Source organism: Microbacterium sp. CCH5-D1, from assembly GCF_001557335.1.
In the GTDB taxonomy this organism is placed as follows: domain Bacteria; phylum Actinomycetota; class Actinomycetes; order Actinomycetales; family Microbacteriaceae; genus Microbacterium; species Microbacterium oxydans.
The window spans coordinates 1-57,671 of record NZ_LSJW01000307.1 but is presented as its reverse complement, the minus strand read 5'-3'; the positions used below and the strand labels follow the sequence as shown (position 1 = coordinate 57,671).

Genomic DNA, 57,671 nt, shown 5'->3' with positions numbered 1-57,671 from the left:
TTCTCACGGCGAACCGGGCGTGGGGAGAGTCCGAGCGCATCGAGCAGCTGCGGCGCTGACACCACCGGCGTGGTCTCGGCGTCGTGACGCTGCGTTTCGCGGTGTGAAGCCCGATGACGGGCGGCGGGCGCGGGGAACCGGACGATCGCTACCGTCGGGCCATGACTCTTCTCCAGGACCAGCTCGCCGGTGTCGCGGATGTCACCCCGGCCGAGCGCGCGCAGCGACTCACAGACGCGGGATCGGCGTGGAACGAGCGGATCGCCGCGGACGAAGCGAACGCGCGATTGACGTACCGCGTCAGCGGACGCGGAATCGGCTCGGTCGCGACCGAGATCCGGGCCGGCGCGCACCGCTTCCTCGTCGACGAGCCGGGTGCGCTCGCCGGGGACGACGTCGCGGCCAGTCCGGTCGAGTACGCACTGGGTGCGCTCGTCTCGTGCCAGGTGGTCGTGTACCGGCTCTACGCCCAGGCCCTCGGCCTCACGATCGACGCGATCGAGATCACGGCCGAGGGCGACCTCGACGTGCGCAAGCTCTTCGGCATCGACGAGTCGGGGCGCGCCGGATTCCACGATGTGCGCGTGGCTGTCGACATCACCGGTCCGAACAGCGTGGAGGAGTATGAGAACCTGCGCGCCGTCGTCGATGCGCATTGCCCGGTGCTCGACCTCTTCGCCGCTCCCGTACCGACGTCGAGCGCTCTCGTCTGAGCGGTCCGCAGCGTCTTCGGCCCGGTGTCGTCTGCGACCTGGCCCGTTCCGTCCGTGACCGCTCCTGCTGATATCCTGGTCGGCTCGGCATGTGCGGGGCGGAAGGACGGCCACGCACCGTGGGCTTCATCGATGTATCCAGCGTCTCCCTGACGCTTCCAGACGGCAGACCGCTTCTCGACGAGGCGAGCTTCCGGGTCGGCGCGGGCTCGACGAGCGCTCTGATCGGCCCGAACGGCGCCGGCAAGACGACGATGCTGCGCATCATCCGCGGCGATCAGACGGCTGATGACGGCGTCGTGACGATCGACGGCGGACTCGGCGTCATGGACCAGTTCGTCGGCCACGGCGAAGCGGGCGAGACCGTGCACCAGCTGTTGGTGCGTGTCGCTCCCACACGTATCCGCGTCGCTGCGGAGGCGCTCGAGACCGCGGAGAACGCGCTGATCGAACGCGACGAGCACGATACGCAGATGGCCTATGCATCCGCGATCGCCGAGTACGCGGATGCCGGCGGATACGAGCACGAGACGATCTGGGACCAGTGCACGGTCGCCGCGCTCGGCGTCCCGTTCGAGCGCGCAAGATACCGCGAGCTCACCACGCTCTCCGGCGGCGAGCAGAAGCGCCTGGCGCTCGAGGCCCTGTTGCGCGGACCCGACGAGGTGCTGCTGCTCGACGAGCCGGACAACTATCTCGACGTGCCGACGAAGCGCTGGCTCGAGGATCAGCTGCGCCAGACGCCCAAGACCGTGCTGCTCGTGTCGCACGACCGTGAGCTGCTCGCTCGAGCGGCCGACCGCCTCATCACGCTCGAACCCGGAGGCGCCGGGGCCACGGCCTGGGTGCACGGCGGCGGCTTCGGCACCTACCATCAGGCTCGCACCGACCGGATGGACCGGCTCGACGAGCTGCGCAGACGGTGGGACGAGCAGCACGAGAAGCTGCGGACCCTGGTGGCCAACCTCAAGGTCAAGGCCTCGGCGAACGACGGCTTCGCCTCGCGCTACCAGGCGGCGCAGACACGCCTGCGCAAGTTCGAGGAAGCGGGTCCCCCGGAGGAGCGTCCGCCGGCCCAGGACTTCGACATGCGCCTGCGCGGCGCGCGCACGGGCAAACGGGCGGTGGTCGCGCAGCGCCTGGAGCTGACGGGTCTCATGCGGCCCTTCGACGCGGAGGTCTGGTACGGCGACCGGGTGGCCGTGCTCGGGTCGAACGGGTCGGGCAAGTCGCACTTCCTGCGCCTGCTCGCTCGCGGTGGATCCGACCCCGACGCCACGCTCGGTCACGTCACGTCGACGGGTGAGCAGCTCAGTGCTGTCGAACACACCGGCTCGGCCGTGCTCGGAGCGAGGGTGGTGCCGGGCCTGTTCGCGCAGACGCACGCGCACCCCGAGTTCGTCGGCCGCACGCTGCTAGAGATCCTGCATCGGGGGGACGATCGCCGAGCGGGTATGCCACGCGACGCCGCGAGTTCGGCACTCGACCGCTACGGTCTCGTGCGTCAGGCGCAGCAGAGCTTCGACTCGCTGTCGGGAGGACAGCAGGCGCGGTTCCAGGTGCTCCTTCTGGAGCTCTCCGGGGCGACGCTGCTGCTGCTCGACGAGCCGACCGACAACCTCGACCTGGAATCAGCCGAGGCGCTGGAGCAGGCCCTCGCGCGCTTCGAGGGAACGGTACTGGCGGTCACGCACGACCGCTGGTTCGCCCGTTCGTTCGATCGGTTCCTGGTGTTCGGGTCGGACGGCGAGGTCTACGAGTCCGACGAGCCCGTGTGGGACGAGAAGCGGGTGGCGCGCTCGCGCTGACGTTCGTTCGCGGACACGGGCCGTGCTCCCGTGTCGCTCAGGACAGTCGGGTCGCTCAGGGCAGTCGGAAGGGTGCGGCAGCGCGCGCGGCGGGGTCGATCGCGAGGTCGGCGAGGACCCCGCCGACGCCGGGCGCGAACTTGAAGCCGTGGCCGGAGAACCCGGCGCCCACCACGATCCGGCCGAGGCGATCGAGCACGAAGGCGCCGTCGCCGGTCGAGGTGTACGTGCAGCTGATCGGTTCCGGCCCCGCCGGGTCGAGGCCGGGCATCCACTCCCGCACGTAGTCCGAGAGCGCACGCTGATGCGTCGGCAGGTGCGGGCGGGCATCGGGATCGACCTCGTCGCCGACACGGTGGAACCCGACTTTCACGCCCTCTCCTGGCGTCGGCATGCCGTACACGGTCGCGGGGTAGGTCCCCGGCTGCACGTAGTGGTTGAACGAGGGCCACGGCGCGTCCGTGAGCGGCCGGAAGTGTGCCGGCGTCTCCTCGGTCACGGTGAGGCGCGGCAGGCCGAAGTGCGGAAGCAGAGTCCGCGTCCAGGCTCCCGCCGTCACCACGACGGTCTCGGCACGCAGGTGGACGTCCTCGGCGACGCTGACCCCCACGCCGTCCGAGTCCTCCTCGATGCGCTCGACCGGGCTGCTCCAGCGCACTTCTCCGCCGCCGATGACGACGCGACGCTCCAGCTCCCGCAGTGCCTCGGCGGCGCGCACGACCCCGGCGTCGGACGACCACAGCACGTCGCCGCCGAAGCGCATTCCCGGCCACCGGGCACCCGCCTCGGCGGGCGAGAGGACGGCACTCGGGATGCCGCGGCCCTCCAGGCCCGACCGCACGGCGGCGATGTCGATGTCGCCGTGGGTCACGAGGCCGTGCAGACGAAGGAGAGACTCGCCGCCGACCGACCCGAGGGCGTCCCACCCTTGACGGGCGCGCACGAGCAGGTCGAGGTAGTGCTCCTCGTCGTAGGCGTTGTTGAAGTTGCGGGTCGCACCGTGCGATGCGCCCTCACGGTGACCGCGGGCGAATCTCTCCAGCACGACCGGTCTGAGTCCTCGACGTACGAGGGCCCAGGCCGTCGCCAACCCCATGACCCCGCCGCCCACCACGACCACGTCGACATGCTCGATCCTCATGGTGCCTCCCGGTCTCGCCTCCAGTCTCCCAGCACGGGCGGCTCCGCCTGCCGGGTAGGCTGGAGGGGTGACCATGGAGATCGAGCTCGGCCGAGGAAAGCGTGCACGTCGCGCGTACACGTTCGATGACATCGCGGTGGTGCCCTCGCGGCGCACGCGCAACCCGGAGGACGTGTCGACCGCCTGGACGATCGACGCCTTCGGGTTCGAGATCCCGGTGCTGGGCGCGCCGATGGACTCGGTCGTGAGCCCTCAGACGGCGATCATGCTCGGCCAGCTCGGCGGCCTCGGAGTGCTCGACCTCGAGGGGCTCTGGACACGCTACGAGAACCCCGAGCCGCTGCTGGCGGAGATCGCAGGTCTCGACGACACCAAGGCGACGGTCCGCATGCAGGAGCTCTACTCGGAGCCGATCAAGCCCGAGCTCATCACCCGTCGCCTCGCCGAGGTCCGCGAGGCGGGCGTCACCGTGGCCGGCTCCCTCACGCCGCAGCGCACGCAGGAGTTCTACGACACCGTCGCCGCCGCAGGTGTCGACCTGTTCGTGATCCGGGGGACCACGGTCTCTGCCGAGCACGTGTCGAGCGTTGCCGAGCCCCTGAACCTCAAGAAGTTCATCTACGACCTCGATGTGCCGGTCATCGTGGGAGGAGCTGCGACCTACACGGCAGCCCTCCACCTGATGCGCACGGGGGCTGCGGGCGTGCTCGTCGGCTTCGGCGGGGGAGCGGCCTCGACGACGCGGGCCACCCTCGGCATCCACGCCCCGATGGCGACAGCGGTCTCCGACGTCGCCGCTGCGCGCCGCGACTACCTCGACGAGTCCGGTGGGCGCTACGTGCACGTCATCGCCGACGGTGGCGTCGGCACGTCCGGCGACATCGTCAAGGCTCTCGCGATGGGCGCAGACGCCGTCATGCTCGGCGTCGCGCTCGCTCGTGCGACCGATGCGCCGGGACGCGGGTTCCACTGGGGACCTGAAGCGCATCACCCGAAGCTCCCGCGCGGGCACCGCGTCGAGGTGGGTGGCATCGGCACGCTCGAGGAGATCCTGTACGGACCGGCGCCCGTCGCCGACGGCACCGCCAACCTCATCGGCGCGCTGCGCAAGTCGATGGCGACCACCGGGTACTCCGACCTCAAGGAGTTCCAGCGGGTCGAGGTCGTGCTGGCGCCCTACGAGGCCTGAGGGTCCTGCGCGTCACCGTGACCACTCCTGCACTCTTCCCCCCGACTCTCCGCGAGGTCATGCTCAGGGGACGCTGGATCGGCATGCTCCTGCTCTGCCTCCTGGTGGCCGGGGTGTTCGCCTGGCTCGGTCAGTGGCAGCTGGAACGTGCGATCGAGACCGATCCGCCGGCCCCTGGCGCCACCGAGCAGGTGCAGCAGCTCGAGGATGTGCTCCAGCCGGGGGAGTATCTGCCGGAACCGCTCGTGGGCCAGCGGGTCGAGACCGCGGGCACCTGGGTTCCCGGCGACTTCATCGTCGTGGCGAGCCGTTTCAACGACGATGTCGAGGGGTATTGGGTCACCGGCCAGCTGCGGGTGGCCGACCGGACCTCGATCGCCGTCGCGGTCGGCTGGGCACCGGATCCGGAGTCGGCCGAGGCGGCTGTCGAAGAGCTCGAGGCTGCCGCTGACGGCTCCGAGGTCGAGATCACCGGGCGCATCATCTCGGACGAGGGCCCCAGGGTGCCTCCGCACGCCGACCCGCAGCGACTGGACCGCATGTCACCCGCCGCGCTCCTCAGCCGCTGGCACGACATCGAGGAGCTCGACGTCTACCGTCCGTACCTCGCCTCGACGACCGCGACGGCCGGGCTGGTCGACATCTCGTCCCCCGCGCCCGATGAGCTTTCTCCCGTCAACTGGCTCAACGTGTTCTATGCCGTCGAGTGGGCCATCTTCGCCGGTTTCGCGTTCTACCTCTGGTACCGACTGGCGAAGGATGCCTGGGAGCGCGAGGTCGAGGAGTTCGAAGACCGGGCCGGAGAAGTCGCAGTCGTCTGATCGGACGCGCATCCGCGCGCCCAGCGGTGCGCAATTGCGTGCTCGCGTGCGTCGGTAGTGACCTTCGTCAGGGGTGCTTCCGGCCATCCGGTGAGCGCTCGATGACGAATCGGAAAACTCCGTTGAGGATGTCCGGACCGCTCCGTATGCTCGCACCATGTGAGCACGCTGGGAGTTTCCCCTGTGTGCCGTGACAGCCCTGAGAAGTGTCGAACCCGACCGAGGAGACAGCACCGATGATGTCCGCTCCAGATGACGAGAACCGCGTGGCTCCCGTCTCGCACCGTAGAAGTCGGGGGCGCATCGGCGCTCTCGCCGTGACCTGCGTCGCCGCATTGAGCCTCGGCTCGCTGGCTGCGGTTCCCGCCACAGCCGACACCACGGGCACGGGGGTGGTGATCAACGAGGCCTACCTCTCCGGCGGCAGCGCGGGCGCGGCCTTCAAGAACAAGTTCGTCGAGCTCTACAACCCCACCTCGGCTCCGGTCACGCTCGACGGGATGTCGCTGCAGTACCGGTCCGCCACCGGGTCGGCCGCCTTCAACGGCGTCGCTCCGCTCACCGGTGTGATCCCGGCAGGCGGTTACTACCTGGTGCAGGGCAACAGCAACGGCGCGAACGGTGCGGAGCTTCCGACCCCTGATGCCGTCAGCGCTCTGACCCCGAGCGGCACCAACGGCACGCTCGCGCTCGTCGAGGGTACGGCGGCGGTGAGTCTCACTCCCGGCTCGGTCGTGGGCGTCGACGGCGTCGTCGACCTGCTCGGCTACGGCACGTCCAACACGTTCGAGGGTGCGGCGGCGACCGCACCCGCCGGCAACACCGACGTCAAGTCGCTCAACCGCACCGGCGGTGTCGACACCGACGTCAACAGTGCCGACTTCACGCTCTCCGCCGCCATCACGCCGCAGAACTCGGGCGGCGTCGACCCCGGCCCCGGCCCCGGCACCGATCCGAAGAAGGCGACGATCGCCGAGGTTCAGGGCACCACCGACGTCTCGCCGCTGAACGGCCAGACCGTGCAGGTCGAGGGCGTCGTCACGGCCGACTACCGCACCGGCGGGTACAAGGGCATCGTGATCCAGACACAGGGGTCCGGCGGCACGACCGATGCGACTCCCGGTGCGTCCGACGGTGTGTTCGTCTTCTTGAACGCGCTGACCCCGACCCTCGCGATCGGCGACCTCGTCTCGGTGACGGGTTCGGTGAGCGAGTACTTCGGCCAGACGCAGATCAACCCGGCGGCAGCCGCCGACGTCTCGGTCGTCACCGCCGGCGTCGGAGTTCCCGCCGTCACCCCGCTGCCCGCCACGGTGCAGGGCACCGACCGTGAGCAGTACGAGAACATGTACGTGGCCCCGGAAGGCACCTATCGCCTGGCTTCGAGCCACCAGCTGTTCAACTTCGGAGCGCTCTGGCTCAACGCCGGCGACGCGCTCGCGGTGAAGAGCACCGAGACCACGCGACCCGGTGATCAGGCCGCCGCGATCGCCGCAGCGAACCGCGCGAACCGCATCCTGCTGGATGACGGCTGGTCGATCCAGGTCACCAACAGCGGTCACCCGGGACAGCAGCCGTACTTCACGAAGGACACGGTGGTCCGCAACGGCGACACCGTCGACTTCGGCGACAACGGCTACGTGCTGCAGTGGGGCTTCAACGACTGGCGCCTGCAGCCGGTCGTCCCGATCGACGACTCCTCGTCCGCCGACCTCAAGGTCGGATTCACGGCGACGAACCCGCGCCCCGCACAGGCTCCGGAGGTCGGCGGCGACGTGCAGGTCGCGTCGTTCAACGTCTACAACTACTTCACGACGCTGAAGAGCGAGAACTCCAGCGCCCGCGGGGCCGCGAACGCGGCGCAGTTCGCGATCCAGAAGTCCAAGATCGTCGCGGCGATCAACGGACTGGACGCGGACATCGTGTCGCTGATGGAGATCGAGAACTCGGTGAAGCTGGGCAAGCCGATCGACACGGCCCTGAAGGATCTGGTCGCCGGACTCAACGCCGACGCCGGGAGTGACGTGTGGGGCTACGTGCCCACGCCCGCGGCCCTGAACGATGCGGCGACGACCGACTTCATCACCAACGCGATCATCTACAAGAAGGACGCCGTCAAGCGGGTCGGCGACAGCGTCACCGTCACCGATGAGTCCGTGTGGGGCAACGCCCGCGAACCGATCGCTCAGGCGTTCGACATCGACGGACGCGTGGTCACGGTGGTGGCGAACCACCTGAAGTCGAAGTCGCCGCCCGAGGGGGCAGGTGCGGAGCCGGCCGACGGTCAGGGCTTCTTCAACGCCGACCGGGTGAAGCAGGCGAACGCGATCCTCGCCTTCACCGCACAGCTGGAAGAGACGACAGGCAGCGGCGACATGCTGCTGATCGGCGACTTCAACGCCTACGGCAAGGAAGACCCGATCGACGTGTTCACCTCGAACGGGTGGAGCGACCTCGTCGCCGACAAGGCATCTGGTCAGTACACGTATTCGTTCGACGGCGAGCTCGGATCGCTCGACCACGTGATCGCGTCTCCGTCGCTCGTCTCGTCGATCACCGGCGCCGGCGTGTGGGGCATCAACTCGCCCGAGTGGAGCGACCGTGGCTATGCCTTCGGCGCGACCGAGCAGGGCACGCCCTACCGTTCCAGCGACCACGACCCGATCATCGTCGGCGTCTCCTCGGAGATCCCTCCGGTGAGCATCGACGTCGTCACGGTGAACGACTTCCACGGTCGCATCGAGGCCGACGGTGCCGCAGCGGGTGCAGCGGTGCTGGCCGGTGCGGTCAAGCAGTTCCGTGAGGCGAATCCGAACACGATCTTCGCCGGTGCCGGCGACCTGATCGGCGCCTCGACGTTCACCTCGTTCATCAACGACGACAACCCCACGATCGACGCGCTCAACGCGGCCGGCCTCGACGTCAGCGCGGCGGGCAACCACGAGTTCGATCAGGGCTGGGCCGACCTCCGCGACCGCGTGCAGGACCGCGCGGACTGGGAGTACATCTCCTCGAACGTGTTCGTCACCGAGACCGGCGAGCCCGCGCTCGCACCGGCATGGGTGAAGGAGCTCGACGGGGTGCGGGTCGGTTTCGTCGGAGCGGTCACCGAAGACCTCGATTCGCTCGTCTCGCCCGAGGGCATCAAGGACCTCGAGGTGCGCAGCATCGTCGACTCCGTGAACGCGGTGGCCGACGACCTGCGCGACGGTGACGAGTCCAACGGCGAGGCGGATGTCGTCATCCTGCTCGTGCACGAGGGTGCATCCAGCACCGCCGTCTCCAGCATCACCCCGGACTCGCCGCTCGGCGAGATCGTCTACGGGGTCGACGGCGACGTGGACGCGATCGTCTCGGCGCACACCCACCTCGCCTACAACCACGTGATCGACGGCCGCCCGGTGGTCTCCGCGGGGCAGTACGGCGAGAACCTGGGCCTGATGAACATCAAGGTCGACCCGAAGACGAAGGACTTGATCTCGATCACCAACGAGATCAAGCCCCTCACCGCTGCGGGCAAGCCGCTGTACCCAGCCGTGCCCGAGGTGCAGGCGATCGTCGACCAGGCGAAGGCCGAGGCCGATGTGCTGGGTGCGATCAAGGTCGGAGACATCACCGCCGACTTCAACCGCGCACGTCAGACGAACGGGTCGGAGAACCGCGGTGGCGAGTCCACCATCGGCAACTTCGTCGCCGACGTGCAGAAGTGGTCCACGGGCGCCGATGTGGCGATCATGAACCCGGGTGGCATCCGTGCCAACCTCACGTACGCCTCGGCGGGCGCGAACGATCCGGCGGGCAACGTCACCTACCGCGAGGCGGCGACGGTCCAGCCGTTCGCCAACACGCTGGTGACGCTGACGCTCACGGGTGCGCAGCTGAAGGGTGTTCTCGAGGAGCAGTGGCAGCCGGCCGGTTCGGCTCGTCCGTTCCTGAAGCTCGGCGTCTCGAAGGGGCTGGTCTACACCTACGACCCCGCCGCGGCGCAGGGTTCGCGGATCACCTCGATCACGCTCAACGGTGCGGCGCTCGACCCGGCTGCGAACTACACGGTCGCAGCCAACTCGTTCCTCGCGGCGGGTGGAGACAACTTCTTCACCTTCAAGGAGGGCACGGGTAAGCGCGACACCGGCAAGGTCGACCTGCAGTCCATGGTCGACTGGTTCGACGCGAACAAGACCGCGAGCCCCGACTACGCCCAGCGCGCGGTCGGCGTGGCGGTCAGCCCGGCGGATGCCGACGGCTACAGCGCCGGCGACCAGGTGACCGTGTCGCTCTCCTCGCTGGCGTTCAGCGCCGGTGAGCCGGCTCCGGGCGAGGTGACGCTGTCGCTCGGTGGCACGCAGCTCGCAGCCGGTGCGGTCGACCCCGCGGTCGTCGACACCACCGACGAGGGTGGGCGCGCCAGCCTGACCTTCACGGTCCCGTCCGGTGTCTTCGGTGAGCAGGTGCTCACGGTGGCCGTCGCCGGTACCGGAACCACGGTGCAGGTGCCGTTCACGATCGCGGGCGAAGAGGCGTTCGCCGGCACGATCGCCCTCGGCTCGTCCAAGGTGACCGCGGGCAAGAACCTCAAGGTCACCGGCGCCGGCTACGTGCCCGGCGAGACCGTGAGCATCGAACTGCGTCCGAAGAAGGGCAAGCCGGTGCAGGTCGGCACCGTCCAGGTCGGCGCAGACGGCACCTTCAGCACGTCGGTCACCGTGCCGAAGAGCGCTCCGTCCGGCAAGTACACCGTCGCCGCATCGCAGGCGGACGGGGACGCGGCGACCGCGACGGTCACCGTCAACCGGGCAGGCGGGATCATCGGTGCGATCCTCGACTGGCTCTGGGAGCTGCTGACCCGGTGGTTCTGACCGGATGACACAGGCGAAGGCCGTCGGGAGTGATCCCGGCGGCCTTCGTCGTCTCCTCGCCCGATTGTGTGTTCCAGACCACAGGCCGAGAAGTGTGTTCAAACGCACTAAGCCAAGTGTTACTTTTACGACACATAGGCGATAGTGTTTTTAAACACACAGCATGGAGGTGTCATGGAGAGTCAACCATTCCACTCAGCGCGACAGCTCGGGGCCGTTCTGAGAAGCGCGCGTCTGCGTCGAGGCTGGAGTCAGACGGAGCTTGCTGAGCGGGCGGACGTCGATAGGCCTTGGTTGGTGAAGCTGGAGACTGGGCGCCTCGACAACCCGACGCTTCGCCGGGTTCTGCATGTGGTGGAGTCTCTCGGACTGCAGCTGAACGTCCAGGAGCACGCAAAAGGCGATTCCTCGTTCGATCTCAGTGCCTTGTGGAGCGAGGAGGAGGGCGGGAGATGAACGCCGCATCCTCTGCGCAGGGCGATCTGGTCGCGTTCGTCGATGGTCAGCGCACCGGCCTGTTCACTCAGAATGCGCATGGCGCGATCAGCTTCGCGTATGACGACGATCTGTCGCCCGTGGCGACGCCACTCTCGATCTCGATGCCACTCGTGGCCGGTGCGGAGTACGGCAACCGGGTGGCACGACCGTTCCTGCAGGGGTTGCTGAGCGACAACCCCGCAACTCTGGAGGCCATCGCTGCTGCGCATCACACGAGTCCCAGGAACCCGATGGGTCTCCTCCGCCATGTCGGACGTGATACGGCCGGTGCGCTCCAGCTGTTGCCTCCGGGCGAAGCGTCCGACGACGCTGCGGCGCGCACGGGTGACGTGCATTACATCGACGACCTCGGCGAACTCGTCGCCTCCGTGGTCGATTCCGCAGGGAATTGGTCCGAGAGGTACGACGAGTTCCGTTGGAGCCTCGCCGGTGCGCAGCCGAAGCTTGCGCTGTACCGTTCAGACGACGGCCAATGGGGTGTTCCGCGGGATTCGACGCCGACCACCCACATCCTGAAGCCCGCAGCGCGTGGTGGCCGTCACGACGTCAACGAGTTTCTGACCATGAGAGCTGGGCGTCGTCTGGGGTTGCGGGTCGCCGACCACGGGCTCATGGTCACGGACCGCGGCGACTTCGTCTTCGTCGCGAAGCGCTATGACCGTGTCCAAGCCGGTGATCGGCTCCACCGGCTCCATCAGGAGGATTTCGCGCAGGCACTCAGCGTCGACCCCGCGCTCAAGTACCAATCCGACGGTGGCCCCGGGCTGGAGAAGTTCGCTCGGGTGGTGCGGGCGTTCGCCCCGTCCGAGCAGCGGCGCGCGGCGAACGAGCTGTTCGAAGCGCTCGTCTTCACCTGCGCCGCGGCGAACACCGATGCACATGCCAAGAATTACTCCGTCATCCATTCGGGGACGCAGATGAGGTTGGCGCCTCTCTACGACCTCGGAAGCAACGCGCTCTACCGAGGGGATCAGCCGATGCCCTCTGCGGTGTCCATCGGAGGCGAGCGCGTGATGGCACGCATTGGGATGACGCACTGGTTGAAAGCGGCCAAAACGCTCGGAGTCGAGGCGCAGGCGGCACGGGATGCCGTCGAGCGAATCCGCGGCGGGGTCTCCGCCGCCTTCGTGGCCGCGCGCGCCGACCTCCTAGCGGACGACGACGGACTGGACTACGCCGATCGGCTCGTAGAGGCCGTCGAGGAGCGCGCTCGCCATCACGGGTGGTGAACGCGTCGCCTAGGCGCTCACCGCGACGGGAGCCCAGACGAAGCCGTCGGGATCGACGGCCGCACCGAGCACGCCGTTGACGGTGATCCGATGCGAGCCCGAGCCGTCCGCCGGAACGCCCGCATCCTTGGCGAGTGACGCGTGCCGGTACAGGCCGAGGCCGATCGAGCCGGATCCGGTGTCGAACTGCACGTAGCTGCGACCGAAGCTCTTGTCGACCGGGATGCCGCGATCTGCGTAGAAGGCCTTCGAGGCCACCACGTCCTTCGCGCCGAGCAGCAGCACGATCTCGTCCACCGTGCGACTCGGGTGAGCGGTGTCCTTCTTCGCCGAGGTGGCGACCTTCCAGATGGCACCATCGGGTGCCTGAATCGTGCCGCCGACGCCCCAGAGCGACTTCGATACGGGCTTGATCACGGTGGCCCCCGCGGCGACGGCCGCATCGACGAGCGCGTGCACGTTCGCGGGCTGCGAGACGACGAGCGACAGCGTGTAGCCGCGGAAGCCGGAGGAGGGGGCATCCGCGGCGCGGAACCGCAGGCGGTCGCCCAGGTCGAACGCCTCCGCGTAGAAGGAGCGGGCGGCGTCCACATCCGGGACGTCGAGGGTGAGGGAATCGATGGTCGTGTTCATGTCGAAGACGCTACGACCGTGACCTTCCGGCCGCTTCTCGATTCCTGACCGATGCATCGCCCTCTCCCGGACGCCGCTGCCGGATTCGTCACGATTTCCCGGCGGCTAGACTGGACGCATGCCCGAACCGAAAGTCGCCAGCTTTCCGGCGATCCGCGGTGCGCTGAAGTTCTACCAGATCGCGTCGATCATCACAGGTGTCATGCTGCTCCTGCTGTTGACCGAGATGGTGCTGAAGTACACGCCGATCCACCTCGAGCTCTTCATGGGCGGCTCCGGAGGTCCGCTCTGGTTCGCCGGCGTGCTCGCCGGTCCCGACTGCCAGTGGTGGTCGCTGTTCGCCCCCATGACGAACTCCTGCGAGATGACGTCTCTGGGTGACGGCTTCAACCTGTCGCTGTTCATCCTCGTGGCGCACGGCTGGTTCTATGTCGTGTACCTCTTCGCGTGCTTCCGCATGTGGAGCCTGATGCGCTGGCGCTTCCCGCGCTTCATCCTCCTCGCGCTCGGCGGCGTCGTGCCGCTGCTGTCGTTCTTCATGGAGGCGGTCGTCGCCCGTGAAGTCAAGACCTATCTCGCCACCAGGGAGGCCGCCGAGGCCTCCGCCCCCGCCCCGGAAGGTGTCCGTTGACCGAACAGTCCGAGACCCAGCAGCGTCCTGCGCTCGTCGTCGACTTCGGCGCGCAGTACGCGCAGCTGATCGCCCGTCGCGTCCGTGAGGCGGGTGTGTACAGCGAGATCGTGCCGCACACCGCCACGGCAGAGGAGATCGCCGCGAAGAACCCGGTCGCGATCATCCTCTCCGGCGGACCGTCGTCGGTGTACGAGGAGGGTGCCCCCAAGCTCGACCCCGCGGTCTTCGATCTCGGTGTCCCGACTCTCGGCATCTGCTACGGCTTCCAGTACATGGCCCAGACACTGGGCGGCGAGGTCGCGAACACCGGTCTGCGCGAGTACGGCGCGACGGACGCCGTCATCACGGGCGACGGCGGCACGCTGCTCGGCGGCCAGCCGGTGCAGCAGAACGTCTGGATGAGCCACGGCGACCAGGTGGCCAAGGCCCCCGACGGCTTCGAGGTGCTCGCGACGACGGAAGCGACCAAGGTCGCCGCATTCGCGAACCCCGAGCGCGGTTTCTACGGTGTGCAGTGGCACCCCGAGGTCAAGCACTCCGACCATGGCCAGCGTGTGCTGGAGAACTTCCTCCACAAGGGTGCCGGACTCGCCTCGGACTGGAACAGCGGCAACGTGATCGCCGAGCAGATCGAGCGCATCCGGGAGCAGGTGGGTGACGCCCGCGTCATCTCCGCGCTCTCCGGTGGCGTCGATTCCGCGGTCTCGACCGCTCTCGTGCACAAGGCCATCGGCGACCAGCTCACGGCCGTCTTCGTCGACCACGGGCTTCTCCGCAAGGGCGAGCGCGAGCAGGTCGAGAAGGACTACGTCGAATCCACCGGTGTGCGCCTCATCACGGTCGATGCCGCCGACACGTTCCTCGGTCACCTCCAGGGTGTGACCGACCCCGAGGAGAAGCGCAAGATCATCGGCCGCGAGTTCATCCGCGCGTTCGAGAAGGTGCAGCTCGACCTGGTGGCCGAGGCCAAGGCCTCGGGCGGTGCTCCGGTGAAGTTCCTCGTGCAGGGCACGCTCTACCCCGACGTCGTCGAGTCGGGCGGCGGTGCGGGCACCGCGAACATCAAGTCGCACCACAACGTGGGCGGTCTCCCGGACGACCTCGACTTCGAGCTCATCGAGCCGCTGCGCGCCCTGTTCAAGGACGAGGTGCGTGCGATCGGCCGCGAGCTGGGCATCCCCGAGGCGATCGTCGGACGCCAGCCGTTTCCGGGGCCCGGCCTCGGCATCAGGATCATCGGTGAGGTCACCGCTGACCGTCTCGAGATTCTGCGTGAGGCCGACGCCATCGCCCGCGAGGAGCTGACCAAGGCCGGCCTCGACCAGGAGATCTGGCAGTGCCCGGTCGTGCTCCTGGCCGACGTGCGCTCGGTGGGCGTGCAGGGTGACGGTCGCACCTACGGTCACCCGATCGTGCTGCGCCCGGTGTCGAGTGAAGACGCCATGACGGCCGACTGGACGCGCCTGCCGTACGACGTGCTGTCGAAGATCTCCAACCGCATCACGAACGGCGTCCGCGACGTCAACCGCGTCGTTCTCGACGTCACGTCGAAGCCGCCGGGGACGATCGAGTGGGAGTAGGGAGCACGATGCTCCCCGACGCGGCGCCGGCACTTCCCGACGCCGAGTATCTGGTGCTGTCCAGTCGGCTCATCCCCGGCATGGACGGCGGATACACGATCGCGACGCTGGCCCGTGCCCGCCAGCTCGCGAGCGCCGGTGTGGCCGACGGATCGGGCCCGCAGCTGCTCACGTTCGACCCGGGAACCTCGGCCGACCATGCCGCGCACCGGCACACGTTCGTGGAGCAGGGTGCGCTCGTCGACTCCTCGCGGATGCGCAACCTGTTCGACGAGGCCACGGCTTCCGGCGGGGGAGCGGCCGATTGGCTGCGGACAGCCGCCGATCCCGCGGTGAGCGCCGATCCCGATGTGGAGTACCGGGTGCTCACGGATGCCGAGGGGCGACCGTTCGCGGCGCTGCCGGTGATCCCGGGCAACCCGGACTGGCATCTGAGCGAGGAGCCCGTGCTCGTCTACGACGCCGCGGGCCAGGTGACGGGAGCGCTGCACGGCTTCCGCGGCCTCTATCGAGCCTGGCTCGACCACGTGACCGCGGCCTTCGGCGACCGTCGGATCATCGTGATCTGCGAGTCCAGGCAGCTCGGCGAGCTCATCGCGGACTGGTCCGACCCGCGCGTGCGCATCCTGCACACGATCCACACCATGCACGTGGAGGCGCCGTACACGCCTGATGCCCCGATGAACACGCTCTGGACACGGTGGTTCCGGCTGGCCGACCGGTTCGACGCCGTGATCTGGCCGACCGCCACGCAGCGCGATGACGTCGTGTCGCGCTTCGGTGCATCGGCACGGCACGTCCTGGTGCCGAACCCCATCGCTCCGGTCGACCGTAGCGACGACCTGCGCGAGGAGGGCCTCGTGGTCGTGCTGGGGCGCCTCGCCGCCGGAAAACGCGTCGATCAGGCGATCCGCGCCTTCCTCGCGGCCGACGTACCTGGCACCCGCATGGAGATCTGGGGCGGCGGCCCGGAGGAGGAACGGCTGCGCGCGTTGATCGCGGAGCTCGATGCGGGAGGTCGTGTGCTCCTCGCCGGCTACACGGATTCACCGGGAACCGTTCTCGATCGAGCCGCGATGATCGTCACCGCGACCGCCTTCGAGGGACAGCCGCTGTCGATCGTCGAGGCGCTCCTGCACGGTGCCCCGGTGGTGTCCTACGACGCCCGGTACGGTATCCGCGATGTCCTGGAACAGGGCGGCGGCGTTCTGGTCCCGAGCGGTGACGTCGAGGCGCTGGGACAGGCGATCCGCGCACTGCTCACAGACCCCGATCGACTTGCGGCTCTGAGCGCCGAAGCCCCGTCGGTCGCGGCCGCGTGGAGCCCGCAGCGCTCGCTCGACGCCCTCACGGCAGTGATCGCCGAAGCCGCCGCGCGCCCGTCCCGTCGCGCCTGACTTCCCGAGACCAGAGCTTCTCCGTCGCTCGGACAGAATTTCTCGGAGAGAATTCCGGAACGATGTCGATCCGCGGCGTTCCCGTTCGACGTCCTAGATGAGAGGGTCGAGAGACGGCCCATCGAACAAGGAGAACACCATGAAGTTCATGCTCATCATGCGCGCGACCGACGAGGCTGTGGAGGCGTACAAGGAGATGCCCTTCGACCAGGTCATCGAGGCCATGGGCAAGTACAACGAATCCATGATCAAGGCCGGTGTGCTCGTGGCCGGTGAGGGACTGACCGACGCAGCCGAGGGCTTCGTCGTCGACTTCAGCGCCGAGAAGCCGCTGATCACCGACGGCCCCTACGGCGAGACCAAAGAGCTCTTCAACGGCTTCTGGATCATCGAGGTCCCCACGCGCGAAGAGGCAGCGGAGTGGGCGAGCCGTGCTCCTCTCGGACGAGGGTCGTACCTCGAGGTGCGTCGCGTGACCGGCGTCGAGGACTTCCCCGCCGACAATGAGTGGATCCAGAAGGAAGCGGGCTGGCGCGAGGACGCAGAGCAGCGCGCGCAGCAGTGACGGACGAGCAGCGATGACGCCTCCCGTGCACAGCGAGACGGCGCGCTCGGCACCCGATCCCGGGTCGGCGGAGCGCGCCGTCGCCGCGGTGTGGCGCATCGAGTCGGCGCGTATCGTCGGCGCGCTCACCCGGATGGTGGGTGACTTCGGGCTCGCGGAGGACCTGGCCCAGGAAGCGTTGATCGATGCGTTGCAGCAGTGGCCGGTCGAGGGTGTTCCGCGTAACGCCGGGGCGTGGCTGACGGCGGTCGCGAAGCGCAAGGCCATCGACCGGTGGCGCCGCCAGGAACGACTCGACGACAGGGTGGCCCTGCTCGCGCATGACCTGGAGCGGGAACAGGCGGAGGGCGGCGACCTGCTGTGGGATCCGGATGCCGTGGATGACGACGTGCTGCGACTGATCTTCATCTCCTGCCACCCGGTGCTCGCCAAGGAGGCTCAGGTCGCTCTGACGCTCCGTGTCGTCGGCGGGCTGTCGAGTGAGGAGATCGCCCGTGCGTTCCTGGTGCCGACGGCGACCGTGCAGCAGCGCATCGTCCGCGCGAAGAAGACGCTCGCCGCCGCGAACGCTCCGTTCGAAGTGCCGCCCCGAGAGGAGCGGGCTCAGCGCATCGGTGCGATCCTCGGGGTGCTGTATCTGATCTTCAACGAGGCGCACGCCGCGAGCAGCGGGCCTGAATGGATGCGTCCTGAGCTGAGCGACGAGGCCATCCGCCTCGGCCGGGTGCTCGCCGCTCTCATGCCGCAGGAACCCGAGGCGCACGGTCTGTTGTCCCTGATGGAGCTCACGGCGGCCCGGTTCGCCGCGCGGGTGGACAGACATGGAGACCCCGTGCTGCTGGCCGATCAGGATCGCAGGCGCTGGGACCGGGGTCGTATCGCGCGGGGTCGGGCTTCTCTCGCCACCGCCGATGCGCTCGGCCGCGGCCGGGGGACGTATTGCCTGCAGGCGGCGATCGCGGAGTGTCATGCCGTGGCGGCGTCGGTCGACGAGACGGACTGGGATCGGATCGTCCTGCTGTACGAGGCGCTGGGCCGCATCTCCCCGTCACCGGTGGTGGAGCTCAATCGAGCGGCGGCCGTCGCGATGGCCACCGGCCCTGCGTCCGCGCTGCGCATCATCGACGAGCTGGCGAGTTCCGGGGCGCTGCGCGGCTACCATCTGCTGCCGGCCACTCGGGGAGAGCTGCTGCGTCGACTCGGTCGCGAGGAGGAGGCCCGCAGCGAGTTCGCCACCGCGGCGGCGCTCGCCGGCAACGATCGGGAGCGCGCACTGCTGGAGCGCAAGGCGCAGGGCGCACAGAAATGACTCGCCCCCTTCGGTAGCGTGATGCTGCCGAAGGGGGCGGGCGTCTGGATCCGGGGGATCGTCAGTCGTTGACCTTCTGGCCACGGCCGGCGATCAGGCCGTAGAGCAGCAGGACGATGATCGAGCCGCCGATGGCGAGGAGCCACGTGCCCAGGTCCCAGAACTCGGTCAGCGGACGGTTGAGGATCAGGCTGCCGAGCCAGCCGCCGAGAAGCGCACCCACGACGCCGAGAAGCAGCGTGATGAACCAGCCGCCGCCCTGCTTGCCGGGAAGGATCAGCTTGGCGATGGCACCGGCGATGAGGCCGAGAAGAAGAAAGCCGAGAAAACTCATGGTCAGCTCCTGTGATCGGGAGCCCCGGGGTGCCGGGGCTTCTTGTCCACAAGCCTGCCGAAATCCGGATCCGAGTGCCAACCCCTTGCGCGCACACCCCCGGATATGCCAAGAGGCCCGACTCCCTCGTGGGAGACGGGCCTCTGCGACTGTGGCGACGCGGTCGCGTCAGTTGTTGCCGCGGGCGATCGCGATGATGCGCAGGATCTCGACGTAGAGCCACACGACAGTGACCATGATGCCGAAGGCGCCGAGCCAGCCGTACTTGCGGGGAGCGCCGTTGCGGACGCCCTGCTGGATCTGATCGAAGTCGAGCACCAGCGAGTACGCGGCCATGATCACGACGAGGACGCCGATGATGAGGCCGAGCGGGATGCCGAAGATCTCCTGGCTGAACAGACCGAACGCGTTGGTGTTCACGCCCGTCCACATGAGGACGAGGTTCAGAAGCGAGAAGACCAGGTAGCCGATCATCGCGATCATGAAGATCTTGGTGGCCTTCTTCGAGGCGCGGATCTTGCCGCTCGCGAAGAGCGCGAGGGTCACACCGACGACCGAGATCGTCGCGAGCGTCGCCTGGAACACGATGCCGGGCCACTGCACCTCGAAGAACGCCGAGATGCCGCCGATGAAGAGCCCCTCGAAAGCCGCGTAGGCGAAGATGAGCGCCGGGCGCACCTTCTTGCGCGACGTGAAGGTGATGACCATGGCGAGCACGAAGCCGCCGAGCGCTCCGATGGCCCACGGCAGTACGTTGACGGCAGCGGGGTTGTACGGGTTGTAGCGGGGGACGTCGAGTCCGCCGAGCGTCAGCACCCAGCCGATCGCGGCGGTGACGAGCAGGATGCCGAACAGGCCGGCGGTCTTCCAGACGGTGTCCTCGACCGACATGCGGTCGGTCTCGATGGCGCCGGCAGGCGGTGCCGCGTACATGCCCTCGAGCTGTGCGTTGGCCGCAGCGTCCATCGCCCCGTGCTGGAGCGAGGCGCTCTGCGCGCCCTGGGCAGCCTGAGGTCCGCCCGGGTACGTCGCGACGTTGCGCGGGTCCTGCTGCTGGAAAGCAGGGTTGTTGAAAGCGAAGTTGCTCATTGGTGGGCCTCACTCCAAAGGGGGGTAGTAGGTCTCTTTCCTCCACGATACTCGGCAGGGGGCGCCGCCGGGGTGTTCTACGCTGAGAGCGTGCCCAGGAATTCGCCCCTCGTCATCGGGCACCGCGGTGCGCCCGGCTACCGTCCGGAGCACAGCCGCTCCTCCTACGAGCTCGCCCTCGCCATGGGGGTGGATGCGGTCGAACCCGACGTCGTGGCGACGAAGGACGGTGTGCTCATCGTGCGTCACGAGAACGAGATCTCGGGCACGACCGATGTGGCGGACCATCCGGAGTTCGCCGACCGCAAGACGACCAAGCGCGTCGACGGAAACGCGCTGACCGGCTGGTTCACCGAGGACTTCACCTGGGCGGAGCTGTCCACCCTGCGTATCCGGGAGCGTCTGCCGGAGGTGCGGGCCTCGAGTGCGAGTTTCGACGGCGCTCAGCAGATCCTGCGACTGCGCGACGTGCTCGACATCGTGCGTGAGGGTTCGGTGGAGCACGGACGCGAGATCGGCGTGGTGCTCGAGGTCAAGCACGCCACGTACTTCGCGAGCATCGGCCTCGAGCTCGCCCCGCTCATCGACCTCGAGCTGCGCGACGCCGGATGGGCCGAGGGCGAGCTGCCCCTGGTGATCGAGTGCTTCGAATCGACCGTGCTCGGGCAGCTGCGAGAGCGCGGGATCTCGGCCTCGTACATCTATCTGATCGAGGCGTCGGGGCGTCCCTACGACCTGCTGGTGGCGGAGGGCAAGCGTGCTCTCACCTACAAGGAGACGGTCGCGCCGAAGGGGCTCGACGCTCTGGTCGGCCGGGTCGACGGCATCAGCGTGAGCAAGAAGATGCTGCTCGACCGCGGCAACACGATCGTCGCGGATGCGCACGCGCGCGGACTTCAGGTCTTCACGTGGACATGCCGACCGGAGAACGCCTTCCTCGCCGCGGAGTTCCGAGGACCGGGCGGCCGCGGGGAGTTCGGCGACTACGAGGCGGAGTGGGGCGTCCTCGCCCGTCAGGGCATCGACGGGGTGTTCGTGGACCACCCGGATCTGGGCGTCGCCTTCTTCCGCGGCTGAGCCGTCCCCGACCGCGTCAGAGCGGGCCGAGCACGCTCTTCACGTCGTCGTCGAGCGTCAGCGTGCGCAGCGGTTCGAGGATCTCCCGTTCCTCGAACCGGAAGTGCGATTCCATGATCGCCGCGATCCCGTCGAGGTGCGCGCCGATCGTCGCCGAGTCATCTCCGCGCTCGGCCGCACTGCGCAGCGAGGCGAGCAGGTGGGCGAGCATCGAGTGATCCTGCATGAGCTTGTCGATGACTCCGCCGAGCTCGGGATGCTCGGCGCGCAGGGAGGGGAAGAGCTGCCGGTCCTCGGCGCCGTGGTGACCGTCGAGGGCGGCGCAGAAGCCGATGCAGTAGAGCACGAGCTCCGACGTCGCATCCGGCACGTCCGCACCCCGGCCGAGCGCGTCGCGCGTGGCAGCGAGGGCGGCACGCAGGCGGGAATGCGCCGACCGGAGTTCCTGATCCCAGGCGATCAGGCGGGCGGCATCCATCGCGCCAGTGTAAATCGGTTCAGTGCAGGAGGCATCCCGTTCAGAGTGTGCGGTCGAAGGCACCGCGCCGCGTGGAGACGATCTCCTTGCCCAGCGGCATGAGGGAGACGGGGACCATCTTGAAGTCGGCGATGCCCATCGGGATGCCGATGATCGTGATGCACAGCAGGATGCCCGAGACGATGTGGCCGATCGCGAGCCACCAGCCGGCGAGGATCACCCAGAGCACGTTGCCGAGGAACGATCCGACCCCGGCGGTCGGCTTGCTGATGACCTCTCGTCCGAAGGGCCAGATCGCGTAGGCGGCGATGCGGAACGAGGCGATCGCCCACGGGATCGTGATGATCGGGATGCACAGCAGGATGCCCGCCAGGACGTACCCGAGGAACAGGGCCCATCCGGCCAGGATGACCCAGATGATGTTGAGGATCGTGCGCATGAGCCGATTGTGTCACCACCGCCCCGCCGGGACTGAGCATCCGCCCGGAGGTCCCGGCCGAGACCGTGTGCGGATGCCAGACTGACCGCATGACCGGAATCGTTGTGCAAGACGTCAGCAGAGCATTCGGGACGGTGCAGGCGGTGAAGGGGGCCACTCTTCGTGCGGAGCCGGGGCGCGTGACCGGCCTCGTTGGTCCGAACGGTGCGGGCAAGACGACGCTGCTCCTGATGCTCGCCTCCCTGCTCGCTCCCGACGCGGGGACGATCAGCATCGGCGGTGTCGACCCGTCGGTCGACCCGCTCGCCGCGCGACGTCTGCTCGGCTGGATGCCGGACGCGCTCGGCGCCTGGCCGTCGCTCACAGCTCGCGAGACCATCGTCACGACCTCCCGTCTGTACGGGATCGAGAAGCCCGATGCCGAGGTCCGCGCCCAGCAGCTGCTCGCCCTCGTCGGTCTGGCCGACCTCGCTGACTCCCCGGCCAAGGTGCTCTCCCGTGGCCAGAAGCAGAAGCTCGGACTCGCGCGTGCCCTCGTGCACGATCCGCAGGTCCTTCTCCTCGATGAGCCGGCCTCCGGCCTCGACCCCGAAGCGCGGGTGCAGTTGCGCGTGCTGCTGCGCGGCCTCGCCGCCGAGGGGCGCACCGTGCTGATCTCCAGCCACATCCTCTCCGAGCTGGACGAGGTCGTCGACGACGCGGTGTTCCTCGTCGCCGGCTCCGTCGTCGACGCTGCGCCGGCACAGCGCGTGATGCGGGCCTGGCGGGTGCGTCTCGCCGGCGCGACGGAGGAGCGGACGAAGGCCGACGCATGGCAGGTGGCATCGACCCTCGGCATTGCGCCCGAATCGCTCGGACAGGATCGCGGTGCCGTGCTTGTCCGGCTGGAAGGGGAGGGGGCTGCGGCGCAGGCACTGCGGCACCTCGTCGAGGCGGGACTCCCGGTCGTCGAGTTCGCGCCGGCGCAGAGCCAGCTCGAGCACACCTTCCTGAACCTGCAACAGGCGTCACCGCCCCCAGCACCCACCGGAACGGAGGCGGGCGCATGAGCCTCGCGAACATCGGCATCATCGCCCGACTGGAACTGACCCAGCGGCTGCGCAGCGTCGGGTGGTACGTGCTGCTCGGCGTCTTCGCTCTGGTACTGCTCGGCGTCACGGCTCTGTCTTTCGCCGTGTACTCGTGGGGCGACGCGATCGGCGCCGGCGTGTACTCGATCGTGGTCAACGTCGTCCTGCTGCTGGTCGTGCTCGTCTCGCCGACGCTCAGCGGCAACGCGATCAACGGCGATCGGGATGCCGCCACCCTCGCCGCGGTGCAGGTGACCGCCGCATCGACCGGTGACATCATGCTGGGCAAGCTCGTCGCTGCGGTCGCCACCGGCGGTGCCTTCCTGGTCGTGGCGGTTCCGTTCCTCGGGCTATCCCTGCTCGGCGGAGGCACCAACCCCGTCGTGCTGCTCGTCTCCCTGCTCGTGCTCGCGGCCGAGATCATCATCGTCGCCGCGATCGGCGTGGGCCTGAGCGGTCTCATCGCGCGCCCGCTGTTCTCGGTGGCGACGACGTATCTCGTGGTCGCCGCCCTCGTGTTCGGAACGCTGATCGCGTTCGGACTCGGCGGCATGGCCGTGCGCGGCGAGGCCACCGTCTACTCCCGCCCGTACGACGCGAACGGCAACCCCGAATGCGATCGCTGGGAGGTGAACAGCATGCAGGAGGTGCCGCGATTCGATCTGGTCTGGTGGACCCTGTCGGCGAACCCCTTCGTCGTGCTCGCCGATGCCACCCCGACCGAGTATGCGACCGGTGGCTACCCCGTCGATCTGTTCGGTCAGATCAAGTACGGCCTGCGCAGCGCCCAGCAGTCGCCGCTCGAACAGCGCTGGGACGCCTGTGACCCCGATGGCGGATACCGCACACCGCAAGAGGTCATCGAATCGACGGTGCCGAGCTGGTTCGTCGGACTCGGAGTGCAGGTCGTCATCGCCGGCTCGCTGTTCGCGGGGGCATGGGCGCGCACCCGCACCCCAGCCCGGCGTCTGCCCCCTGGCACGCGAATCGCCTGACGGGAATCGCCACCTCCTGTTCACCTGGTGTGCACCCGAGGGATCCTCGGCGGCCATCCGGGGTCGCTGGTCTGGGCTGGTACCCGACTGAGTCCCGTCCGGACCGTCCTCGCGTCCCGCGGAGGCTGCCGGCCCAGCCACCCAGGAGTCCTCCATGCCCCGCATGCATCGTGCAGCGGCGGTCACGGCGGTGTGCGCGTTGAGCGCCGCCGCCCTGCTCGCCACTCCCGCCGTCGCGATCGGCGCCGATCCCGGCATCCGTCCGACCGAAGCGATCTCGGCTGCTCCGAGCCTCGTGCTGAACGAGATCGTCTACGACGACGCGGCGACCGGCCTCGCCGATCAGGTCGAGATCTACAACGCCGGCGCTGAGACGATCGACCTCACCGGCTGGACGATCGCCGATGAGAAGCGCGACAGCTTCGGCAAGGCGCCGGATGGCGTATCTCTCGCACCGGGGGAGTTCCTGGTGCTCGTGAAAGACGTCGACTTCGCCTTCGGGCTCGGCAAGGGCGATGAGGTTGTGCTGTTCGATCCGAGCGGCGCCGAAGCGGACTCCTATGCGTACGAGAACACCGCGCCGTTGTCGGTGTGGGCACGCTGTCCCGACGGGACGGGGCCGTGGGCACCTGCGACGACGGTCACGCCGGGCGCGCCGAACGACTGCGCGGTCGCTCCCGTCGCCGGCTCCATCGTCGTCAACGAGGTCGACTCGCAGCCGGCCGACTGGGTGGAGTTCTTCAACCCCGGCACCGCAGCGCTCGATATCTCGGGCTACGAGATCCGCGACAACTCCGACGATCACCGCTGGCAGTTCCTTCCGGGAACGCAGATCGGAGCAGGACAGTTCCTCGTGGTCGAGGAGGGGACGATCGGCCTCTCCGGAGGCGTCGAGGCCGCGTTCCGCGAGCCGATCGGCATCGGCAGCGCGGACCGAATCCGCCTCTTCGACGTCGCGGGCACGATGATCGACGACACTCTGCCCTGGCAGGGCCATGCGGCGATCGACGGCGACTTCGCCGCGGCGACCCTGGCCCGCTGCCCCGACGGCGTCGGGTCGTTCGTGCTCGCGCACCCGACTCCCGGTGCGACGAACTCGTGCGTCATGCCCGACGTCGTGATCAACGAGATCGAGTCGAACGGCGACACCACCGACTGGGTCGAGGTCGTCAACACCGGGGCCACAGCGGTCGACCTCTCCGGCTGGACCGTGATGGACAGCGACCCGACGGGGCACGCCGCCGAGACCACGCCGCTTCCGACCGGGATGATCTTGCAGCCGGGCGGCTACTTCGTCTTCGACCAGCCGGAGAACTTCATCTTCGGCCTCGGCAACGGCGACACCGTGACGATCCGCGACGCGAACGGCAACACGGTCGATGAACACGTCTACACCGCGCACGCGGCCGGCGTCCTCGCCCGCTGTGCCGATGGCGTCGGGGACTTCGTCGACATCGCGGTCTCGACCAAGGGGCTGCGCAACGCGTGCGGCAACCCGGTGCGCATCAACGAGGTCGAGTCCGACGGCGGCTCGCCCGACGATTGGGTGGAGCTCGTGAACCCGACGGACGCCGCGCTCGATGTGTCGGGCCTCGTGGTGAAGGACGACGATGACGCGCACGCCTACGCGATCGCGGACGGCACCACGATCGGAGCGGGGGAGTACCTCGTGATCGAGCGGGCTCAGCTCGGCTTCGGACTCGGCGCGGGCGATGCGGTGCGGGTGTTCGACGGCGATCTGCTCGTGGACTCGACCTCGTGGGGCGATGGCCACGCCGCGACCACCTGGGGCCGCTGCCCCGACACCACCGGCGCCTTCGCCGTCACCGCTGCTTCCACGAAGGGCGTCGCGAACGTCTGTGCCGGCGAGGTCGCCGTGGGAACGTGGCCAGGCTCCGCCGAGGTGCGCGTGGTGGACAGCATCCCGACGTTCCTCGAGGACAGCTCTGGTCTCGACGTGCAGGAGACGGCCGACGGGGCGTTCCTCTGGGCGGTCGACAACGGCGAGGGGCGCATCTGGAAGCTCGAAGCACACGCCGACGGCTCGATCACGAAGGTCGACGGCTGGGACGCGGGCAAGCGGGTGCGCTTCCAGAAGGATGCAGCGAACCCGGGAGCCGCAAGTCCAGACACCGAAGGCATCTCGGTCGACGGAGACGGCTTCGTCTACGTCGCATCCGAGCGAGACAACAGCGCCAAGGGCGTGAACCAGAACGTGGTGCTGAAGGTCGACCCCGACGCCTCGCCCGGCGACCTCGTCGCCCAGCAGGAGTGGGACCTGACCTCGCTGCTGCCTGCGGTCGGGGCGAACCTCGGCATGGAGGCCGTGCAGTGGGTTCCGGACTCCGCGCTCGCCGGAAAGCTCTTCGACGACCGGAAGAGCGCAGCATACGACCCGAAGGACTACGAGGGACACGGGGGCGGGCTGTTCCTCGTCGCGGTCGAGGACAACGGTCATGTGTACGCCTTCGCGCTCGGCTCCGACGGCTCGGCGACGCTGGTCTCGGAGATCGCTCCCGGCCTCGCCGGAGTGATGGCGCTCGACTACGACAGCGTGCGCGACAGCCTCTGGGCGGTGTGCGACGACGGGTGTCAGGGGCGCTCGGCCGAGATCACCCTGAACGGCACCGCACAGCCGGGCATCGCGCACTACGCCCGCCCGGCTGGAATGCCCGACATCAACAACGAGGGCTTCGCCACGGCGCCGGCCTCGCTTTCGGTCGACGGGCAGCGGCCGGTCTGGTGGTTCGCCGACGGTTTCGCCTCGGAGGCGCTGCGCACCGGGACGCTCCCCGGTGGTGGCGGCGCTCCTGGAGGAGAGATCCCGCCGCTTCCCGGCACGGAGCTCGTCGACGGCAACCGCGGTGGTCTGACCGTCGATCCCGCGGTCGCGACGCGAGGCCAGACGGTCACGATCACCGTCGACGCGAAGGGCGCTGGCACGGACGTCGCGGTATGGATGTACTCCGATCCGACGCGTATCGCGACGGGCGCGCTCGCGGAGGGCGGCACCATCGCGGTGAGGATCCCGGCGGATGCACCGCTCGGGGCACATCGGATCGCGGTGTTCGATGCGAGCGGTGCTCTCCTCGGCTGGGCCGACATCCGGATCTCTGCGGAAGCGGAAGCGGAAGCGGGAGCGGGAGCAGGGGCCGGTGCAGGAGCCGGCGCAGGTGGGCTCGCGGCCACCGGATCCGAGCTTCCCCTCGCGGCTGCAGTCCTGGCGCTGCTGCTGCTCACCGCCGGCGCGGCGACGATGGGACGTCGGCGGCGCGGGGCCTGAGTCGTGAGCGGGGGTGCGATCTGCTCGTGCCCCCGCGCACCCGCGCCATCTTCCTCCAGGGGGTGCGCGCACGACGCCCGACCCACTAGACAGGGTGTGAGCGCGGGGAACCGCATGAGAGGACGTCGATGAGCATCGCATTCCTGCTGACCACGCTGGTGATCGTCGCGACGCCCGGCACCGGCGCCGTCTACTCCATCGCCGAGGGCATCTCCCGTGGGCGCAGAGCGGGCATCATCGCCGCATTCGGCTGCACGCTCGGCGTCATCCCCCACATGATCGCGGCGATCACCGGGCTGGCCGCGATCCTGAACGCCTCCGCCGTGGCATTCGAGACGATCAAGTGGATCGGTATCGCCTATCTGCTCTTCCTCGCCTGGCAGACGCTGCGCGACAAGTCGCTGATCCAGGCCGAAGAGGATCCTGCTCCGCGCTCGTCGTGGCGCGTGATCGGCACGGCCGTGCTCATCAACGTGCTCAACCCGAAGCTCACGATCTTCTTCTTCGCCTTCCTCCCTCAGTTCGTGCCGTCGCAGGCGCCGGACGCCGCCTGGCAGATGGCAGGACTCAGCCTCGTGTTCATGGCTCTCACCTTCGTGGTCTTCGCGCTGTACGGCATCTTCGCCGCCACGATGCGCACCCAGGTGCTGGGGCGGCCGAGGGTCGTGACCTGGCTGCGCCGCTCCTTCGCCGCGACCTACGTGCTCCTGGCCGGACGCCTTGCGCTGGAGACCCGGTAGCGTCCCCTGCACGCGCAGTCGCTGCACGCCTCCGGGGAGGCGAGGTTCCGTGCCGTGGTGTCGGTGCCGACGCCTAGACTCGTAGGGCCATGACCGAAGCTCCTCTCATCGTCCCCTCCACAGCTGGTCCTCGCTCGTCGGGAACCCCGGGGCAGGACGATCTCCTCGCCGGCCTCAACCCTCAGCAGCTCGAGGCCGTCACCTATCGCGGCCCGGCGCTGCTGATCGTCGCCGGCGCCGGATCGGGCAAGACCAGCGTGCTCACCCGCCGCATCGCCTCGCTGCTGCGCAGCCGGGAGGCGTGGCCGAGCCAGATCCTCGCGATCACCTTCACGAACAAGGCCGCCGGCGAGATGCGCGAGCGTGTCGAAGGGCTCATCGGCGACGCTGCGCGCGGCATGTGGATCTCGACCTTCCACTCCGCATGCGTGCGCATCCTGCGTCGCGAGGCTCAGCAGTTCGGATTCACCAAGAACTTCACCATCTACGACTCCGGCGACTCGCGCGCGCTCATCAAGCGACTCGTGAAGGAGCACGAGGCCGATGCCTACGGGCTCACCCCCGCCGCGGTGCAGGGTCGCATCTCCAAGCTGAAGAACGAGCTGTCCGATGCCGAGGGCTATGCGCGTCAGGCCAACATGTCGGATCCCGCCGAGCGCGTATTCGTCGAGGTGTTCGCCGACTACCAGCGGCAGCTGCAGAAGGCCAACGCCTTCGACTTCGATGATCTGATCGGCCAGACCGTCTACCTGTTCCGCGCCTTCCCCCAGGTGGCGGACACCTATCGCCGTCGGTTCCGGCACATCCTGGTCGACGAGTACCAGGACACCAACCACGCCCAGTACGCGCTCATCCACGAGCTCACCCGGCCGGTGTCGGGCGCGGGTGCGGCATCGGAGCCATATGCCTCGAACGGCATGATGATCTTCGAGCCCGACCCCGAGCCAACACCGGGCGCCGGTGAGGCCGGGGCGTCGCTCACGGTCGTCGGTGACTCGGACCAGTCGATCTACGCCTTCCGTGGTGCCGACATCCGCAACATCAGCGAGTTCGAACGCGACTTCCCCGGAGCGAAGGTGGTGCTGCTCGAGCAGAACTACCGTTCCACCCAGAACATCCTGTCCGCCGCGAACGCCGTGATCGGCAACAACTTCGACCGCAAGGACAAGAAGCTCTGGAGCGACAAGGGCGACGGTGACGCCATCATCGGCTTCACCGGGTACTCCCAGCACGACGAGGCGCAGTTCGTCGCCGACGAGGTCGAGGCACTCCACCGCAAGGGGATGCCGTACTCGGAGATGGCCGTCTTCTATCGCACGAACTCGCAGTCCCGCGCGCTGGAGGAGATCTTCATCCGCTCCGCTGTGCCGTACAAGATCATGGGCGGCACGAAGTTCTACGAGCGCGCCGAGATCAAGGACGCGCTCGCCTATCTCGTCGCTGTCGCCAACCCCGCCGACGAGATGTCCGTCCGCCGCATCCTCAACAAGCCGCGGCGCGGCATCGGCGATGTCACGGAGACGGCGATCGCCCGCTTCGCAGAGGAACACGGGATCTCGTTCCGAGACGCCCTGTCGCTTCCTGGCCAGCTCGGCGTCGGCCCGAAGATCCAGGCCGCGATCGCGCAGCTCGACGCGGTGCTCGCCGAAGCGACGGCGATCATGCTGCCGGCGACGGGCGAAGTGCCGCCACCCACCTCGGTTGCCGATGGGCTCAGCCTGCTGCTGTCGAAGAGCGGCTACCTCGACGCGCTGCGAGCCAGCCGCGACCCGCAGGACGAGGCACGCGTCGAGAACCTCGACGAATTCGTCGCCGTCACGCGCGACTTCGCCCGGAACAACCCCGAGGGCACCATCACCGACTTCCTGACCGAGGTCGCCCTGGTGTCCGACGCCGACGATCTCGACGACGAATCCGGCTCCGTATCGCTCATGACGATGCACACCGCCAAGGGCCTGGAGTACGACGCGGTGTTCGTCACCGGCGTTGAGGAAGACCTCATCCCGCACCGCATCTCGGCGGGAGAGCCCGGAGGGCCGCAGGAGGAGCGTCGACTGTTCTACGTGGGGATCACCCGCGCCCGCAAGCGCCTGCACCTGTCCTTGGCGATGACCCGCGCGCAGTTCGGCGAGGTCACGGTCGCGATGCCCAGCCGCTTCCTGCAGGAGATCCCCGCGAACCTGATCGACTGGCGGCAGTCTCCGGGCGACGTCAACTCGCGCGGCGGGATGCAGTCGCGTGCGCTGAACGCCCGTCGTCAGGGCGGTTTCGGCGGATCGGGCTCCGGAGATCGCTTCGCGGTGAAGTCGTTGCCGGGGCGAGACTCCTTGAAGCCGCTGTCGACCGCCATGGACAAGTTCCCCAACAGAGTCACGGCCAAGATGCGCGACAACGGCGACCTCGAACTCGCCGCGGGCGACCGCATCCGTCACGTCGACTTCGGTGAAGGACGGGTGGACGCGGTGACCGGCGAGGGCGCGAAGCGCATCGCTCACGTGCGGTTCGACTCGGCGGGACAGAAGAAGCTCCTCATCAAGGTCGCGCCGATCGAGAAGATCTGACCCCGTCCCGGTGCGCCCGCGTCGGCGGAGCATCGGGAGGGAGCGCCGTGCGGATTGCCGGTTAGGCTGGCTCATATGGCCCTCTTCTCCCGCCGCAAGAAGTCCGGTGACGATGCCGTCGCCCCCACCGCCGAGGCCGTCGAGCCCTGCACAGCGCAGGGGGATGACCATCCCGCCGAGAGTGCGCTCTCCGAAGGCACGGCGTCAGAGAGCGCGACGTCCGACAGCGTGACGTCGAACAGCGTGACGTCGGACAGCACCGTCGACGAGCAGCCCACTGCGGCGCCGTCGATCGGGATCTCGGTGCAGGCGTTCCGAGGCGTCGGTGCGGAAGCGGGTCCTGAGGTCGAGCTGCCGTCCTCCGACGCGCCGTCGAACCCGCAGACGCCGCCCGCAGCTCCGGCCGCGCCGCAGACCCCGCCGCGTCCTGCCACCCGGCCCGAGGCGCCCGAGGAGCGGCGCCTGCCCCTCGCGTCCGTGCTGCCGCCGGAGCAGACCGAGACGGTCCCCGGCATGAAGGACAACGTCCTGCTGCGTGAAGCGCTCACCGAGATCGAAGCCGGCGCGACCAACGATCAGCTGCTCGGGGTCATGCGTCAGGCGCTCCAGGGGCACCTGTACATCCGCGTGAACGGCGACGCGCGTGCACAGATCAGCGAGGGCAAGGCCCTTTCGGTCGCGGTCGTCCGAGACAGCGAGGACCGCCAGTACATGCTGGCGTTCAGCTCGGCGGGCGCCGTGCGTGATTCCGTGCAGCTCGAGGCCGACCCCTCGTCGACCTCGGCGGTCGCTCAGCCGGTCACCTCGGTGCTGCAGCAGGTCGTGTCCGGTGACTTCGCCGGCCTCATCGTCGACAACGCCTCGGCTCCGCACCGCGTGGTCTTCCCGACCGAGCTCCTGCAGAAGACTCTCGAGCAGGCCGACGTCGACATGACGGTGAAGAGCATCCTCGCAGCCCCTCGCGAGCAGGACTCGGCCGTCAAGGTCGGGGAGGCACTCGCGACCACGCGGATGTGGGTCGCCGTCAACGACGGTTCCGGCGGCGGCCCCGTCGGCATCGCCGAAGCCCAGACGACGGACGGACGCCGATTCCTGCAGCTCTTCTCGCACCCGCTCGAGGTCATCGCCCTCGGCCGCGGCGACCGACCGCTCCCGTTCGCACCCGAGCAGCTCGCGAAGGTGCTCACCAGTCACGCCGACATCGCCGGGGTGATCGTCGACTCGGCCGGTCCCTCCATCGTCGTCGAACGGGATGCGCTCACGCCGGTCCTGGTCCTCGCCGTCGACCTCGGCGACTGACCCAGATCTGCTGACCTGATCCGGCCCCCGCGCGCTGCGGAGCGAGCGGGGTTCCGTCCGTCCTGGCTGCACCCTAGGGTCGGAACATGGCCTCAGAACGCGTGACCCTGACCGTCGCCGACCTCGACGGAGAGCGCGAGGTCGCGCTCTCCAGCCCGAATCGCGTGGTGTGGCCCGACCTCGGCATCACCAAGGCGGAACTGGCCGAGTACGTGCAGCTGGTCGCCGGCCCTTTCCTGGCCGCCAACGGCAACCGCCCGGTGTCGCTGGAACGGTTCCGTGACGGTATCGGCCCCTCCGGAGGGGCCAGAGCGGAGGGCTTCTTCTCGAAGAACCCGCCCAAGGGGACGCCGGATTTCGTCGATGCCGTGACGGTCACCTACAACAGCGGGCGTCGACACCCGCAGATCGTCCTGAACCGCGCCAGCGCGATCGTCTGGGCGGTCCAGATGAACACGATCGTGTTCCACCCGTGGGCATCGCTCGCCACCGACCCCGACGATCCCGTCGAACTGCGCATCGACCTCGACCCGCAGCCGGGCACCGACTTCGCAGACGCCGTGACAGCCGCCCACACGCTGCGCGAGGTGCTCCGCGAGGCCGGACTCGAGGCCTTCGCCAAGACGAGCGGCAACCGCGGGCTGCACGTGTTCGCGCCGATCGAACCGACTCACGAGTTCCTGGATGTGCGTCACGCGGTGATCGCCGCCGGACGCGAGCTCGAGCGGCGGATGCCCGAGCAGGTCACGACGAACTGGTGGAAGGAGGAGCGGGGCGAGCGCATCTTCGTCGACTTCAACCAGGCCAACCGCGACCGCACGATGGCGGGCGCCTACAGCCCGCGTGCCCTGCCGGGAGCGACCGTCTCGACACCGGTGGCGTGGGAGGAACTCGACGGCCTCGACCCGACGGCGTTCACCGTCCGGAGCATTCCGAAGCGCCTCGATGACATCGGCGATCCGTGGGCATCGCTGCAGGACAGCCCAGGACGCATCGACACGCTGCTGGAGTGGTGGGAGCGCGACAAGGAGAACGGGCTGGGCGAGCTGCCCTTCCCGCCGGAGTTCCCGAAGATGCCCGGCGAGCCCCCGCGGGTGCAGCCGAGCAAGAAGGTCGCGGCGAACTGGGACGAAGACGGCACCCCGGCCGAGAAGGGCTGACCCCGCCGTCGAGTCTGGGATCTCAGCGCACGACGGTTTCAGCTAGCGCTTTTCAGCTCAGGACGTCTGCGAGGTCGTAGCCCGCGACGGTCTCCAGCTGCTCGTAGGTGCACGAGCGGGCATCGCGATCGGGCCGCCAGCGCTCGAACTGCACGGTGTGACGGAAGCGAGCGCCTTCGAGCTGGTCGTATCGCACCTCGAGCACGCGCTCAGGACGCAACCGCACGAACGAGACATCCTTCGATCCGCTGAACCGCGATCGCTCGCCCTCCGCGGTCACGGCTTCGCCCGCCTCATCGCGCTCGACCAGCGAGGCGAGCTCCTCGACGAGTTCTTGCCGACGGGCATCGCTCCACGCCGCCACACCGCCGACCTGGCGAAGAGTCCCGTCCTCGTCGTACAGCCCGACCAGGAGGGAGCCGACGCCCGAGCCGGACTTGTGGACGCGGTAGCCGAGCGCGACCACGTCGGCCGTGCGGGCGTGCTTGATCTTGAAGAGCGTGCGCTTGCCGGGTGCGTAGGGCTGATCGAGCGGTTTCGCCACGACGCCGTCGAGTCCGGCTCCCTCGAACTCGGCCAGCCAGCGCACCGCGGCGTCGCGATCGCGGGTCCCGCGGGTGAGGTGCAGCGGGTGCTCGACGGTCTCCAGGAGCGTCTCGAGGCGCGCTCTTCTGGTCTCGAACGACTGGGTGAGCAGATCGTCCTCGCCGGCGGCGAGCAGATCGAAGGCGATGAACATCGCCGGTGTCTCGACGGCGAGCTTCGCCACGCGCGAGGCAGCGGGATGGATGCGCTGGCTCAGCGCCTCCCAGTCCAGTCGCTGCGATCCGTGCGGACCGGTGGCGACGACGATCTCCCCGTCGAGCAGACACGGTTCAGGCAGCAGCTGGGGGATCGCATCGACCAGTTCGGGGAAGTAGCGGGTCAGCGGTTTGGCGCCCCGCGAGCCGATCTCCACCGTCTCGCCGTCCCACGCGATGAGTCCGCGGAAGCCGTCCCACTTCGGTTCGTACAGCAGCCCACCCGGAGTCTTCGCGGGGTCGGGCACCGCGGGCACCGCTTTGGCGAGCATCGGCGCGGGGATGTCGTAGCGCATGCTCCCATCCTGGCTGCGCGTGATCGGCGAGGGAAGAGGGGCGGTCAGCCGAACAGATCGGAGAGCGCCGCGGGTTCTCCCGCATCCCGCAGCGCGGTGCGAGCGGCGTGCCAACCGGCCATCCCGTTCACGGACGGACCGGGGGGCGTCGAGGCGGAGGCCAGATACACGCCGTGCATCGGGGTGCGCCACGGGGCGGGGGAGAGCACCGGGCGACGCAGCGCCTGACGGATGTCGAACACTCCGCCGGAGATGTCGCCGCCGATCTCGGTCGGGTTGATCGCCTCCCGCGACGACGCCGGCACCGCGTGGTGTGCCAGGATCAGGTCGCGGAAACCCGGGGCGTAGCGCTCCACCTGCGCGGTGATGAGCTCTGTGGGGTCGAGGTCGGAGCCCGGAGGGACGTGGATGTAGGCCCAGAAAACGGCCTTCCCGGCGGGAGCACGGGAGTCGTCGAGGACAGAGGGCTGCACGGCGAGCACGTAGGGGCGATCGCTCACGTGGCCTGCGGCGACGGCGTTCTCACTCGCCCAGACCTCCGCGCGGGTGCCCCCCAGGTGCACGGTGGGTGCGCCGGCGACGTCGGGGTTCGTCCACGGAACCGGGCCGTCGAGGGCGAAGTCGACCTTCGCGGCACCCGGGCCGTAGCGATAGGAACGGACGGAGCGGGCGTAGCCTGCGGGGACGTCGGGGTGCGTGAGTGCGAGTCGCGGCGAGGTGTTGAGCAGCAGCAGGTCGCCGCGCTGCGGGTCGCCCCAGTCCAGCGTCGCGAGATCGGAGGCGGGGGTGCTCACCTCGATGGTGCCGCCGTGGTGTTCGAGGTCGGCGACCATGGCGTCGGCGATGCGCTGCGCACCACCGCGCGGATAGGGCCAGCCTCCCGCGTGACCGAGTGCGGCGAGCAGCAGCCCTGCGGCAGCGCCCGCCAGCGACGGCTGCGGGGAGTTCGCGTGCGCCACCACCCCCGACATCAGTGCGGCGGCCTCCTCCGTGCGGAATGCCGCGGCGGCCAGGGGCGTGCCCTGATCCAGCATCCGCAGGGCGTAGCGCACGGCGGTCACCGGATCGCGCGGGATCCGGAGCAGCTGATTGCCCGTGAAGTCGACGACCCCCTCGATGTGCCGGCCCAGAGGCCGCAGTCGGGACAGCCAGGCTCCGCCGTCGACGCCGAGCTGTGCCGCGGTGCGATCGATATCGCGCCATGCCACCGCCGCACGTCCGTCGTCGAGGGGATGCGCGTAGGACGCCTCCGGCCGGATCCACTCGATCCGCCGATCGAGACCGAACGCCTGGAAGAACGGAGAGGAGAGGGCAGCGGGGTGCACGGCGGAGCATACGTCGTGTTGGAAGCCGGGGAGCGTGGATTCGCGGGTACGGACCCCGCCGCCGATCGTGTCCGCGCCTTCGAGGACGCGCACCGTGTAGCCGGCACGAGCGAGCGACACCGCCGCCGCGAGGCCGTTCGGGCCGGATCCGATGATCGTCGCCTGAGCCATGACGTCAGTTTGGCACGTATACGAGGAGAAAACGGTCGGCCGCACCCCTCGCGGCGTGGGATCCTGGAAGGGATGAAAGAAGTACAGGGCCCGACCCCCGCAGGCACCTCCCGTCCATACCGTTCGCTCCCGGAGGCGCTGCGCGCGCACCGCATCGACCCGTCGAACCACGCGTTCATCACGGCGATCGTCGAGGCCATCGGGATCAGTTCGTTCATCGACCGCGGTCGATACATCGAGGCGATCCGTCGTGGCGAGGGAGCGTCCCTCCACATCGGCCGCACCTACACGAACGGCTTCGCGGAAGACGAGCGACTCATCGTCGGTTCCGCACCGTTGCGACTGCAGCCCAGCGAGGGGCGCCCGCCGTACTTCTACGTCAGTCACCCGAGCGAGTTCATCCCGCTGACTCCGCAGCGTGCGGCGAAGCGTGCGACGACTCCTCGCGTCTCCGCCCCCCGCGCGGAGAAGGCACCGAAGCCCGTCGAGGAGCGCGACTACGGCGTCTGCGACGTGTGCTTCATGGTGAAGACGCCGTCCGGCGGCTGCGGCTGCGACTGAGCGTGAGCGTCGCGCTCGGATCCGAGGCGGATCGACCGGTGATCCGGCTCGCCGACCTGTCCGGAGCCGATGCGCACGAGGTCGGCGCTGCGGTGCGGGCATATCTGCTGCAGACCGAGCGTGAGAAGAGGCAGCAGGAAGGCGGCAGCGCGCCCGATCCCTCCGGAGCACTTCCCGAGCGCTACCGCCGCGAGATCGATGACCCCTCAGCGGCCTACGCGGGTCACCGCGTGCGTGTGGCCCAGCTCGGCGATCGCGTCGTCGGGGTCGTCGTGCTCTCCGTGAGCGACGACGTGGCCGAGATCAAGCGCTTGTGGGCGGTGCCGGAGGTGCGTGGCCGAGGCGTCGGGTCCGCACTGCTCGACGCCGCGCTCCACGACGCGCGCGACGTCGGCGCCGCGCGGGTGCGCCTGTCGGTCTGGGACTGGCGGGCCGGGCCGGTGCGCCTCTATGAATCGCGAGGCTTCGAACGCGTCCCGTCCTGGGACGAGCGTGCGCGCCTCGTGTGCATGGAGCTGTCTCACACCGCGGGCTGAGACTGTCGGTATCGGCCGGGGGTCATCCCGACGAGCGGCGTGAACTGCTCGATGAACTGGCTCGTCGTCGCCCAGCCGCACGCGGCAGCCGTCCCGGTGACCGAAGCTCCGTCCGCGAGCAGGACCAGTGCGCGGTGCACCCGCAGCTGGAGACGCCATTGCCGATAGCCCATCCCGGTCTCCTGCTGGAACAGGCGGCTCAGCGTCCGTTCGGCCGTACCGGTGCGCATGCCGAGCTCACCCAGCGGCACGGGGCGGGCGAGGTCGTGCTCGACGATGCGCGCCGCCCTGCGCAGTCGCGGATCGCGGGGCTCCGGCAGATGCAGCGGCTGCTCCGGCGCCGTCACCGCCTCGTCGACGACGACATGACGCAGATGGTCCAGTGCGATGGAGCTGCGGGGGCGGTCGGACGTCATCGCGAGCAGCGCCTCCCGCGCAAGAGGCGTGGCGACGAGAACGGCAGGAGCGGAGGGCAGGAGTGCTGCGAGTTCGTCGTCAAGGTGCACGATGCGCATGTCGGTGCGACCGTGCGCACGATGGCGATGCTCGGCGCCGGCGGGCACCCAGGCCATGCGCGTGGAGGGCGCCATCCAGGCTCCGTCGTCGGTGAGCAGGGAGAGCACACCGGAGGCGGCATGCACCAGATGTCCGAGCGGATGAGCATGACGCGGAGATGTCTCGGCGTGCGCGAACCGGTAGGCGCCCTCCAGGGGGAGAGCGGTCAGCGCGTCGAAGTCGACCAGGTGCAGGTCGACCATTCGGGATGATTGGCGGGTATTCGACATCAGATTGCAGTGTACGTGTTTCCTGACGCACGGCGCGGATGCTGGACTCGAAGCATGACCACCATGCAGGAACCGTTCGACACCGCCCCGACCCCACTGACGCCGTCCGTTCGTCGTGGTGGAATCCTCACCGGGATCTATGTCGGCGTCGGCCTGCTCCTGATCGCGCTGAACCTCCGCATGGGCGTCGCCTCGGTCGGGCCCGTGCTCCCCGCGATGGAGCGGAGCCTCGGGCTCCCGGCAGCTGCGGCAGGACTGCTGACCACGATCCCGGTGTTCGCGTTCGGCGCCTTCGCCTTCCTGACGCCGGCGCTGACGCGCTGGGTGGGCCTGCATCGGCTGCTCGCCCTGACCATGGTCGTCGTGGCGATCGGCATCGGCGTCCGCCTGCTTCCCTCACCCGTGGCGTTGTTCGGCGGCACTGTGCTGGTCGGCGCGGGCATCGCAGTGGCGAACGTGTGCATGCCCGCTGTCATCAAGCAGGACTTCGCCCACCGCGTCGGGCTCATGATGGGGCTGTACTCGACCGCGCTCTTCCTCGGTGCTGCGGCGGCTGCGGCCCTCACGGTGCCCTTCATGACCGCTCTCGACGGTTCCTGGCGTGGTGCCCTCGCGGTCTGGGCGATTCCCGCCGTGCTCGCGCTGGTGGTGTGGCTGCCGTGGGCGTTGCGCGGGGTCTCGGGAGCGCCGGTCCGCTCGCCCGCGACCGGCGCTCCCGCGGATGCGATCGTCGAGCCTCGAGACGAGCCGCGGATGTCGGTTCTGCTGCGTGATCCCGTCGCCTGGGCGGTCACCGGATTCATGGGGTTGCAGAGTCTGAGCTACTACGCAGCGCTGACCTGGATCCCGACCATGCTGCAGGACGCCGGCGTGCCGGTGTCCGAGGCGGGACTGCTGCTGTCGTACTCGAGTCTCCCGGGGATCGCCGCCGCGCTGCTCGTGCCGACGATGCTGCGACACCTGCGGCCGAGCTGGCTTCCCGTCCTGCTTTCCGCACTCCTGTGCGCGGCAGGTCTGATCGGCCTTCTGGTCGCGCCGGGCGGAGCCGCGCCCTGGGTGTGGATGACCCTCCTCGGACTCGGTCAGGGTGCGGCCATCGCGCTGTCGCTGACCTACATCGTGCTGCGTGCCCCCGACGCACAGCACACCGCGCACCTGTCGACCATGGCCCAGGGGATCGGCTACCTGCTGGCAGGGCTCGGCCCGATCGGTCTTGGCGTGCTGCACGCTGCCGTCGGAGGGTGGGGCGTCCCCGTCGTGGCGCTGGTCCTGCTGCTCGGCGTGCAGGCCGTGGCCGGGGCGGCAGCGAGTCGCGAGCGCCACGTGCGCGCGCGGCGCAGGTGAACCGGTCCTCGCGGACGGAGGCTCAGGCGAAGGCGCTCATACCCGTGATGTCGCGTCCGAGCAGCAGGGCCTGCACGCTCTCGGTGCCCTCGTAGGTGTGGATCGCCTCGATATCGGCCATGTGCTGCATCACGCCGTTCTCGAGCAGGATGCCGTTGCCGCCGAGCAGGTCACGGGCGGTCGAGGCGATCCGGCGCGCGGCACGCGTGTTGTGGAACTTCGCCAGCGACGCCTGAGTCGGACGCAGCTCGCCGGCCGTCTCGAGGTCGGCCATGCGCCGGCAGTACAGCTGCATGGCTGTGAGGTCTTCGAGCATGTGGGTGAGGCGCTCCTGGACCATCTGGAACTTCGCCAGGGGCTTTCCGAACTGCACGCGCTGGGTCGCGTAGGCCAGCGCCGCTTCGTAGCAGGCGGTCGCGTGCCCCAGTGCCGACCAGGCGACACCGGAGCGGGTGGCGTAGAGCACGGTCGATGCGTCCTTGAAGCTCTTCGTCCCCGGCAGTACGGCATCGAGCGGCACCCGCACGTCGTCGAGCTCGATGTGGGCCTGGTGGATGGCGCGCAGCGAGGCCTTGCCGCGGATCACGGTGCCGGTGTAGCCGGGGGTGTCCTGCTCGACGAGGAAGCACCGGACGGCACCGTGCTCGTCGGCGCCCTCGTCGTCGACACGCGCCCAGACGAAGGTGACACCGCCGGAGGCGCCGTTGCCGATCCACTTCTTCGTGCCGCGGATGACCCAGCTCTCGCCGTCGCGGCGGGCGACCGTCTCCAGCGATACCGAGTCGGAGCCGTGATCAGGCTCGGTCAGAGCGAACGAACCGAGCACCGAACCGTCGGCGAGGGCCGTCAGCCATCGCTCCTGTTGCGCGGGGGAGCCGAACAGGGCCAGGGTGCGCAACGCGAGTCCGCCCTGCACTGCGAGGATCGTGCCCAGCGAGCCGTCACCGCGGGAGATCTCCATGTTCACGAGGCCTGCGGCGAGGGGCGACAGGCTCGTGAGCGACGGGTGCTGGACCCCGTCGACGACGAGGTCCATCTCGCCCATCCGGCGTGCGGCATCGAGCGGGTACTCGGCACGGTCCCAGGCATCCGCCATCTGCGGGGCGACCTCGTCGACGTAGGCCTTCGCGCGGTCCCACGCCTCCCGGTCGGCGGAGGGGATGTCGGTGAAGACCGCGTAGTAGTCGCTGTCCTGACGTCCGGTGATGTCGTACGACGAGACGCGCTCGCCGGGGAAGGGGGAGGCTGCAGTGCTCATGGGGCTCCTTCGTGGCACCAAGTATCGTACTCCTCGATACTGGGTTCCACGACCGGGACGCGTCAGTCGAGCTGGGACTGCAGCCTGCGGCTCACCTCTGCGATGGGCATGGAGCGGGGGAAGACGGCGACCACCATGTCATCCGGAGCGGACGCGGCCTCATCGGCCGCGACACCATAGCGCCGGCGCACATCGACCAGCGCCGTCTGGAGCGTGGACAGCGGCACCTTCTTGCGGCCGCGCAGCAGCTGGCGCAGCACGTGGTTGTGCACCGCTGTGACCAGAGCGGCGAAGCCGACCGCGTCGAGCGGATCGACGCCGGGAAGCGCGCTGCGCAGGTAGTCGTCGAACAGTCGTTCGTAGCGGAAGACCGTGATGATCTCGCGCTCGCGCAGCACGGGGACCTGGCGCACGATCTGGTAACGACGCCTGGCGAGTTCCGGGTCGCGGGCGAAGTGTGCGAAGACGGATTCGGAGGCGGCGCACACGGCACCCCATGGATCGTCATGACCCTCGTCGAGGAACTCCCTGAGCTGCTCGAGGAGCACCTCGTGATCCGCGAAGACGACGTCCTCCTTGCCGCCGAACTGACGGAAGAACGTCGAGCGGGAGACCCCGGCGGCCTTCGCGATCTGCTCCACCGAGGTCTGGTCGAACCCCTGGGCGTTGAAGAGTTCGAGCGCGGCGGCGACGACGCCGGTGCGCAGTTCTGCGGATTCGTGCATGGCGAAAGCCTAGACCGGAGCGCGCGGAGACGCCCAGGCATCGCCGTCATACTGAGGAGCGTGAGAGACGACGGGATCCCGGCCGGCTGGTTCGACACGCGGCGACGTGGCACCCGGCGGTGGTGGGACGGGGTGCGGTGGACCGAGCACATCCGGGTGCGGGGGCGGGAGACCACCCTGGCGGACGACGGGGCCTCGGTGCGCCGCCAACGCCTGATGGTCGAGGTCGTGCTGGCCGTCGTCCTCGTGGTCGCGATCCTGGTCGCCTTCGTGGGCGGTCTGCCCGTGGTCGTCGTGCGTCCGCTGATCGTCGCGGTCGGTGCCGCGCTCGTGTTCACGCCGTTCGCGATCAGGCGTCAGCTCCGCTTGGCCGGCGTGCCGGTGCGACGAGTCGGCGTTCCCCCGCTGCGTTGAGGGAGGGCGGCCTCGCGGCCGCAGGAGCGCCCAGGCCGAGGTAGTAGGCTGGGGGACTGGTCGATGTCTCGACATCGAGAGAATTACCAGACAGCAGCCCAGTGAAGGAACCACAGTGGATCTGTACGAGTACCAGGCACGAGACGTTTTCGAAAAGTACGGAGTGCCGGTCCTCGCCGGCATCGTCGCGGACACCCCTGAAGAGGTGAGGGCGGCCGCCGAGAAGATCGGTGGAGTGGTCGTCGTCAAGGCTCAGGTGAAGACCGGCGGCCGTGGAAAGGCGGGCGGCGTCAAGGTCGCCAAGACGCCCGACGAGGCGTACGAGGCAGCGAAGGCCATCCTCGGCCTCGACATCAAGGGCCACGTCGTCAAGCGCGTCATGGTCGCGCAGGGTGCGCGTATCGCCGAGGAGTTCTACTTCTCCGTGCTGCTCGACCGTGCCAACCGCTCCTACCTGAGCCTGTGCTCGGTCGAGGGCGGCATGGAGATCGAAGAGCTCGCGGTCGAGCGCCCCGAGGCGCTCGCGCGCGTCGAGGTCAACCCGCTGACGGGCATCGACAAGGAGAAGGCCGTCGAGATCGCTCGTGCGGCCAACTTCCCCGAAGACCTCGTCGACAAGGTGTCCGACGTCTTCGTGAAGCTGTTCGACGTGTACAAGGGTGAGGACGCGACGCTGGTCGAGGTCAACCCGCTCGTGCGTACCGAAGAGGGCGACATCATCGCGCTCGACGGCAAGGTCACGCTCGACGACAACGCCTCCGAGATCCGCCACCCCGAGCACGAGGCGCTCGAGGACAAGGACGCCGCCGACCCGCTCGAGGCCAAGGCCAAGGAGTCGGGCCTGAACTACGTGAAGCTCGACGGCGAGGTCGGCATCATCGGCAACGGCGCGGGACTCGTCATGTCGACGCTCGACGTGGTCGCCTACGCCGGCGAGAACCACAACGGCGTGAAGCCCGCCAACTTCCTCGACATCGGTGGTGGAGCCTCGGCTGAGGTCATGGCCGCCGGCCTCGACGTCATCCTCGGCGACCCGCAGGTCAAGAGCGTGTTCGTCAACGTGTTCGGTGGCATCACGGCGTGCGACGCCGTCGCCAACGGCATCAAGGGCGCGCTCGAGACGCTGGGCGCCACGGCCTCCAAGCCGCTCGTCGTGCGTCTGGACGGCAACCGCGTCGACGAGGGTCGCGCGATCCTCGCCGAGTACGCGCATCCGCTTGTCACCCTGGCCGCAACCATGGACGAGGGCGCCGACAAGGCCGCCGAGCTCGCCAACGCCTGATCGCCTGAGACACAAGGAACCAGAGCTATGTCTATCTACCTCAACAAGGACTCCAAGGTCATCGTCCAGGGCATCACCGGCGGCGAGGGCACCAAGCACACCGCGCTGATGCTCAAGGCCGGCACCCAGGTCGTCGGTGGCGTCAACGCCCGCAAGGCCGGTACCACGGTCTCGCACACGGACAAGGACGGCAACGCCGTCGAGCTTCCCGTCTTCGGATCGGTCGCCGAGGCCATGAAGGAGACCGGCGCCGACGTGTCGATCGCCTTCGTCCCCGGCGCCTTCACGAAGGACGCGATGATCGAGGCCATCGACGCCGAGATCCCGCTGCTCGTCGTGATCACCGAGGGCGTGCCCGTCGGCGACTCGGCCGAGGCGTGGGCGTACGCGCAGAGCAAGGGCAACAAGACCCGCATCATCGGACCGAACTGCCCCGGCATCATCACCCCCGGTGAGGCGCTCGTCGGCATCACGCCCGCTAACATCACCGGCAAGGGTCCGATCGGCCTCGTGTCGAAGTCGGGCACCCTGACCTACCAGATGATGTTCGAGCTGCGCGACCTGGGCTTCTCGACCGCCATCGGCATCGGCGGCGACCCGGTCATCGGCACCACGCACATCGACGCGCTCGCCGCGTTCGAGGCCGACCCCGAGACCAAGGCGATCGTGATGATCGGCGAGATCGGCGGCGACGCCGAGGAGCGGGCGGCCGACTACATCAAGGCGAACGTCACCAAGCCCGTCGTCGGCTACGTCGCGGGCTTCACGGCCCCCGAGGGCAAGACCATGGGTCACGCGGGTGCGATCGTCTCCGGTTCCGCCGGTACCGCTCAGGCGAAGAAGGAGGCCCTCGAGGCCGCCGGCGTCAAGGTCGGCAAGACGCCGTCCGAGACGGCGGATCTGATGCGCGCGATCATCGAGTCGCTCTGATCTGAGTTACGCTTGATCTGAAGGCCCCGGGCTCCACCCCGGGGCCTTCTTTCATGCCCGGCCGCTTGACCGGCTGCATGACCTGATGACACCTGCATGACCGAGGACCCCGTGTGGGTCATGCATCCGTGCGACCCTCATGCATCCGGGCGACGGTGCCGACAGCTGCCTCGAGAGGGCGCTCCGCGAGGTTGCGATCGGCGATCTCCTGGATGCGGCGGCACTCTGCGGCGACCGAGGCGAGAGGGTCGGTTCGACGCACCTTCCAGGAGTTCGCGGTGGCGGCAGGGAGGCCGATCTCGGTACGCGGACGCCCGGTGATCCGCTCGTCGAACCAGACGCCTTCGACGTAGGCGGTGTGGCGGACCACTCCGAGGAGCGACGGAGTGCCGGCCACTGGTGACGAGCGCGCTTCGTCCTCGGAGACGCCCTCCAGACTCCCGAGGATCAGTTCGCGGTACTGCGCGAGGCGCCGATCGAGGTCTTTTCTCAGCTCGAAGGGGGCGTGATGGTCGTGTGGCATGTGCACGCAGCTCCTCCCGGTCGTCGAGCTTCCACCCTCGCGCGGTCGACGGTGGCCGCGCAAGCACCGCTCAGCTTCGGCTGGCAGCCGTGTCCAGAAGCGCGTCGAGTGCGCGGTGGGCCTGTTGTCGTGCCTCCGCGTCGTCCGGGCGAACGGCGAGCCAGAGGGCGAGCTCGTTCATGGCGCCGGACAGGGCTGCGGTCAGGGCGTCGAGGAGCGCGGGCGGGGCTCCTGCTTCACGCAGTCCCGTCCGCAGCTCGCGCTCCGGCCCCTCCGCGTCGAGGCGGCGCCACTCCTCCCAGCCGAGCACGGAGGGTCCGTCGATGAGGAGTACGCGCGCGGCCGTCCTGCCCGTGATGCCGTCGAGGTAGGCATGGCTCCCCTCGCGGAGTGCGGTCTCCGGGGTGCTGTCCCTCGTCGCGGCCACGATCGCCTCGGCGACGCTCTGCTGTTGGCGGGTGGCGACCGCGGCGAACAGTCCCGGCTTCGATGCGTAGTGGTGGTACACGGCCCCGCGGGTCACTCCGGCGGCGCGTGCGAGGTCATCGACGGAACAGGATGCGTAGCCGTGTTCGGCGAAGTGCGCGGTGGCGGTCTCGAGGATGCGTCGCGCCGTCTCGGCGGCGTCGGCAGCGGATGCTCGCGGCATGGGACTTCCTTTACGTGCGACTTGTATGTATTCTAGCCACCGATGTTACAAACACACTGTATGTAAAGGAGAGTTCATGGAGATCACGAGCTTCTACCCGGTTCTGATGGTCGATGACGTCGCCGCTGCCGCGCAGTTCTATCGTGAGGAACTGGGCTTCGAGACGACGTTCGAGGCGGACTGGTACGTGAGCCTGCGCGTCGAAGGAGGAGAGCTCGCGCTCCTCGACCGGGGTCACGAGACGATCCCCGACGGCTTCCGTGAGCCCGTCCGAGGTCTGCTGCTCAACGTCGAGGTCGTCGACGCGACGGCAGCGCACCGTCGGCTCGTGGGTGAGCACGGGTTGGTCGAGCGCCTCGCGCTTCGGGACGAGACCTTCGGGCAGCGTCACTTCATCGTCGAGGCGCCCGGGGGTGTGCTGATCGACGTGATCGAGCCCATCGAGCCGTCAGCGGAGTTCGCCGAGGCCTATTCCTGAGACCCTGTCGGATGCATGATCGGCCGACACCTGCATGATCGGCCGACACCTGCATGACCGAGGACTCCGTGTGGGCAATGCATCCGTGCGACGGTCATGCATCCGGGCGACGGTACCGAACAGAAAGAGGGGCGGATGCCGCAGCATCCGCCCCTCGTGTTCTCGCGTCAGATCCCGACGCCGAACAGCGCCTCGATGGGGCCTCTCGCGAAGAAGATCAGGAAGCCGGCGCCGACGACCCACAACAGCGGGCTGATGGTCTTCGCCTTGCCCGAGAACGCGTGGATGAGCACCCAGCTGACGAATCCCGCCCCGATGCCGTTCGCGATCGAGTAGGTGAGCGGCATGACCGAGACGGTGAGGAACACCGGCAGCAGCACGCGGAAGTCGCTGAAGTCGATGTAGCGGATCTGCGCCATCATCATCGCACCCACGATGATCAGGGCCGCGGCCGCGATCTCGGTCGGGACGATGGAGGTCAGCGGGGTCAGGAACATCGCGATCAGGAACACGACACCCGTGACGACGTTCGCGAGTCCCGTGCGGGCTCCTTCGCCGATACCGGCACCCGACTCGATGAAGACGGTGCTGGAGGACGACGAGGTCGCACCACCGGCGATCGCGCCGACGCCCTCGACGACCAGTGCCGACTTGATGCGGGGGAAGTCCCCGTTGTCGTCGGCGAGGTTCGCCTCCTTCGCCAGGCCGGTCATGGTTCCCATGGCGTCGAAGAAGTTCGTGAAGAGCAGCGTGAAGACGATCATCACGATCGCGACCAGGCTGACCTTGCTCAGGTCGAAGCTGAAGTCGACGGCGCCGATCAGGCTGAGGTCCGGGATGCCGATGGGGGAGCCGTTCAGTGCCGGGACCGTGAGGCCCCAGCCGCCGGGGTTGACCACGTTGCCCTCGTCGTCGAAGCCGCGGGCGCCGATGTGCCAGATCGCCTCGACGATGACCGCGAGCACGGTGCCGCCGATGAGACCGATGAGCATGCCGCCCTTGACCTTGAGGGCGACGAGGATGCCGGTGAGGAGCAGGGTGATCACGAACAGCAGGGTCGGCACGGTCGCGACCGAGCCGTTGACGCCGAGCCCGACCGGAGGGGACGAGGCGCCGGTCGCGGTGACGAAGCCCGAGTTGACGAAGCCGATGAAGGCGATGAACAGGCCGATGCCGACCGTGATGGCGATCTTCAGCTGGAAGGGCACGGCGTCGAAGATCGCCTTCCGCAGCCCGGTGGCCGCGAGCAGCACGATCACGACACCGTTGATCATCACGAGTGCCATCGCCTCGGGCCAGGTCACCTGCCCGACCACGGAGAACGCGACGAAGGCGTTGATGCCGAGTCCTGCGGCGAAACCGAAGGGCAGGCGCGTCACGAGACCGAACAGGATCGTCATGACGCCGGCGGTCAACGCGGTGGCGGCGCCGACGGCGTTGAAGCTGAGCATGTCTCCGGCGACGTCGGGCTTGCCGGAGAGGATGATCGGGTTGAGGATCACGATGTAGGCCATCGTGACGAACGTCACCAGACCTCCTCGGATCTCGGTGCCGATCGTGGATCCGCGCTTGCTGATCTCGAAGAAGCGGTCCAGGGAGTTCTTGGGCTCGGTGGGTGCCGGGGCGGGCGGGGCAGTTGTCATCGGGAAACCTCCGGAGAAACGCTATCGTGTCGCCGACCCCACGCGCGCCCCCGGGGCTTCGTCGGGAACTCGTCGTAGTCTCGAAGCGCTATGCAACGCCTCCTCGTCGCGCTCCTCGCCGCCTTCGACGCCGCCATCGCCGCGGCGGTCGGTCTCGTCGTGCTGCTCGCGCCGTTGACACTGCTGTGGACTCTCGCCTTCGGGATCAGCGCCGACTGGGGTGCGCTCTGGCCGCTCACCGGCACGCTCTGGGAGTTCGGACACGGGGTGCCGCTGGCGGTGACGATTCCTGACGAGCTTCTGGTCGCCCTCGCGATCCCCGCCCAGGCCGCCTCGTTCGCGGTGTCGATCACCCCGCTGGCATTCCTGCTCTTCACACTGCTGTTCGCCGCGCGCTCCGGAGCCAGAGCCGCCACGGCGGGAACCTGGCTGCTCGGCGTGGTGTCCGGCACCGTGGTGTTCACCGCGATCTCCGCCGGTGTCGCGCTGACGGCGCGGCTGGATGCGGCGCAGACGCCCCTCCTGCTCGCGATCGCCCTTCCCGCGGCGGTCTACTTCGTCGGCGCGCTGTGCGGCGCCGTCCGGATCGCCTGGGAAGAGGGCGACGGCGGCATCCTCGACCGTCTGCACGATCGCATCGACGTCCGCGACGACTGGGCACCGGTCCCCGCCGCCGTCGTTCGAGGCGCGGCCTTCACCCTGATGGGCGTGGTCGGCGCTTCTGCTCTGGCCCTCGCGGTGGTGACGCTGTTCCGGGGAGGTGAAGTCGTCGCGCTGTTCCAGGCCTCGCGCGTCGACGCGCTGGGTGCGACGGTGATGACCCTGGCGCAGCTGGTGTACCTGCCGACCCTCATCGTCTGGGTCGCGTCCTGGCTCGCCGGCCCCGGGTTCGCCGTCGGCGTCGGCACCGCGGTGTCGCCTGCGGGCACCCAGCTGGGAGTCGTGCCCGGCATCCCCGTGTTCGGACTGCTGCCCGAGAACAGCTCGATGTGGATGCTGATCGTGGTGCTCGTCCCGATCGCCGCCGGAGCGTTCGCGGGGTGGGCGGTTCGCTCCCGTCTCGTCTGGGAGGGCACTCCGCTGGGAACGGCGCAGCGTGCCGTCATCGCGGTGGGGATCGCGGTCGTCACCGCCGGTATCGCCGGGATCGCCGCCGTGCTGGCGAGCGGGTCGATGGGACCGGGACGGCTGTCGGACGTCGGACCAGCGGCGCTGCCCTTCATGCTCGCCCTGGGCCTCGAGGTGCTCGTCGGCGCCGCGATCCTGCTCCTGTCCCCACGACATCGCGATGAACTGGCGGAGGAGCGCACCGATCGGTGGATAGCCGAGATGTCCGAGCTCGATCCGAGCGCAGCGTCCGTGGTCCCGGTGCCTGGCATCCCCTTCCCCCACACGCAGGCCTTCGATGACACGGCTCCGCTGGATGATGTCCGCGGTTTCACGCCGCCGAGGGACGACCGCGACTGACGGCTCGCGGTGTGCGTGCGACGCAGGCGGAACGAGCTTCGGCGCCCCGGTAGACTGGGCGCGTGCTCACGGTCGCCGTTCTCATCTCGGGCACCGGCTCGAATCTTCGCGCCCTCCTCGAGGCCGCTCGTCATCCCGATTTTCCCGCCAGGGTGATCGTGGTCGGCGCCGATCGCGAAGCCGAGGGGCTCGCCCATGCCGAGGAGTTCGGCGTCCCCAGTTTCACGGTGCCGTGGCATGAGCACGACAGTCGCGAGGCGTGGGGTGCGGAACTCGCCGGCCAGCTCGCCGTCTGGAAGCCGGACCTCGTCGTGCTCAGCGGGCTCATGCGCCTGCTTCCGCCGTCGCTCGTCGCACAGTACTCGCCTCGCCTCATCAACACGCACCCGGCGTTCCTGCCCGAGTTCCCCGGCGCCCACGGCGTCCGCGACGCGCTCGCGGCCGGCGTCGCCGAGACCGGGGCCAGCGTGATCGTCGTCGACGACGGCGTCGACACCGGTCCGATCCTCGCCCAGGAGCGCGTCCCCATCCTCGACGGCGACACCGAGCACAGCCTGCACGAGCGCATCAAGCCCGTCGAGCGCCGACTGCTCATCGACGTGGTCCGCAGAATCGCCACCGGCGACCTCGTCCTCAGCTCTTCCTCCTGACCCCCACCCGACGCCCCGCACGAAGGAGCCCATCATGGCCGGCCCCCGCCACGACCCCACGCTCTACCGCGATCGCGACACCGTGCCGATCAGGCGCGCGCTCGTCTCGGTGAGCGACAAGACCGACCTGCTCCTGCTGGCTGCGGCTCTGGCTGAGGCGGGTATCGAGATCGTCTCGACGGGTTCGACGGCGTCGACCATCCGCGAGGCGGGATTCGAGGTCACCGACGTCGCCGCCGTGACCGGCGTCGCAGAGATGCTCGACGGTCGCGTCAAGACGCTGCACCCGAAGATCCACGGCGGCCTGCTCGCCGACCTGCGTCTCGAGGACCACGAGCGCCAGCTCGCCGACCTCGACATCACTCCCTTCGAGCTCGTGGTCGTGAACCTCTACCCGTTCATCGAGACCGTCGCCTCCGGCGCGGTCGGCGACGACGTGGTCGAGCAGATCGACATCGGCGGCCCCGCGATGGTACGCGCCGCGGCCAAGAACCACGCGAACGTGGCGATCGTCGTCTCGCCGCAGTCGTACCCCGGCATCATCGCGGCGATCGGCGAGGGCGGCACCTCGTTGACACAGCGTCGTGAGCTCGCCGCCCGAGCATTCGCGCACACAGCGGCGTACGACACCGCGGTCGCCTCGTGGTTCGCCGAGGGGACGCTGCAGGACGACGGCGATCTGCCGACGCATCTCACGATCCAGGCTGAGCGGCTCGCGACGCTCCGCTACGGCGAGAACTCGCACCAGCGCGGCGCGATCTACACGCGCGCCGGTGGACACGGCATCGCCCAGGCCACGCAGCTGCAGGGCAAGGAGATGTCGTACAACAACTACGTCGACGCCGATGCCGCCCTGCGCGCGGCATACGACATGGTCAAGCCGGCTGTCGCCATCATCAAGCACGCCAACCCGTGCGGTATCGCGACCACGGCGCCGAACGCGCTCGACCCGATCGCCAGCGCCCACCTGCGTGCGCATGAGTGCGACCCCGTCTCGGCATACGGTGGTGTGATCGCGGCCAACGGCACAGTCACGCTGAAGATGGCCGAGAACCTCAAGGACATCTTCACCGAGGTCATCGTCGCGCCGTCGTTCGAGCCCGCGGCGCTCGAGGTGTTCAAGGCGAAGAAGAACCTGCGCCTGCTGCAGCTGCCCGAGGACTGGCAGCAGGAGCGCATGGACGTGCGTCTCGTCTCCGGTGGGCTGCTGCTGCAGGATGCCGACCGGTTCCCCGACGACATCGTCTCCGTCGCGAAGAACTGGGAGCTGGTCTCGGGTGAGCGTCCGACCGACGAGGAGATGGAGAACCTCATCTTCGCGTGGAAGGCCTGCCGAGCGGTCAAGTCGAACGCGATCGTGCTCGCGAAGGACAACGCCACTGTGGGCGTGGGCATGGGCCAGGTCAACCGCGTCGACTCCTGCCGCCTCGCGGTCGAGCGTGCAGGGGACCGGGCGGCCGGATCCGTCGCTTCCTCCGACGCGTTCTTCCCCTTCGCCGACGGCGCTCAGGTGCTGATCGATGCCGGCGTCACGGCGATCGTGCAGCCGGGCGGTTCCGTGCGCGACGAGGAGGTCGTGGACGCGGCGCGCAAGGCCGGCGTCACGATGTTCTTCACCGGTGAGCGCCACTTCTTCCACTGAACGCGCGCCTGCGCATACCTCGAGACCCACTCTCCACGCCGAGACCCACACGCGCCCACTGCGGCGGCGATGGGTGTCGGCGAGGCGGGTGGGTCTCGGCGTTCGTGCCCGGACAGTCATGTCCGATTTCCGCCAGTCGTTGTCGGTGGGGCGTGACACAGTGGAGGCATGAGCTTCCCCGTGACGGACTTCGACGAGCGTTACCGTGCGATCAGCGCGCGCGACACCCGCTTCGACGGGCAGTTCGTGACGGCCGTCCGTTCGACCGGGATCTACTGCCGTCCGAGCTGCCCCGCGCGCACGCCCAAACCCCAGAACGTGACGTTCTATCCGACCAGCGCCGCAGCGCACGAGGCCGGGTATCGCGCCTGCAAGCGTTGCCTGCCCGAGGCCGCTCCCGGCTCGCCGGCGTGGGATATCCGCGGCGACACCGCCGCGCGAGCGATGCGGTTGATCTCCGACGGCGTCGTGGAACGGGAGGGCGTGCCGGGCCTGGCCGCGCGACTGGGCTATTCCGGTCGGCACCTCACGAGGCTGCTGACCACCGAACTCGGCGCCGGGCCGCTCGCACTGGCGCGGGCACACAGGGCGCACACCGCGCGCATGCTCCTCGTCGGCACCGACATGCCCATCTCGGATGTCGCGTTCTCCGCCGGGTTCGCCAGCATCCGACAGTGCAACGACACGATCCGCGAGGTCTTCGGCCTCACGCCGGGGGAGCTCAGGGCGCGGCGACGGCTTCCGGCGTCCGCGGCTCCCGGCTCGATCGACCTCGTGCTGCCCTATCGCGGTCCACTCGACGCGAGCGGCGTCTTCGCCTGGATGGCGGCGCGTGCGATCCCCGGCGTCGAAGAGACCACGGCGACGTCCTTCTCGCGTCACCTCCGCATGGCCGGTGGTCCCGCCTGGTTCGAGGTGCGTCAGGAGGAGGGTGAGCGCCTGCACCTGCGGGCACGCGTCGCGCGGCTGGGGGACCTGGCACCGCTGGTCTCGACCGTGCGACGCATCTTCGACCTCGATGCCGACCCGCTGGCGATCGACGAGGCGCTCTCGGAACACGACGAGATCGCGCCGCTCGTCGCGCGCACCCCCGGCATCCGCGTGCCGGGGTCGGCTGATCCGCATGAGATGCTCATCCGCGCCATGGTGGGGCAGCAGATCACCGTGGTCGCCGCCAGAACCGCGCTCACGGCACTCACCGAGGCGCTGGGGGAGCGCACCGAGAACGGACTGCTCTTCCCGACGATGACGGCGATCGCCGTCCACGGAGCCGAGGTGCTGCGAGGGCCGGCCGCCCGTATCCGCGCGATCACCGGCGCTGCGGCCGCTCTCGCCGACGGATCCCTGACGCTCACGGTCGGAGATGACGGCGTCGACCAGCGTGCTGCCCTGCTCGCGATGCCCGGCATCGGACCCTGGACAGCCGACTACGTGCGCATGCGTGTGCTCGGCGATCCGGATGTGCTGCTCCCGGGAGACGTCGCGCTGCGCGCCGGCGCGGCGGCCTCCGGCCTGCCGGGCGAGCCACGGGCGCTCACCGACTGGGCCCTGCGCGCGGCACCATGGCGCAGCTATCTGAGCGCGCATCTATGGCGCGCCGCTCCGGTGCGCCCCGTCGGGCCGCGGCGGGTCCCCGCAGCGCACCGTCCCACCGACATCACGACGAAGGAGAACTCATGACCGCCCTCATCCAGACCATCGAGACGCCGGACGGCGCCTTCACGATCCTCGCCGACGACCATCAGCGCGTGCTGGCCTCGGGCTGGACGTCCGACGTCGAGGCGATCCTCGGGCGGCTGTCGGCGGCGAACCGTCCGGAGGCGCTGCGCGATGGTGCGACGGACGCCGCGGACGCGGTGGTCGCCTATTACGCGGGCGACCTCTCGGCCATCGACGATGTCGCCGTGAAGCAGACCGGCACCGCACTCCAGCTCGCCGGCTGGTCGGCGCTCCGGGAGATCGAGCCGGGCGGGCCGCTGACCTACACCGGTTTCGCCTCACGCCTGGACAACCCCCGGGCCGTTCGGGCTGCGGCGTCCATCTGCGCCCGCAACGCCCCGGCGCTCTTCGTGCCCTGCCACCGGGTGCTGCGCACCGACGGGAGCCTCGGCGGTTTCGCGTGGGGCGTCGATGTCAAGGAGAGTCTGCTGGCCCGCGAGAGTGCCGCGGCGTGAGCCAGGAGCACCAGATCCGGCACCGGTGATGGTGCGCTACGACGAACCGTCCGTTCCGACGCGGCCATAGGCTCGAGCCGTGACCGCCATCGATGCCCTCGATCTCCACCGCCGCGCCGTCGTCGCCGATGCCCACAACGATCTGCTCTGCTCGGTGACGAGTCGTCCGCCCGCCGAGTGGTCGGACTACTTCCGGGCCCAGTGGCTGCCGCAGCTGCGCACGGGTGGTGTCGACCTGCAGGTCCTGCCCGTGTTCGTCGATGACATCTACCGGCCGGAGGGCGCGCTGCGTCGTACGTTCCGCATGATCGAAGCCGCGCACCGGGTGGCGGAAGGAAACGCGGATGCGGTGGGGCTCTGCCTCGACGGGGACGACATCGACAGGGTGATCGGTGAGGGGCGCATCGCGTTGGTGCTCGCTCTCGAGGGCATGCCCGGCATCGCCGACGATGTCGAGCTCCTCGAGACGGTGCATCGGCTCGGAGTGCGCGTCGGCTCGGTCGCCCACTTCGGTCGCAGCGCCTTCGCGGACGGAAGCGGAGAAGACGCCGCGGGCAGCCGGCTGACGCGCACGGGCGTCCAGGCGCTGGCCGAGATGGAGCGCATCGGCATGATCTTCGATGTCAGCCACCTCGGAGCGGGCGGCGTCGACCACGTGCTCGAGCTCGCCACGCGACCCGTCATGGCAACGCATTCGTCCGCCCGCGCCCTGTTCGATCACCACCGCAACCTCACCGATGCGCAGATCGCCGGAGTCGCGGAGACGGGGGGAGTCGTGTGCGTCAACTTCTTCGCCCCGTATCTGCATGCGAGCGACTACACGATCGACACCCTGATCGACCACTTCGAGCGGGTGGTGTCCGTCGCCGGGGTGGACCACGTCGGGATGGGACCAGACTTCGTCCGCGAGGTGCTCGCAGACACCACGGCCCCGTGCTGCGTGCAGACGACGATCGAGGGCGTCCCCGCCGATCGGTACCTTCCCGGGCTCGAGGGTCCGGAAGGGCTTCCGCTCGTCACCGAGGCTCTGCTGCGTCGCGGCTGGCGCGACGCCGATGTCCTGGCCGTGCTGGGCGGCAACCTGCAGCGCTTTCTCCGAACCGGGCTCGCTGTCCAGGGGTGAGCCACCCGAGCCACCTCGCCGCGGTCGCCGGGAAAGAGCAGGGCGAATCGGGAATGACTCTTGCTTTCAGCTGGTTCACAGCAATAGGCTGGTGGGCTGTCGCGCCAACCGGACGACATCGCCGAGCCCCTGAGGAGGACACCATGTTCACGATCGCCACCGCGCGGATCGCAGCTCTCGGCTCGACCCCGGCGCGTCCGCTCTCCTAGAGCCACCCCGCCCCTTCTCTGTCGGATGCCGGACCCTGTGGGTCCGCTCTCGCATCCGTCCCCTTCCGCAACCGCTGTCCATACGAAACTCGTCTGAGAGACATGTCCTCCTCGCCTTCCGCGCAGAATCCCTCGCCTTCATCGACCCTTTCCACTCCGGCCGCACTGTGGCGCCTGAAGCCCTTCGTGAAGCCGGTCATCTGGCGGCTCGCCGGCGGTGCCGCCAGCGCGCTCATCGCCGCCGTCATCGCCCTGATGATCCCGATCGTCCTCGAGCAGATCATCAGCGGACCCGTCCGTTCGGGTGAGATCAGCGCCATCATCTGGGGTGCTGTCGCCGTGTTCGCGCTCGCCCTGGGCGAGGCCCTCATGGTATGGCTGCGACGTCAGTTCGTGCTCAACCCGGCCACGCAGGTCGAGTACAAGATGCGCACGGAGCTCTACTCGCGCCTGCAGACCCTCCCGGTGTCCTTCCACGACCGGTGGGGCTCAGGACAGCTGCTCAGCCGCATGATGCAGGACATCGGCCTCATCCGCCGCTGGCTCGCGTTCGGCCTCGTGCTACTGGTCGTCAACATCCTCACGATCATCATCGGCTCCGTGCTGCTGTTCCGGTGGCACTGGCTGCTGGGCACGATCTTCCTGGTCACGGCGATCCCGCTGTGGATCCGCGGCTACCTGTTCGAGAAGCGCTACGGCGCCCTCACCCGCCGCAGCCAGGATCAGGCCGGCGACCTCGCGACCAGCGTCGAGGAGAGCGTGCACGGGATCCGCGTGCTGAAGGCGTTCGGGCGCGGCAAGCACGCCCTGAGCCGCTTCAGCAGGCAGGCCGAGACGCTGCGCGAGACCGAGATGAGCAAGGCCGGTGCGATCGCGTCGATCTGGTTCTGGCTCGACCTCATGCCGCAGATCGCGTTCGGCCTCAGCCTGATGTCCGGCATCTGGCTGATCTCCGTCGGGCAGATCGGCGAGGCGCAACTGTTCGCCTTCTTCGCGATGGCCGTCGTGCTGCGCTGGCCCATCGAGTCGATCGGCTTCCTGTTCTCGTTCATGCTCGATGCGCGCACGGCGACCGACCGCGTGTTCGACATCTTCTCGGAGACCAACACCATCACCGACCCCGAGCACCCGGTGCACATCGAGAACCCGCGCGGAGAGCTCACGTTCGAGAACGCGCACTTCCGCTATCAGGACGCCGGCGCGCACGAACGCGACCTGCTCGACGGCATCGACCTGGTGCTGCGACCAGGGGAGACCATGGCGCTGGTCGGTCTCACCGGCAGCGGCAAGACCACCCTCACCACGCTGCCCACGCGTCTGTACGACGTGACGGGAGGCAGGGTCACCCTCGACGGCGTCGACGTGCGCGACCTGCCGCTGTCAGAGCTCCGTCGGCACATCGCCATGGCGTTCGAAGACGCGACGCTGTTCTCGGCGACGGTCCGGGAGAACGTGCTGCTCGGTCGTGCCGAGCTCGACGTGCACGGCGAAGAGGGCGAGCGTGTGCTGCGCGAAGCTCTCGACGTCGCTCAGGCCTCGTTCGTGGATTCCCTGCCAGACGGCGTCGAGACGGTGATCGGCGAGGAGGGGCTCAGCCTCTCCGGCGGTCAGCGCCAGCGGCTCGCCCTCGCCCGTGCGGTGGCGGCGAATCCGAAGGTGCTCGTGCTCGACGACCCGCTGTCGGCGCTCGACGTCGACACCGAGGCCCTCGTGGAGGAGGCGCTGCGGCACGTGCTCGCCGACACCACCGCCCTGATCGTGGCGCACCGCCCTTCGACCGTCGCGCTCGCCGATCGCGTCGCCCTGCTCGAGGCCGGTCGCGTGACGGCGGTGGGCACGCACTCCGAGCTGCTGAAGACCAGTCGGCACTACCGTCATGTCATCTCCAGCCTCGAGGCGGAGGAGGCGGCGCGCACCGGGACGATCCCGGTGATCCGCGATGAGCAGTCCGAGATCGATGAAGAGGTCCGTGCGGGCCTCGGGATCCAGGCCGCCGACGAAGACCCCATCACCGAGAAGGAGGTGCAGCGATGAGCTCCGCCATCACCGGAACCAGGAACGAGGATCGTTCCGAGTACACCCGCGAGGAGAGCAGGGAGATCCGTCGTCGATCCCTCCGACTGCTCGGATCCCTGGTCAGCCCCTTGAAGCCGAGGATCGTGCTCGCCGCCGCGGTGCTGGTCGTGTCGACCGCGCTCCAGGTCGCCGGCCCCATCCTCATCAGCCTGGGCCTCGACCGAGCGCTGCCTGCGGTGATCGAGCGTGCCGACTGGATGCCGACGTTCATGATCGGAGGCATCTACCTGCTGGCCGGTGCCCTCGCTGCGGTGCTGATCGCCTGGTACGTGATCATCGCGGCCAAGCTCACGCAGGCGGTGCTGCTGGACCTGCGCAAGCGCATCTTCCTGCACACCCAGCGCCTGAGCCTGGAGTTCCACGAGTCGTACACGTCGGGGCGCATCATCTCCCGTCAGACCAGCGACCTCGACTCGATCAAGGAGCTGCTCGACGGTGGCCTGAACGAACTCGTCTCCGGCGTGCTCTTCGGGCTGTTCACCTTCATCGCGCTGTGCTTCTGGGACTGGCAGTCGGGCCTGATCCTGGCGATCGGCGGAGTGCCGCTGTTCTACCTGATGCGCTGGTTCTACTCGCGCTCGCAGCTCGTCTACCGCGAGTCGCGCGTGATCAGTGCGAAGGTGATCGTGCAGTTCGTCGAGACGATGACCGGCATCCGCGCCGTCAAGGCGTTCCGCAAGGAGCCGCGCAACGACAAGGCGTTCCAGGAGATCGCTGGCGACTACCGCGACGTCAACCGTCGCTCGATGCTGCTGTTCGGCACGTTCGAGCCCGGCCTGATGGGCGTCGCGGCCCTCGTGCTCGGCATCGTCGTGCTGTGGGGAGGCATCCGCGTCTCCGAGGGTGCGCTGACCGTGGGTGTGCTGCTGTCGGCAGTGCTCTACGTCCGCAACTTCTTCGCGCCGATGCAGGAGATCGCGATGTTCCTGAACTCCTATCAGTCGGCCACGGCCGCGCTGGAGAAGGTCTCGGGCGTGCTCGAGGAGGTGCCGACGGTTCCCGACCCCGAGAACCCCGTCGACCTGTGGGAGTCCCGTGGGCATGTCGAGTTCGACGAGGTGACCTTCGGATACAACGGAGAGAAGACGATCCTCCCGAACTTCTCCCTCGACATCCCGGCGGGGCAGACGATCGCCCTCGTCGGAACGACCGGCGCCGGGAAGTCGACGCTCGCCAAGCTCATCTCGCGCTTCTATGACCCCTCCCAAGGGCGGGTCACGCTCGACGGCGTCGATCTGCGGTCGCTGCACCCGAAGGACCTTCGCCGCGCGATCGTCATGGTCACGCAGGAGGCCTACCTGTTCAGCGGCACCGTCGCCGACAACATCGCGCTCGGCAAGCCGGATGCGACGCTCGACGAGATCAAGGCCGCGGCACGGGCCGTGGGCGCCGACGGGTTCATCTCGTCGCTGCCCGACGGATACGGCACCGATGTGAACAAGCGCGGTGGTCGGGTGTCGGCGGGGCAGCGTCAGCTCATCTCGTTCGCCCGGGCTTTCCTCGCCGACCCCGCGGTGCTGATCCTCGACGAGGCGACGGCTTCGCTGGACATCCCATCCGAGCGCTTGATCCAGGATGCGTTGCAGACCCTGCTCAAGGACCGCACGGCGATCATCATCGCGCACCGCCTGTCGACGGTCGCGATCGCCGACAGGGTGCTGGTGATGGAGCACGGCCGCATCATCGAGGACGACACTCCCGCTGCCCTGATC

General features: G+C 68.9%; 50 protein-coding genes (1 of these 50 running past the window's edge). 36 read left to right on the top strand and 14 right to left on the bottom strand.

What is annotated here, in order from left to right:
• The 3 genes from AX744_RS18650 to AX744_RS18640 all read left to right on the top strand — a co-directional run.
• Nucleotides 1-59, top strand: partial view of a type II toxin-antitoxin system VapC family toxin gene (locus tag AX744_RS18650; protein WP_197429284.1) — the 3' end only. 304 nt of this gene lie to the left of the window's left edge; only the last 59 of its 363 coding nucleotides appear in the window; the start codon falls outside the window, past its left edge; it ends in the stop codon at nt 57-59.
• A 102-nt stretch (nt 60-161) separates the two neighbouring features.
• A complete protein-coding gene (locus AX744_RS18645) occupies nt 162-713 on the top strand; it encodes an OsmC family protein (RefSeq protein WP_061018590.1) in 552 nt (183 codons plus the stop codon).
• Between the two features lie 119 nt (nt 714-832).
• A complete protein-coding gene (locus AX744_RS18640; RefSeq protein WP_082738594.1) occupies nt 833-2,521 on the top strand; it encodes an ABC-F family ATP-binding cassette domain-containing protein in 1,689 nt (562 codons plus the stop codon).
• A 55-nt stretch (nt 2,522-2,576) separates the two neighbouring features.
• Here the strand turns inward: AX744_RS18640 and AX744_RS18635 are convergent, their stop codons facing one another.
• A complete protein-coding gene (locus tag AX744_RS18635) occupies nt 2,577-3,662 on the bottom strand; it encodes an FAD-dependent oxidoreductase (RefSeq protein ID WP_061018586.1) in 1,086 nt (361 codons plus the stop codon).
• Between the two features lie 73 nt (nt 3,663-3,735).
• On the opposite strand from AX744_RS18635, the gene AX744_RS18630 reads away from it, so the two are divergent.
• The 5 genes from AX744_RS18630 (at nt 3,736) to AX744_RS18610 (ending at nt 12,255) form a co-directional block, all read left to right on the top strand.
• A complete protein-coding gene (locus AX744_RS18630) occupies nt 3,736-4,851 on the top strand; it encodes a GuaB3 family IMP dehydrogenase-related protein (protein WP_046748792.1) in 1,116 nt (371 codons plus the stop codon).
• A 59-nt stretch (nt 4,852-4,910) separates the two neighbouring features.
• Nucleotides 4,911-5,672 (top strand): SURF1 family protein, encoded by a 762-nt coding sequence (locus AX744_RS18625; RefSeq protein ID WP_061018616.1) that lies wholly within the window; start codon nt 4,911-4,913, stop codon nt 5,670-5,672.
• Nucleotides 5,673-5,908: 236 nt separating this feature from the next.
• Entirely contained in the window at nt 5,909-10,528 is a 4,620-nt protein-coding gene (locus AX744_RS18620; RefSeq protein ID WP_061018584.1) for an ExeM/NucH family extracellular endonuclease, read from the top strand.
• 174 nt (nt 10,529-10,702) lie between these two features.
• Nucleotides 10,703-10,984 carry a helix-turn-helix domain-containing protein gene (locus AX744_RS22055; RefSeq protein ID WP_058632649.1) on the top strand — a complete coding sequence of 94 codons (282 nt, stop codon included), beginning with the start codon at nt 10,703-10,705 and terminating at the stop codon, nt 10,982-10,984.
• Nucleotides 10,981-12,255 carry a HipA domain-containing protein gene (locus AX744_RS18610; protein WP_058632650.1) on the top strand — a complete coding sequence of 425 codons (1,275 nt, stop codon included), beginning with the start codon at nt 10,981-10,983 and terminating at the stop codon, nt 12,253-12,255. The genes AX744_RS22055 and AX744_RS18610 overlap by 4 nt, the downstream gene beginning before the upstream one ends.
• A gap of 9 nt (nt 12,256-12,264) precedes the next feature.
• Here AX744_RS18610 and AX744_RS18605 read toward each other — a convergent pair whose 3' ends face one another.
• Complete coding sequence (locus tag AX744_RS18605) at nt 12,265-12,888, bottom strand: glyoxalase (RefSeq protein ID WP_061018615.1); 624 nt, start codon at nt 12,886-12,888, stop codon at nt 12,265-12,267.
• Nucleotides 12,889-13,006: 118 nt separating this feature from the next.
• Here AX744_RS18605 and AX744_RS18600 point away from each other — a divergent pair, with 118 nt between their 5' ends.
• The 5 genes from AX744_RS18600 (at nt 13,007) to AX744_RS18580 (ending at nt 18,373) form a co-directional block, all read left to right on the top strand.
• Nucleotides 13,007-13,519, top strand: a complete 513-nt coding sequence (locus AX744_RS18600; protein ID WP_021198891.1) for a DUF3817 domain-containing protein — start codon at nt 13,007-13,009, stop codon at nt 13,517-13,519.
• Nucleotides 13,516-15,102 carry a glutamine-hydrolyzing GMP synthase gene (guaA, locus tag AX744_RS18595; RefSeq protein WP_058632651.1) on the top strand — a complete coding sequence of 529 codons (1,587 nt, stop codon included), beginning with the start codon at nt 13,516-13,518 and terminating at the stop codon, nt 15,100-15,102. The genes AX744_RS18600 and guaA overlap by 4 nt, the downstream gene beginning before the upstream one ends.
• A gap of 8 nt (nt 15,103-15,110) precedes the next feature.
• Nucleotides 15,111-16,499 (top strand): glycosyltransferase, encoded by a 1,389-nt coding sequence (locus tag AX744_RS18590; RefSeq protein ID WP_061018582.1) that lies wholly within the window; start codon nt 15,111-15,113, stop codon nt 16,497-16,499.
• A 139-nt stretch (nt 16,500-16,638) separates the two neighbouring features.
• Nucleotides 16,639-17,064, top strand: a complete 426-nt coding sequence (locus tag AX744_RS18585; protein WP_058632653.1) for a YciI family protein — start codon at nt 16,639-16,641, stop codon at nt 17,062-17,064.
• Between the two features lie 13 nt (nt 17,065-17,077).
• Nucleotides 17,078-18,373, top strand: coding sequence for an RNA polymerase sigma factor (locus tag AX744_RS18580; RefSeq protein ID WP_061018580.1), 1,296 nt, complete (start codon nt 17,078-17,080; stop codon nt 18,371-18,373).
• Nucleotides 18,374-18,434: 61 nt separating this feature from the next.
• Here the strand turns inward: AX744_RS18580 and AX744_RS18575 are convergent, their stop codons facing one another.
• Together AX744_RS18575 and AX744_RS18570 are read right to left on the bottom strand one after the other, a co-directional pair.
• On the bottom strand, nt 18,435-18,707 hold the full coding sequence (locus AX744_RS18575) for a GlsB/YeaQ/YmgE family stress response membrane protein (protein WP_061018578.1): 273 nt from the start codon (nt 18,705-18,707) through the stop codon (nt 18,435-18,437).
• A 168-nt stretch (nt 18,708-18,875) separates the two neighbouring features.
• On the bottom strand, nt 18,876-19,796 hold the full coding sequence (locus AX744_RS18570) for a Bax inhibitor-1/YccA family protein (RefSeq protein WP_046748800.1): 921 nt from the start codon (nt 19,794-19,796) through the stop codon (nt 18,876-18,878).
• Nucleotides 19,797-19,886: 90 nt separating this feature from the next.
• Here AX744_RS18570 and AX744_RS18565 point away from each other — a divergent pair, with 90 nt between their 5' ends.
• Complete coding sequence (locus AX744_RS18565) at nt 19,887-20,873, top strand: glycerophosphodiester phosphodiesterase family protein (RefSeq protein ID WP_061018613.1); 987 nt, start codon at nt 19,887-19,889, stop codon at nt 20,871-20,873.
• 16 nt (nt 20,874-20,889) lie between these two features.
• Here the strand turns inward: AX744_RS18565 and AX744_RS18560 are convergent, their stop codons facing one another.
• On the bottom strand, nt 20,890-21,351 hold the full coding sequence (locus AX744_RS18560; protein ID WP_061018575.1) for a hemerythrin domain-containing protein: 462 nt from the start codon (nt 21,349-21,351) through the stop codon (nt 20,890-20,892).
• Between the two features lie 40 nt (nt 21,352-21,391).
• On the bottom strand, nt 21,392-21,790 hold the full coding sequence (locus AX744_RS18555) for a YccF domain-containing protein (RefSeq protein WP_046748802.1): 399 nt from the start codon (nt 21,788-21,790) through the stop codon (nt 21,392-21,394).
• A gap of 89 nt (nt 21,791-21,879) precedes the next feature.
• On the opposite strand from AX744_RS18555, the gene AX744_RS18550 reads away from it, so the two are divergent.
• The 7 genes from AX744_RS18550 (at nt 21,880) to ligD (ending at nt 32,898) form a co-directional block, all read left to right on the top strand.
• The gene (locus AX744_RS18550; RefSeq protein ID WP_046748803.1) at nt 21,880-22,839 is read left to right on the top strand and encodes an ABC transporter ATP-binding protein; all 960 of its coding nucleotides are present in this window, start codon (nt 21,880-21,882) and stop codon (nt 22,837-22,839) included.
• Complete coding sequence (locus AX744_RS18545) at nt 22,836-23,855, top strand: ABC transporter permease (RefSeq protein ID WP_046748804.1); 1,020 nt, start codon at nt 22,836-22,838, stop codon at nt 23,853-23,855. Before AX744_RS18550 ends, AX744_RS18545 begins: the two co-directional genes overlap by 4 nt.
• A 154-nt stretch (nt 23,856-24,009) precedes the next feature.
• Nucleotides 24,010-27,138, top strand: a complete 3,129-nt coding sequence (locus tag AX744_RS18540; RefSeq protein ID WP_061018574.1) for a lamin tail domain-containing protein — start codon at nt 24,010-24,012, stop codon at nt 27,136-27,138.
• A gap of 128 nt (nt 27,139-27,266) precedes the next feature.
• Nucleotides 27,267-27,878, top strand: a complete 612-nt coding sequence (locus AX744_RS18535; protein WP_046748806.1) for a LysE family translocator — start codon at nt 27,267-27,269, stop codon at nt 27,876-27,878.
• An 89-nt stretch (nt 27,879-27,967) separates the two neighbouring features.
• Entirely contained in the window at nt 27,968-30,439 is a 2,472-nt protein-coding gene (locus tag AX744_RS18530) for an ATP-dependent helicase (protein WP_061018571.1), read from the top strand.
• Nucleotides 30,440-30,514: 75 nt separating this feature from the next.
• Nucleotides 30,515-31,738: an SseB family protein gene (locus tag AX744_RS18525; RefSeq protein ID WP_061018568.1), complete on the top strand. Its 1,224-nt coding sequence runs from the start codon at nt 30,515-30,517 to the stop codon at nt 31,736-31,738.
• An 86-nt stretch (nt 31,739-31,824) separates the two neighbouring features.
• Nucleotides 31,825-32,898: a non-homologous end-joining DNA ligase gene (gene ligD, locus AX744_RS18520; RefSeq protein ID WP_061018567.1), complete on the top strand. Its 1,074-nt coding sequence runs from the start codon at nt 31,825-31,827 to the stop codon at nt 32,896-32,898.
• Nucleotides 32,899-32,950: 52 nt separating this feature from the next.
• Here the strand turns inward: ligD and AX744_RS18515 are convergent, their stop codons facing one another.
• Both AX744_RS18515 and AX744_RS18510 read right to left on the bottom strand, forming a co-directional pair.
• Complete coding sequence (locus tag AX744_RS18515) at nt 32,951-33,994, bottom strand: ATP-dependent DNA ligase (RefSeq protein WP_061018565.1); 1,044 nt, start codon at nt 33,992-33,994, stop codon at nt 32,951-32,953.
• A gap of 44 nt (nt 33,995-34,038) precedes the next feature.
• Nucleotides 34,039-35,490, bottom strand: a complete 1,452-nt coding sequence (locus AX744_RS18510; protein WP_061018563.1) for a phytoene desaturase family protein — start codon at nt 35,488-35,490, stop codon at nt 34,039-34,041.
• Between the two features lie 72 nt (nt 35,491-35,562).
• On the opposite strand from AX744_RS18510, the gene AX744_RS18505 reads away from it, so the two are divergent.
• Nucleotides 35,563-36,051 (top strand): hypothetical protein, encoded by a 489-nt coding sequence (locus tag AX744_RS18505; RefSeq protein ID WP_058632665.1) that lies wholly within the window; start codon nt 35,563-35,565, stop codon nt 36,049-36,051.
• Nucleotides 36,052-36,053: 2 nt separating this feature from the next.
• Complete coding sequence (locus AX744_RS18500) at nt 36,054-36,587, top strand: GNAT family N-acetyltransferase (protein WP_197429282.1); 534 nt, start codon at nt 36,054-36,056, stop codon at nt 36,585-36,587.
• Here the strand turns inward: AX744_RS18500 and AX744_RS18495 are convergent.
• On the bottom strand, nt 36,572-37,372 hold the full coding sequence (locus AX744_RS18495; protein ID WP_082738593.1) for an AraC family transcriptional regulator: 801 nt from the start codon (nt 37,370-37,372) through the stop codon (nt 36,572-36,574). The genes AX744_RS18500 and AX744_RS18495 overlap by 16 nt on opposite strands.
• Nucleotides 37,373-37,426: 54 nt before the next feature.
• Between AX744_RS18495 and AX744_RS18490 the strand changes: the two genes are divergently transcribed.
• Complete coding sequence (locus tag AX744_RS18490) at nt 37,427-38,716, top strand: CynX/NimT family MFS transporter (protein ID WP_061018561.1); 1,290 nt, start codon at nt 37,427-37,429, stop codon at nt 38,714-38,716.
• A 22-nt stretch (nt 38,717-38,738) separates the two neighbouring features.
• Here AX744_RS18490 and AX744_RS18485 read toward each other — a convergent pair whose 3' ends face one another.
• Both AX744_RS18485 and AX744_RS18480 read right to left on the bottom strand, forming a co-directional pair.
• Nucleotides 38,739-39,974, bottom strand: a complete 1,236-nt coding sequence (locus tag AX744_RS18485) for an acyl-CoA dehydrogenase family protein (protein WP_061018559.1) — start codon at nt 39,972-39,974, stop codon at nt 38,739-38,741.
• Nucleotides 39,975-40,036: 62 nt separating this feature from the next.
• Entirely contained in the window at nt 40,037-40,699 is a 663-nt protein-coding gene (locus AX744_RS18480; RefSeq protein ID WP_046748814.1) for a TetR/AcrR family transcriptional regulator, read from the bottom strand.
• Nucleotides 40,700-40,759: 60 nt separating this feature from the next.
• Between AX744_RS18480 and AX744_RS18475 the strand changes: the two genes are divergently transcribed.
• The 3 genes from AX744_RS18475 to sucD all read left to right on the top strand — a co-directional run bounded on the left by AX744_RS18475 (nt 40,760) and on the right by sucD (nt 43,325).
• Entirely contained in the window at nt 40,760-41,113 is a 354-nt protein-coding gene (locus tag AX744_RS18475) for a DUF2510 domain-containing protein (RefSeq protein WP_061018557.1), read from the top strand.
• Between the two features lie 115 nt (nt 41,114-41,228).
• On the top strand, nt 41,229-42,395 hold the full coding sequence (gene sucC, locus AX744_RS18470) for an ADP-forming succinate--CoA ligase subunit beta (protein ID WP_045263776.1): 1,167 nt from the start codon (nt 41,229-41,231) through the stop codon (nt 42,393-42,395).
• 27 nt (nt 42,396-42,422) lie between these two features.
• Nucleotides 42,423-43,325, top strand: coding sequence for a succinate--CoA ligase subunit alpha (gene sucD, locus AX744_RS18465; RefSeq protein ID WP_046748816.1), 903 nt, complete (start codon nt 42,423-42,425; stop codon nt 43,323-43,325).
• 118 nt (nt 43,326-43,443) lie between these two features.
• On the opposite strand, the gene AX744_RS18460 is transcribed toward sucD, so the two are convergent.
• Nucleotides 43,444-43,848: a mycothiol transferase gene (locus AX744_RS18460; RefSeq protein WP_061018555.1), complete on the bottom strand. Its 405-nt coding sequence runs from the start codon at nt 43,846-43,848 to the stop codon at nt 43,444-43,446.
• A gap of 70 nt (nt 43,849-43,918) precedes the next feature.
• Nucleotides 43,919-44,497: a TetR/AcrR family transcriptional regulator gene (locus tag AX744_RS18455; RefSeq protein WP_046748817.1), complete on the bottom strand. Its 579-nt coding sequence runs from the start codon at nt 44,495-44,497 to the stop codon at nt 43,919-43,921.
• Between the two features lie 76 nt (nt 44,498-44,573).
• Between AX744_RS18455 and AX744_RS18450 the strand changes: the two genes are divergently transcribed.
• Nucleotides 44,574-44,975, top strand: a complete 402-nt coding sequence (locus tag AX744_RS18450; RefSeq protein ID WP_058632668.1) for a VOC family protein — start codon at nt 44,574-44,576, stop codon at nt 44,973-44,975.
• Nucleotides 44,976-45,142: 167 nt separating this feature from the next.
• Here AX744_RS18450 and AX744_RS18445 read toward each other — a convergent pair whose 3' ends face one another.
• Nucleotides 45,143-46,618 (bottom strand): NCS2 family permease, encoded by a 1,476-nt coding sequence (locus AX744_RS18445; protein ID WP_061018553.1) that lies wholly within the window; start codon nt 46,616-46,618, stop codon nt 45,143-45,145.
• A gap of 90 nt (nt 46,619-46,708) precedes the next feature.
• Here AX744_RS18445 and AX744_RS18440 point away from each other — a divergent pair, with 90 nt between their 5' ends.
• The 8 genes from AX744_RS18440 to AX744_RS18405 all read left to right on the top strand — a co-directional run.
• The gene (locus AX744_RS18440; RefSeq protein ID WP_061018552.1) at nt 46,709-48,085 is read left to right on the top strand and encodes a cell division protein PerM; all 1,377 of its coding nucleotides are present in this window, start codon (nt 46,709-46,711) and stop codon (nt 48,083-48,085) included.
• 62 nt (nt 48,086-48,147) lie between these two features.
• Nucleotides 48,148-48,735, top strand: a complete 588-nt coding sequence (purN, locus tag AX744_RS18435) for a phosphoribosylglycinamide formyltransferase (RefSeq protein WP_061018550.1) — start codon at nt 48,148-48,150, stop codon at nt 48,733-48,735.
• 34 nt (nt 48,736-48,769) lie between these two features.
• Nucleotides 48,770-50,377, top strand: a complete 1,608-nt coding sequence (gene purH / locus AX744_RS18430) for a bifunctional phosphoribosylaminoimidazolecarboxamide formyltransferase/IMP cyclohydrolase (RefSeq protein WP_046748822.1) — start codon at nt 48,770-48,772, stop codon at nt 50,375-50,377.
• A gap of 168 nt (nt 50,378-50,545) precedes the next feature.
• Complete coding sequence (locus tag AX744_RS18425; protein WP_061018548.1) at nt 50,546-52,057, top strand: DNA-3-methyladenine glycosylase 2 family protein; 1,512 nt, start codon at nt 50,546-50,548, stop codon at nt 52,055-52,057.
• Nucleotides 52,054-52,551, top strand: coding sequence for a methylated-DNA--[protein]-cysteine S-methyltransferase (locus tag AX744_RS18420; protein WP_046748824.1), 498 nt, complete (start codon nt 52,054-52,056; stop codon nt 52,549-52,551). Before AX744_RS18425 ends, AX744_RS18420 begins: the two co-directional genes overlap by 4 nt.
• Before the next feature lie 79 nt (nt 52,552-52,630).
• Nucleotides 52,631-53,674, top strand: a complete 1,044-nt coding sequence (locus tag AX744_RS18415; protein WP_082738592.1) for a dipeptidase — start codon at nt 52,631-52,633, stop codon at nt 53,672-53,674.
• Nucleotides 53,675-53,985: 311 nt separating this feature from the next.
• On the top strand, nt 53,986-55,917 hold the full coding sequence (locus tag AX744_RS18410) for an ABC transporter ATP-binding protein (protein ID WP_061018546.1): 1,932 nt from the start codon (nt 53,986-53,988) through the stop codon (nt 55,915-55,917).
• Nucleotides 55,914-57,671, top strand: a 1,758-nt coding sequence (locus AX744_RS18405) for an ABC transporter ATP-binding protein (RefSeq protein WP_061018544.1), incomplete at its 3' end; no start/stop codon positions are given. The genes AX744_RS18410 and AX744_RS18405, both read left to right, overlap by 4 nt.

Bases quoted from the DNA above. Each gene is read 5' to 3' on its own strand.
- AX744_RS18645 (WP_061018590.1), top strand. From the start codon at position 162: ATGACTCTTCTCCAGGACCAGCTCGCCGGTGTCGCGGATGTCACCCCG.
- AX744_RS18635 (WP_061018586.1), bottom strand. From the start codon at position 3,662: ATGAGGATCGAGCATGTCGACGTGGTCGTGGTGGGCGGCGGGGTCATG.
- AX744_RS18630 (WP_046748792.1), top strand. From the start codon at position 3,736: ATGGAGATCGAGCTCGGCCGAGGAAAGCGTGCACGTCGCGCGTACACG.
- AX744_RS18625 (WP_061018616.1), top strand. From the start codon at position 4,911: ATGCTCAGGGGACGCTGGATCGGCATGCTCCTGCTCTGCCTCCTGGTG.
- AX744_RS18620 (WP_061018584.1), top strand. From the start codon at position 5,909: ATGATGTCCGCTCCAGATGACGAGAACCGCGTGGCTCCCGTCTCGCAC.
- AX744_RS22055 (WP_058632649.1), top strand. From the start codon at position 10,703: ATGGAGAGTCAACCATTCCACTCAGCGCGACAGCTCGGGGCCGTTCTG.
- AX744_RS18610 (WP_058632650.1), top strand. From the start codon at position 10,981: ATGAACGCCGCATCCTCTGCGCAGGGCGATCTGGTCGCGTTCGTCGAT.
- AX744_RS18605 (WP_061018615.1), bottom strand. From the start codon at position 12,888: ATGAACACGACCATCGATTCCCTCACCCTCGACGTCCCGGATGTGGAC.
- AX744_RS18600 (WP_021198891.1), top strand. From the start codon at position 13,007: ATGCCCGAACCGAAAGTCGCCAGCTTTCCGGCGATCCGCGGTGCGCTG.
- AX744_RS18590 (WP_061018582.1), top strand. From the start codon at position 15,111: ATGCTCCCCGACGCGGCGCCGGCACTTCCCGACGCCGAGTATCTGGTG.
- AX744_RS18585 (WP_058632653.1), top strand. From the start codon at position 16,639: ATGAAGTTCATGCTCATCATGCGCGCGACCGACGAGGCTGTGGAGGCG.
- AX744_RS18580 (WP_061018580.1), top strand. From the start codon at position 17,078: ATGACGCCTCCCGTGCACAGCGAGACGGCGCGCTCGGCACCCGATCCC.
- AX744_RS18575 (WP_061018578.1), bottom strand. From the start codon at position 18,707: ATGAGTTTTCTCGGCTTTCTTCTTCTCGGCCTCATCGCCGGTGCCATC.
- AX744_RS18570 (WP_046748800.1), bottom strand. From the start codon at position 19,796: ATGAGCAACTTCGCTTTCAACAACCCTGCTTTCCAGCAGCAGGACCCG.
- AX744_RS18560 (WP_061018575.1), bottom strand. From the start codon at position 21,351: ATGGATGCCGCCCGCCTGATCGCCTGGGATCAGGAACTCCGGTCGGCG.
- AX744_RS18555 (WP_046748802.1), bottom strand. From the start codon at position 21,790: ATGCGCACGATCCTCAACATCATCTGGGTCATCCTGGCCGGATGGGCC.
- AX744_RS18550 (WP_046748803.1), top strand. From the start codon at position 21,880: ATGACCGGAATCGTTGTGCAAGACGTCAGCAGAGCATTCGGGACGGTG.
- AX744_RS18545 (WP_046748804.1), top strand. From the start codon at position 22,836: ATGAGCCTCGCGAACATCGGCATCATCGCCCGACTGGAACTGACCCAG.
- AX744_RS18540 (WP_061018574.1), top strand. From the start codon at position 24,010: ATGCCCCGCATGCATCGTGCAGCGGCGGTCACGGCGGTGTGCGCGTTG.
- AX744_RS18535 (WP_046748806.1), top strand. From the start codon at position 27,267: ATGAGCATCGCATTCCTGCTGACCACGCTGGTGATCGTCGCGACGCCC.
- AX744_RS18530 (WP_061018571.1), top strand. From the start codon at position 27,968: ATGACCGAAGCTCCTCTCATCGTCCCCTCCACAGCTGGTCCTCGCTCG.
- AX744_RS18525 (WP_061018568.1), top strand. From the start codon at position 30,515: ATGGCCCTCTTCTCCCGCCGCAAGAAGTCCGGTGACGATGCCGTCGCC.
- ligD (WP_061018567.1), top strand. From the start codon at position 31,825: ATGGCCTCAGAACGCGTGACCCTGACCGTCGCCGACCTCGACGGAGAG.
- AX744_RS18515 (WP_061018565.1), bottom strand. From the start codon at position 33,994: ATGCGCTACGACATCCCCGCGCCGATGCTCGCCAAAGCGGTGCCCGCG.
- AX744_RS18510 (WP_061018563.1), bottom strand. From the start codon at position 35,490: ATGGCTCAGGCGACGATCATCGGATCCGGCCCGAACGGCCTCGCGGCG.
- AX744_RS18505 (WP_058632665.1), top strand. From the start codon at position 35,563: ATGAAAGAAGTACAGGGCCCGACCCCCGCAGGCACCTCCCGTCCATAC.
- AX744_RS18495 (WP_082738593.1), bottom strand. From the start codon at position 37,372: ATGTCGAATACCCGCCAATCATCCCGAATGGTCGACCTGCACCTGGTC.
- AX744_RS18490 (WP_061018561.1), top strand. From the start codon at position 37,427: ATGACCACCATGCAGGAACCGTTCGACACCGCCCCGACCCCACTGACG.
- AX744_RS18485 (WP_061018559.1), bottom strand. From the start codon at position 39,974: ATGAGCACTGCAGCCTCCCCCTTCCCCGGCGAGCGCGTCTCGTCGTAC.
- AX744_RS18480 (WP_046748814.1), bottom strand. From the start codon at position 40,699: ATGCACGAATCCGCAGAACTGCGCACCGGCGTCGTCGCCGCCGCGCTC.
- sucD (WP_046748816.1), top strand. From the start codon at position 42,423: ATGTCTATCTACCTCAACAAGGACTCCAAGGTCATCGTCCAGGGCATC.
- AX744_RS18460 (WP_061018555.1), bottom strand. From the start codon at position 43,848: ATGCCACACGACCATCACGCCCCCTTCGAGCTGAGAAAAGACCTCGAT.
- AX744_RS18455 (WP_046748817.1), bottom strand. From the start codon at position 44,497: ATGCCGCGAGCATCCGCTGCCGACGCCGCCGAGACGGCGCGACGCATC.
- AX744_RS18450 (WP_058632668.1), top strand. From the start codon at position 44,574: ATGGAGATCACGAGCTTCTACCCGGTTCTGATGGTCGATGACGTCGCC.
- AX744_RS18445 (WP_061018553.1), bottom strand. From the start codon at position 46,618: ATGACAACTGCCCCGCCCGCCCCGGCACCCACCGAGCCCAAGAACTCC.
- AX744_RS18440 (WP_061018552.1), top strand. From the start codon at position 46,709: ATGCAACGCCTCCTCGTCGCGCTCCTCGCCGCCTTCGACGCCGCCATC.
- purH (WP_046748822.1), top strand. From the start codon at position 48,770: ATGGCCGGCCCCCGCCACGACCCCACGCTCTACCGCGATCGCGACACC.
- AX744_RS18425 (WP_061018548.1), top strand. From the start codon at position 50,546: ATGAGCTTCCCCGTGACGGACTTCGACGAGCGTTACCGTGCGATCAGC.
- AX744_RS18420 (WP_046748824.1), top strand. From the start codon at position 52,054: ATGACCGCCCTCATCCAGACCATCGAGACGCCGGACGGCGCCTTCACG.
- AX744_RS18410 (WP_061018546.1), top strand. From the start codon at position 53,986: ATGTCCTCCTCGCCTTCCGCGCAGAATCCCTCGCCTTCATCGACCCTT.